Source organism: Ekhidna sp. ABH4_415 (assembly GCF_056161305.1).
Genome location: NZ_JBSWYW010000004.1, coordinates 115,344 through 173,014 on the forward strand (window position 1 = coordinate 115,344; position 57,671 = coordinate 173,014).

A 57,671-nucleotide genomic window follows, 5' to 3' on the forward strand; every position below is an offset into this window, starting at 1 on the left:
GGCAACACCCAATCAAGATCATTTTCGTTATTGAAGCTCCAATACTTATGAAAACTGTACACCATATTATCATCCCATGGTGGGGTCAATCCAGTGTAGTCATTTGCATACCAGTTTCCTTCAATGTAAATGATGTGATCCGTGTCCACACTTCGTATTCCGTCAGTAATGTCTTCATATAATTCCCGTAGTTCAGTGCCTCCGGGAAGATCAAAGTGAGGTTCATTGATTAAATCATACCCCCCTATCCATTCTTCATTTTTGTATCTTTCGGCTATTCGGGTCCACAGCGCTACTAATTTATCTTTGTTTCGTTGGCTTCCTCCCGGATCATTTGGATGATCTTCCCATAGAGATGATTTATCTGGATCATAATCGTTTATTTCAGCGCTCGCGGTACCTTGACCGCCTGGACAAGCGTGCATATCCAGAATCACATAAATATCATGTGGCGCACTCCATTTAAGTACACTATCAATGAGTTGAAATCCAGTTTCGATCCAGGTGTGTTCGCCTTGCACTGGCTCATCTTCTATAGGTAACGTGAATAGGTTATAATGTAGTGGTATTCTAATGCTATTGAATCCCCAAGCTGCCAATGAGTCTACATCTCTTTGCGTGAAGTGGTTTTCTCTCCATTTTCGGAAGAACGTTTCCGTATTCTCCTCTCCCATCAGCTCCACTAGCTTTTCTTTGATCTCGTGCTGTGTACCAGCTATCCCGGAAGTCTGCATCATGTACCCCTCCATGATTTGCCAACCACCCGGGCCAAGACCTCTAAGTAAAACTTCCGCTCCTTGATTATCTACAATTACTTTTCCATGTGCCCTCAGCCCCTGACCAAACGAGGATAGAGAAATAGCAAGAAAAACGACGACTAAAATGACTTTCATTAACACGGATGTTAGCGATGAAATTACGTCATCGAGCACTAAATAAAGAATATTTAGGCAAGATAAAAGAAGTAATTAGTAATGTCTCCTTAAGTTTATTAAAAGGTGTAAGTACCCAACACTCACTCCCTGTTACCTTGAGTAAATCGAAAGGCAGACAATGTTCTGCATCCGATTTCTTGTGGAAAAGTTAACCTGGCGGGGGAGCAAAGTAGCCAATGTCCGCTCATTTTTGATTTCTTTGTCGTAAAACGAGTAACCTATGGCTTCAGGCTTTTTTGCAGTCCTTGATGATGTTGTAACACTTTTAGATGACGTAGCTACCATGAGCAAGGTGGCAGGTAAGAAAACGGCTGGTCTATTGGGAGATGACCTGGCGGTAAATGCGGAGAAAGCCTCAGGGTTTGCCTCAGCACGTGAGCTTCCGGTGCTTTGGGCGATTACGAAAGGTTCATTATTAAATAAGGTGATCATTCTTCCAATCGCGTTTCTTTTAAGTGCGTTTTTGCCAACTGTCATAACCATTATACTTGTGCTTGGTGGTTGTTACCTAGCATATGAGGGCGCAGAAAAAATCTATGAGTACTTCATACCACACAAGAAGGAACCTAAAGTCGCAAGGTTAAAAAGTGTGGCAGCAACAGATGTACTTCAACGAGAAAAACAAAAAATTCGGTCCGCCATCCTTACAGACTTTATATTGTCGGTCGAGATCGTCATCATCGCATTGAGTGCAGTCTCCAATGAGCCGCTAAACATTCAGATCGTTGTGGTGACCCTTATTGCACTAGCTGCCACTGTTGGTGTATATGGTCTCGTAGGATTGATCGTACGTATGGATGATTTGGGATTATCACTCATTCAGAGTTCGGAAAACAAAGAATCATTTTCACATACCTTCGGTAAATTTTTGGTGCGTGCTTTGCCTTTAATAGTTAAAGGATTGACCATCATCGGAACGATAGCCCTGATACTTGTTTCCGGTGGGATATTTAATCACAATCTGAACTGGATCTATAACCTGCATGCGCATTTTGGCATTCCTGCCATACTGTTCGAATTCCTGACAGGTTTCGTATTTGGACTGACTATTTTAATGATAATGAAGGTTGGTAAATACTTCATCATCAAAAACAAATGAAGCTCGGGTTGTCCATTAGTCAACTTCTACTTATTGCCTACTTGTGTTTTTTGTGTGCTTTTTAATGATTGCCCCCTTCAATATGCACCTAACGTCACACTCAGGGTGACAATCGATTCTATTTGTCATGCTGAGGCGGCTGAATGCCGGGATTCGAAGCATCAGACAAATGAACGTGTTATATTCACGTGTGAAGCGATCTCGATCAGGAGATTCCCATGTCGCGCTCCTACGTCGCTTGCAAGGGAATACGGCGTTTGTTTGATCCGTATTCCCTTGGGAAGGTGGTGCACATCTCATTTCCCCTTTAGGCGCCAGGGGTAATGCTACCGCTCCCCTTTAATCCCGAAAGGGATCCAAAGGCAGCTTCCCTGTCACCTTGAGTTTATCGAAAGGTAGACAATACCCTGCACGCTTTTCATGTGCATTAATGATTTGACCTCATGGATTGCGGTTTTCTATGATTGTCCCCTTTTATGTTGGTTTTTCTGTGATTGCCCCCTTCGATACGCTCCTATCGTCGCACTCAGGATAACAATGTCATGAAAGTGCTTTGTCATTGTTTTACATGCTACTGATTTGCGCTGTGATGATGGATCGTTGCATTAATTGCATAGAATTGATAAATTGAAAAGGTAACCAACCGTTGTAACCGTGGAATTAGTTTCTACTGGTAAATCACCTACCTACTTAAGATTCAAATGGCTTTCATACTTTCTGGTTGTCATTTTATTAAGTGTTCGATGTACTTCCGAGGGAGATACATTCATATCCAATAGTTCATCTTCTAATGATTCAGGAATTTTATCCACAGATAGCCTGCTATCCATTTTAGATACGAAGGAGGAGCATCACAAAATACCAGTGCTGCATGACCTGGTGATAAGTGTTTGGCTCAACTATCCTGATCAGGCCATGAAGTATGGAATGGATGCTCTATCCTTATCAAAGAAATTCTCAGACTCCACGAATATCTCAAAGTCCTTAAGGCTTATTGCAGGTGTCTACTATTACAAAGGTGACTATGACCAATCCTTAAATTACAATACCAAAGCGCTTGACATTGCCATTTCGCTGGAGGACTCCACATTAATCAATAATGGATACAATAACATTGGGTTATTGTACTATAACCTGGGAAGCCATCAAATAGCATTAGAATACCTTCTTCGTAGTGTTGACATCAAACAAAAAACCGGTGAAACATACGGCTTGTCTTCGTCACTCAACAACATTGGGCTCATATTCGATAGAGTTGAATCGTATGATCAGGCCAGAAAATATTTCCAGGAGGCTTACAATACTGCACTCATAACCAAGGATAAGAGTGAAATGTACGCCTTAAATAATATCGCTATAACATATCTAAAAGAGGGAAGCCTGGACTTGGCAATGCAGTATTTCAGAAATGGATTAAATCTCTCACAGCAGTATGATAATATAAATTGGGGTTCGGTATCCTTAAGAGGAATTGGTGAAATATTCATTTTAAAAAACCAACTTGATTCCGCCAAGACTTATTGCCTGCAATCATTGGATGCGAGTGTGAGTATCGAGGATAAAAAAGGCATTTCAGAAGCCTATAATGTATTGGCTAAATATGCCAAAGCCAACCAAAACCATGCGCTCGCCATTGACTATTTGAATGAAAGTAATGAACTGGCAAAGCAACTAAAATTGAGGGATCAGCTCCTTGACAACCTGAAGCTGTACATAAGCATCTATGAAGATTTAGGGGAATTAAGCCTGGTTAAAAGCTACCAAACACAATATCAAACACTTAGAGATTCCTTATTTAAGGATGTAGTTAGGCGGAATCTCTCACTTGTCCCTATCAAACTAAAGGAAGAGGCAGACAGGCTGAGACTAGCAGATCAGCAACGCGAAATTCAGTCTCGTAAAACCAGAAACAACATCTTCCTCATCATCCTTATTCTCATAATGCCGCTATTAATAGCATTGATAATCATTGACAGGAAATTGCGTAAGGCTAATCGAAAGATTACTAAACAAAGCAACGAATACAGAGATAGTTATGAGACGGTTAAGTTGTTATCAGAGATCGGTGCGGAGATAATCTCATCATTGTCCATTGATACAATTAGTGAGAGAGTTTACAGAAATGTAAACAAATTAATGCCCGCTGAGGGATTTGATTTGGGCATTATTAACAAAGAAACGAAACAGATTGATTTCCCAAGGAGCATTGAAAACGATAAAGTCATTGATCCACATTCATATGATATTGACGCAGATAGCGATCGGCTTAATGTCATATCTTATTATACAAAGGAGGTTGTATTCACAAATAATTTATACAAGGACTTTCCTGATTATCCACAGCCAAAAATCGGTCTTCAACCGGATTCTGCAATTTGCATACCCATCAGCCATAAGAATGAAGTAAGTGCAATACTTATGGTATATAGTTTCAAGAAAAATGCATATAATAATTTTCACCTCTCACTATTGAGAAATCTTAGTAATTACATCAGCATTGCTATTGAAAATGCACAAACATTCCAAAAGCTTGGCAAGTCCTACAAACAACTGAAAGAACTTGATGAATTCAAGGAATCCATGACTGCCATGATTGTCCATGATTTCAAAAATTCATTGAACACTGTAATCAATTTCTCCGAGGGTAAACCGAATGAACACCGAATGAGAGGCATTCGTCAGGCGGGTCAATTCATGCTTAACATGGTGATGAATATTCTGGATGTACAAAAATTTGAAGAGACCAATCCAAAACTATCTTTAGCAAATTATCCCATCAGTAGATTAGTACGACAGGCTACTGACCAGCTTACTTATATGATGGAACAAAAATCCATCAAACTGGAAATAATCCAGGATAGAGCCTTCGAAGTAAGGCTTGATCATGACCTGATTGTCAGGGTAATTGTCAATATTCTTTCAAATGCAATCAAATACTCAAGACAAAATGGTGTGATAGCTATTGCGATATCATCTGAAGGTGATCATGTTCAGGTTTCTATTCAAGATCAAGGCCTGGGGATACCTGAGGACCAGCTGGAAACTGTGTTTGATAAATATGCCCAGGTAGTAGCAAGAAAAGAGGGAGTTGCCCGCTCTACAGGTCTCGGTCTTACCTTCTGTAAAATGGTAATTGAAGCTCATGGAGGTACCATCTGGGTTGAGTCCATTGAGAATATTGGATCTACGTTCTATTTCACCGTCCCACTGGTAGAGGGATTAGAAGGGCAACCTGTTGAATCCATCCATTGGCAGAACGATAAAACGATACTTCTGAATGAAAATGAGAAAAAGTCCATTCATAGTCACCTTGCAGATTTGAGTCAATGGGAAGTATACGACTATAGTGATGTAATAGAAATCCTAAACCAGATAAAAACTGAATCTGAAAATGTCAGTGAATGGAAAGATCAAATGATGAAAGCCTTACACAATGGTAATGAGGAGCTATTTAAGTCGCTCATAAATCAATAAATTAAAGATCATGGAAGAGGCACTCATCTTAATTGTTGACGACCAACCAGATAATTCGGATACCATCATTGAGTATCTGGAAGAATCTGAAGGGAATTTTAAGTTCCTTCAGGCGTTGAATGGTCGAGTAGCATGCATTGTTGCGGAGAAGAGAAATCCGGATCTTGTGATTATGGATTGGGAGATGCCTGAGATGAATGGATATGATGCACTTCTGTGGCTGAAGGCAAACCCTCAAACATCAGATATTCCCGTGGTTATGGCCACAGGTAGGTCTTCTGGTGCTGATCTAAGCGAAGCGCTAAAATCGGGAGCAGCTGACTATATTAGAAAACCAATTGAACGGCAAGAGCTTCTGGCCAGGGTTAACAGTTGCCTCAATATTTCCCGGTACTTGAAAGAAATCAAATTAAAAAATGAAGAACTAAAGGCCTATGATCAAATGGTTTCTCATGATCTAAAAGGCCCCATTAATAACATCTATTCCTATTCTCAATTGATTCTGGATAGCTATTCAAAGCAAATGGATGATGATTTCAAAATGATGCTGGACACGATTCAAAATCAAAGCAAAGCATCATTAAACCTAATCGAAGGAATTCTGGCCTACGCTTCGGCAGAAAAAGAAAGTGATATGGAAGCAGTTGATCTAGATGCAATTGCTCAGGAGGCCATTATTGCCCACCAAACAAAAATTAATGAAACCAAAGCAGAAGTTAAGAAAAGCACCCTTCCCAAGGTTGAGAAGGGAGTTTATGTCAAAATCTATCAGCTATTTTATAACCTGATTGGTAATGCCCTGAAGTTTCAAAAGGAAGGCAATACACCTCAAATCTCCATTTATCAGAATGACGCCAGGGAAATCGTGGTAGAAGATAATGGTGTAGGTTTTGAGCAATCAAAGGTGGAGTTAATTTTTAAGCCGCTGCAGCGATTGCACAATACTTACGATGGATATGGAATTGGTTTGGGAACATGTCAACGAATTGTTGATATCCATGGGTGGACTATCCGTGCTGAGAGCGAGATAGGCGTTGGATCTAAGTTTATAATATCATTTGAATAATTATCTTCATAACCTCATCCAAAGAATTTCAATTTCAAAAAACGCAAAATCTACATGAGAAAATTAACTGTCTTATTCACCGCATTTAGCTTCTTGGTAGGATGTGGTGGTGATGATGAAGTTGGTCTTAACCAAGATGAAGAACCAAAACCTACATCAGATACCCTGAGTGTTGTATTCCCATCAAATCCTCAAAACATTTTGACCAATTCCATTGTGACATTTGCATTGCAAACTTCAAAAGCTGCAACAACGTGGAGTTGGACATTTGAGGGTGGCGAGCCGGAAGTTTCAACAGAAGAAAACCCCACAGTAAGCTATTCAAGCTCTGGCATCTATGAAGTAAGTGTCACAGTTAGCGATGGGATCAATGAAGAAACGTACACAGATAAAGATTTTATCATAGCAAGTAGCAAATTTCATCATTCACCCCCCTACTCCGGTACCATCTGGATTGAGTCAAACATCATAACGGAAGAGGATCCGACCATGTATAAAGGCATTACCTACCAGGGTACGGGTATGCGTACCATGTATGATCGGCGAGTAGAAGATTGGGTTCAATTGGATGCCCATATCATTAAAGCCACCTTTGAGCAGGGCATCACCTTGGAGGTTCAGGTCAACCCTGAGTTTGATAAAGAGCAGGCCATGGCTCATGCCAGCTTCTATGCTGAGGCTTTAGGCAGGATACCACGGGCATTTTTTGAAGATGCGCAAACCGTATGGATCCATGATGGCGTGCATGCATTTGGTGGAGGCAATAACAATTTCCTGATTCATGTCGGACAGGGAGAAGAATATGTATCACTCGGGATTCTGGAGGAGACCTTCGTACATGAAGGATGCCACACTTCTTTCGATGATGATCATGCTAGCAACAATGGGTGGCTGAACGCTCAACAAAATGATTTTACCTTTATCTCCACGTACGCTAGGGATCACCCTCAGCGGGAGGATGTAGCAGAGTCTTATCTGATGATTCTCGCAGCTACACACTTGCGTGATCGCATCGGGTCGGCCACCTACAATACCATCCTCGGGACCATTCCTGAGCGTATCAGGTATTTCAATGATCAGGAAGTGGACCTCTATCCTTTAATTCAATAGGCTGACTCCTAAAGCGTATGAATCTCTCACTACCCTGAGGTGGATGACAATCAATCCTTGTCACCTTGAGTTTATCGAAAGGTAGACAATACCCTGCTCGCTTTTCATGTGCTTTGAATGATTGCACTCTTGTAATGCGGATTTCCTATGATTGTCCACTTCGATACGCTCCTAGCGTCGCACTCAGGGTGACAATCAGTCCTTGTCATGCTGAGGTGGCTGAAGGCCGGGACTCGAAGCATCAGACAAATGAACCTATCATTATCTTGCGAACGTTTTCAAAACAAGATCATTCATTATGAGGCGAAAAATTCCAGAATCAACACTTCCCAAAATAATTCGCTCCCAATTGATTACCCCTGAAGGCATGCAAAAGTTAAGGGACGAACATGATCACCTGTGGCGAGTTGAACGGCCGGACATTACTGCTAAGGTGGCATGGGCCGCAAGTTTAGGAGATCGTTCAGAAAATGCGGATTACCATTACAACAAAAAACGTCTGCGTGAAATTGATAGGCGCCTTCGCTATCTACGTAAGTGCATTGATGACTTTAAGGTTATAAACTACCACCCCAACCAAGAAGGAAAAGTGAACTTTGGCGCTTGGGTAGAAATTAAAAACGAAGCGAAAGGTCTTCAAAAACGATTTCGAATTGTCGGTTACGAAGAGCTCATCGGTAATAAAGATTATATATCTATGGACTCCCCCATGGCGAAGGCCCTACTTAATAAACAGGTAGGTGACGAAGCGATCGTTAAAACCAAAATGGGTGATTTTGTATGGAAAATTCTTAAAATCGAGTATCAGAAGTAGTATATACAAATACATCCCCCTCCAACCTTACATTCCATCACCCCCCTTTACTAAGGGGGAATATCGCTACCCTTCTGTTCCCTGAAGGGAGCCAGCAGAGATTCCCAAGTCGCGCTCCTGCGTCGCTTGCAAGGGAATAGGGTATTGAGTTGTCCGTATTCCCTTGGGAAGCGCTGCTATCTGAGTCCCATCGCTACCCTTCTATTCCCTAAAGGGACCCAGCACTGGAATTACAAGAGTGAGATTGCTTCTTCGTTCATTCCTCACTCATCAATGACGGTCTATTTCCCCTTCAGGGGGGCAGTCTTATTTGATTTCTTTCTCTTCTTGTGCATTCACAAACAGTACATTGGCCAGCCCATCAAACCCCAGGAAAATCTTTTCCCCATACTGCTTCAGTGCTTCATTGCGAAAGCCTGTGATAATTAAATCAGCAGATCTGGACTCCTGCATGATGATTTCTTTCCGTTTAGTGTCCTCCTTTTTCACCACTATCCGGATATTGTTTGCCGAAATAGGCAGCCGGCCCTCTTTGGCTAAATCCACTAATTGCTGACGTTGATTGTCAGCTTCCCCTTCCGGAAAAATGGCATAGATTTTCATGCCGGCCTTTTTCCAGTCCGGATGCCCCATGGTGATGTACCCCATTAAAATCATGAGGTTGGCATTCTCGTAATCACTTTCTGTAATCCAAATATGGATTTCACGTTTAAAGCCAAACCCTTTTTCTGAAGTACTAAGGACACACAGGTCATAATCTGCGGCACGAACCAATGGGATGTTTTCTACAATCTCCTTGAGATCCTCGGGGTGTTGCTGAGCAAACTCAAAAAGAAAGAGATTTCCTTCCTTACCAGAGATGCTTGGAAGCTGCAATGCCTGCGCAATGGCTGTGGTGTAGCTTGGAGAGATCATCGTATCCAGGTACACATTGCTTTCCACCTCACTGGCGATGTGAATGAGTTGCTTCAGGTCCTCTTCTGCTTGCGCATGGGTTTCTCGTGACAGGTAACCATTTATGAAATGAAGGTAGGTCCCGAAACCATATCGATGGCACATCCAGCGAATCAAGTCGAAATCAGCGGTACGTTCAAAGGCATTTTTTGAGATGCAGATCACCGAAGGTCTCCAGTCTTGCTCTTCTGTCTCCGCCTTTTGAATGAATACCTGTAGCTTTCTTGACAGCTGGAAGATCACCCCCTGAAAGATTTTAGCAAGCCCCTTGTTATCTTCATTCACCCGGTTGATGATGATGTAGATAATCACCATGAGCATCAGTGAGCCGATCGCATACCCGGCATTCATGGAAAACATTAGGTAAAAGCACATAATTGCCCCAATCAGCGAGAAATACCATTTCGATCGGAAAGAAGGACGATACGAAGGATCAGCCGCAAAGTGGTGCAAAAAAGAGATCAAACAAATGGCTCCATAGGTTACCATAAAAAACATGGAGATGATCTCTGCCACAAAATTGACATTACCGATCACTACAAAAACAAGTGCCAGCAGGCTGGTAAAGTAGATGCCGTTAATGGGTTCATTTTTACGCTCTTTTTTCACCCAATTGTTGATCCAGGACAGGCCAAATACCTGATCTCCAGCCAGGGCCTGTAGGGTTCTGGGGGCTACCATAATGGATCCAAGCGCAGAGGATAACGTAGCGCAAATCAACCCAATAGGAATGATGGGTCCCCATACAGCAATCTGCGACATGATCAGCTGATCGGTGGCTAAATCTTCAGGGCTGGCTGCCAGGTTGAGCTTAAAGGCTGCTGCCACATAAATGAGCATACCTGCCAGGGTTGCCATTAAGGTACCGGTTGGAATGGATTTTTTTGGATTCTTTAGATCACCGGAGAGCCCTACCCCTGCTGCCATGCCCGTGAAAGCAGGAAAGATGATGGCAAAGACATAGAAAAAGTTATCTCCATTGGGTATTGCTGCGGTCCAATCCAGCGTGCTGGTCTGTTGATATTCCGGTGTACCCGCAAAAAACATAACGATGGCAGCAAACAGGATAGTCACCACCACATAGAGGGCTTTCATACCCAGGCTTGCTCCTTTCGTCAACATCAGGATACAGATGATTAAGGTCAAAGGAATGCTTACTATCCGTTTGTCTGTCAGCACCAGGCCATAGGTCATGCTTACCCATTCCAGCACCGGCGTAAAGGCCTCTGCACAGGCGATAATGTAGAAAGCTACGCTGATGGCCTGGGAAAGGTATAGCGCCACGCCAATGGCAGCACCGATATTTATTCCGAAGGATCTGGAGATTATGTAATAGATACCCCCACCTTCTACTTTTTGATTGGTAGCGATTTCTGCTACCGCCATGGCCGTAGGAATGGTGACCATATGCCCCAATGCTACGATCGCAAGCGTTCCCAGGAGTCCCACATGTCCAACGGCATAGCCAAATCGCAAAAACAGAATGGCACCCAGGATGGTGCTTAAGGTGGTAATAAATACCGGTAAAGTACCAAAAGAAGCTTTCTTTGGATTTTCTATCATAGGTTAAGTCAAGAAGTGAAAGTAACAGAAGATTCCGGTAATTTCCTTTCAGTTATCAAAAAATATTGGTGCTTGATTTTTTGAACTTCTACAATGACATGAAACTATTACAAGTTATTTACCACTTACCGAATACTCATTTTCGTGTTGCGCAATGTGTTGTTTTAATTGCGTCATCTCCCGGCTTAAGAAGAAATCAAGTAAGGTTCGGATGATAACAATCAGTCCCAACATGTACAGTTGCTCCAGAGTAGTATGTAATACGGTTTCAATGATGTCCTGACCTACCATGAATTCTAATCCGATCAAAATGTAAGTACCCAGGGTTAGCCTTACGTGATCAATGGTGTATTTATTGGCAAATCGACTGATGATGTATTGTCCGACTGCAAGTATAACTCCAAGCACGATGAAGCTAATTCCAATATAGCCGATAATGGAAGCTACAATTTCAACAAACGATTCCAGGTCATGCATGGTATACAGTGAATTGGGTTACAGCTTCATCAATGCCTCTAAAAACCCCATATTTTCACCCCTGTTTTTTATCACCAATAATGGGATGTCTGAATCAAGTATGAGTAACTTCTCCACAATGGAGCCAATCAGCAAAGCAGAACTGGTGGTTCTGCCCCTTGAACCAATAAGAATCATATCCATACCTGAGCTATGTGCATATTCATTGATAAGTGTAGCTTTCGGTTGATCATCCGAAAGGATATACTCACATGGATAGTCTTCTTTCACTTGATTTTTTCTCATAAACTGTTTCATATCATTCATCGCATGCCCTTTCATAATGTCTACAAACTCCTCATGAGACTTTCCCGTCTTATAAAAGCCAATGGGTACATGAAACAAATGCGCAAAATGTATTGCTACATCAGCATGTTCCTGCATTTGCCTGACCAGATGCAGGGATAGTACCGAATGCATGGAAAAATCGACGGGTACTAAGACTTTATTAATCTTAGGATTAAATGTTTCAGTAACGAAAAGAATGGAAGCCGGACATTTACGTACAATTTGACCGGAAAGCAGTCCTGATCCTTTAAGACTTTTCTTTCGTCCCAAAATAACCAGGTCAGCATTTTTAATTTTAGATAACCGTAAAAACGTTTCTAATGGCGGCCCTTCCCTAACGATGACATCATGATCGATGGTGGACTCTTCAAAAAGTGAAGCGATCTTCTTTTCGATCCCATCCGCTATATTTTCATCCAGTGGAGCCATCAGGTCTGGATACTTTTCGGTAAGCTCAGCAGGCAATTCCAGTTTGTCAGCTACGTGAACAAACATGATTCGTTTTAGCGGAAGTACCTTCAGCAGGATATCCAGATAGTCAATGATCAGATCGTCCATCTCGGTAAGGTCAAGCCCTACCATCGCTACTTCAAAATTTGTTTTGTTACTTTCTTTCATCTTTTAATGCACTATTTTCCGACTCTTTAGCCGCTGGCGATATCTTCCTGATGCAACTACTGAAGCACTAAAACTGGTATTGGACTGTGAAAAGCCATTTCTTTCGTCAAACTTTCATGAAAGAGCCTTTCAATGAAATTATAGCTTTTCGGAATAACTGCAATCATATTCAGATCATTTGACCTGGCATATTTAATCAGCCCCCACTCGACATTAGAGGTTTTCACAAAATGCGAAGTATGAGATATTTGCTCTAGTGCATGCTCCAGAGAATCTCGATGTTTCTTTTCATCAGAAGTCATCGTTTTTTCATCCCGATTTAAGGTAATCAGATCCATTTCAAATTTCAGGGATTCTACCAGCTGATTAAGGACTTTTAGTTTCTTTGCGGATGTTTCCTCGCTATAATCACATGCCATACCCAGCTTTGAAATTGGCATAAGTGAAGCATCTTTTGGAACCACGATAACAGGAACACTTACACTTTTGATGATTTTCGCTGTTTTTGTGCCAAACAGCTCTCCAATCCCCACAGCGCCCTTGGTGCTCATCACAATGAGATCTATTGATTCATTATTCGCATAATAAACGACAGCATCTATTATTTCGCCAAGCACCTGTTTAAAGGCATGTTTTTGAGCACTTAATTCCGGGATTTCTTTATTGAGTTTCTTAAAGTTTCTTTTAACATCTTCTTCCATTTGATCCAGGTTTCCTTGTTGATCAAAGCCCTCAGCGTATGGACGACTGTAGGCATGTAGAATCACAAGCTCATCATTTAACTGTTGATTTAATTTAACAGTCTCCTTAAGAGCCCGGATGGATTGTTTGGAGAAATCGGTTGGAAAGAGAATCTTCATTTTGGATGTCTTTTATGATAAATGTATGTTCTGAATAGATCAAAATAGTGACTTAACCCATTTGATAAGTATCACTATCAACTACTCAAATCTCAAAAACAAAAGGGTCTATAAGGATGATGAATAGAAGGATGCTTAATGATTTATCTCAGTATTCCTAAAACCTAAAGGGATCCAACTTATTTTATTCCCCCTTTAGGGGGTCAGGGGATGACCCAACCGCACCCCTTTTAATCCCCTAAAGGGCCCAGCGCGCAGGTTATTTTAAGATTATCAGGAGATCCTCAAGTCAGCCCGTATTCGCTTGGGAAGATAGCGCAGCTATCTGAGTCATGGAAATCCCTTTGTGCGGGTGGTAATGAATGGCTCTCTGTCATTTTGAGCTTGTCGAAACATAGACAGTGTGTGTTAGGGGGTGACTCATCGCTGCGCTCGAGAACAGGCTATTTTAAGCATACCTGAAGTCCCTCGAGACATACACAGATTATGGAGTAACTTTAAGAACACCCCATAGAACATTTTTCTAAGGTATTCGGATAATAGAAATCCATTAATGAAAATATACATCAAATACATGGTAAGCCTTCGTTGCAAAATGATGGTGAAAGAGGAGTTGAATAAACTGGGACTGAAATATGTCTCCGTCGATCTTGGAGTGGTTGAAATAATGGAGGACATGACAAATGAGCAGCGAAATCAATTGCGGGAAAACCTGCTGATGTCTGGTCTGGAACTGTTGGAAGACAAGAAGAGTATCTTAATTGAGAAAATCAAAAACCTGATTACTGAAATGATTCACTATTCCAATGAGATTCCGAAGGTGAATTATTCAGACTACATAAGTGAAAAATTAGGATATGACTACACCTACCTGGCGAATACGTTTTCAGAGGTGAAGGGAATCACCATCCAGCAATTCATCATTACCCACAAAATTGAACGAGTAAAAGAGTTATTGCTGTACGATGAGCTATCGCTATCTGAAATTGCTCATAAACTTCATTACAGCAGTGTGGCTCATTTATCCAATCAATTCAAAAAAGTAACAGGACTCACTCCATCCTTTTACAAACAGCTAAAAGAAAAGCGAATGAAAAACCTGGAAGATCTGTAAACTCATGTTTATCACGCTGGCTAGCATGCCCCACTCTATGGTTTAGAGTAACGCGATCATTAGCAAGTATCCCCGATACATGTGATATATGTAACACACTGATCATCCTGTGTAATACTTCCTGTACTAATTACACGCAGCTTTGTATTGTCGTAAAAATTCATTTGCGACATTAAATGACAAGATCATGGAAAAGACCAAAGATCAACAACCGAATGTGGACTTCAAAATAACGGGTGATTGGAACGATCAATCAAAACAGCTGAAAACTAAATATGCTCAACTCACAGACGATGATTTGAAATTCGAGGCAGGAAAGGAAAATGACCTTCTACAGCGGGTTGAGAAGCGACTCAATAAAAACCGTGACGAAGTGGTAAACATCATCAAAAAAACGCAACCTGCAAAGGTTCTTTAGTTTACCGGACGTTTAGCCGAAAAGGATTAATCAATTCATATAAGGTGAAATGATGAGGAGAGAGAAATCTCTCCTTTTTTGTTTCGTGCCAAATGTTTTGAAAACTGTGATATATACAACATAAATACATTTTTATGTAACACACTAGATAACAATCCACACCAACTTTATTCACGAGTATTTCACTCCCTCCCAGGAGGCGTTTTCTGAATTTATAATCAACATATTATGTCTAGAGAGAAGGAAGGAAAGAGTAAATCCGACAAAAAAGCACCAGCAATGACGCTAAAAGAGAAGCGTGCAGCAAAGAAGGAGAAGAAAAAAGTAAAGAGAAGTGAAGAGTAAGGTTTTGAAGCAACTGCAAGAGCTAACAGGAAGTGATGAGACAATTTGTTGCAAATAAGTATAACGCCGGAGACACGGTTTACGCGAAAGCTAACCCCAGGCAAAAATTGGTTATCCGCCGCTACATAGACCGGGTGTATTATTGTAAAATACAGGAAGATCCTGACAGGAAAGAGCTTGTGTATTTTGAAAGGGAGTTGCTGTAAGATTCAAATATGTGATCTATATATATCCACGTAAAGGTTATGTAATGATTGATAGCTCCAGGTCAATGATCTTTGTGCTATGAAAACACTATCAATTAAAAACACAATTTCAAAAATTGTCCGCCGAATCAGTGACCCTATGAAAAAGAAAAGGATTCTTTTGGCCATTCCTATGTCCGGAAGAACCAAAATTCAATTTGCAAGCAGGCGCAATTGGAAGCCACTAAAATGGAGATAACCAGAAGTTGGCGAGAGCAGAAAGTCATGCTAAAGCGAAGATTCGCTATGCTCAGTAACTCTGATTTTGAGTTTGAGGCAGACAAAAAAGAAAATATGCTTGATAAACTGGCCAAGAAGCTAAAAAAGACCAGAGTGGAGGGGATCCAACTCCATCTCGCCACTACCCTTTTAATCCCTAAAGGGCCCAGCGCGCAGGTTATTTTAAGATTATCAGGAGATCCTCAAGTCAACCCGTATTCCCTTGGGAAGATAGCGCAGCTATCTGAGTCATGGGAATCTCTTTGCGCGGGTGGTAATGAATGGCTCTCTGTCATGTTGAGCCTGTCGAAACATAGACATTGTATTAGGTGATGACTCAGCACTCCCCATTCCTCGCGAACCTCAATAATAATCGTCCCTCGTAACTAAAATAGACGTACCTTCCAGTCGTCAAACAGGTAATCAATCCAATTTATATATGGACATACAAATGATGGTTGTTATTGGGTTGGTTATTGCCGCTCTCTGGTTGGTTCTTTACATCTTCCCTATCAACTTGTGGATTACCGCAGTTTTTTCAGGTGTAAACGTTAACCTGCTGGACCTGGTATTCATGCGCTTCAGGAAAGTACCCCCAAAGCTCATCGTAAATTCACTAATTCTGGCCATCAAAGCTGGCATCAAAGACATTAATTCTCAGCTACTTGAGACGCACTATCTCGCCTCGGGCAATTTGCTAAACGTAATCAAAGCACTCATAGTCGCGGACAAAGCAAACCTAAGCTTATCATTTAAGCAGGCGACTGCCATCGATCTGGCTGGAAGAGATGTATTAGAGGCCGTGCAAATTTCCGTAACCCCCTATATGATCATTGTTCCCTCCATCACAGGAGTTTCGGGTGATGGCATTCAGCTACTGGCAGAGGCCCGGGTGACCGTGAGGACAAACCTCAATCAATTGGTGGGCGGAGCTGGTGAGGAAACCATAAAAGCTCGTGTAGGTCAGGGCATTATCTCCTGCATGGGGGAAGCGACCAATTATAAAATCGTATTGGAAAGACCAGAGGACATATCCAAGCGGGTATTAGCTGACGGGCTGGATGCGGGTACTGCATACGAAATTCTATCTATTGATATCGCTGACATCAATATTGGGAAAAACATTGGTGCAAAACTTCAGATCGATCAGGCAGCAGCTGATCTTGAGATCGCCAATGCCAAAGCAGAGGAACGCAGAGCCATGGCTGTAGCACTGGAGCAGGAGATGTTGGCAGATATTCAAAAAGCCAGAGCACTGGTTATCGAGGCAGAAGCAGAGATACCTGCTGCATTATCAGGCGCCTATCGGAGGGGACATCTGATCAGACAGCAATAACCTGCTCGAAATCGATCTAGTCAATTACTCAACGATACACTGACACTTTTTCACTCACAGCACGCGTGGGAGGCTCCACTCAACCCAATCCTTCCTGCCTTTGCCGGAAGGCAGGCGACTCTTCGATAAAATCAGGATGAATCAGGATGACACGCACATTTGTCACCCCCTAGCCCTAAAACGTCGGACAGTCCCAAGGAGGAATGCACAATGCCGGGAATGTTTACAGCCCCTTAATGAACAGCTTATATTGATCGAGTTTCACTATGCCCTTGATCTTATTCCACAAGACACGATTCTGCATTCTTTTTGGAAGGAAGCGACTGGCCAGCCAGATTTGACGGGATTGATTGCCGTAAATAATCCGGGGATTCCCTTTTTGTATGCCCCGGATGATTCTTTTGGCCAGCTTTTCCGGAGGAGTAGTGAGAAAGGCATCATCAAAATCACGATCTGGATCATCATTCAATGTGGAGTCAGTGATGTTTGTGCGGATGCCCCCGGGATGTACAGTATGTATGGTAATGGGAGACTGATGAAATTCGACTGAAAGTGCCTCAGTCAGTCCTCTGACGGCAAATTTACTGGCACAGTAATCCGTAGCTCCGGGATATCCTATCATCCCAAAGACACTGGAGATATTTACCACTGCTCCTTCGTTGTTTTCAACCAAATGCGGCAGAAAAGCTTTCGTTCCATAGAGCACCCCATAAAAGTTGATATCCATTACTTTCCTGAAGGCAGAAACAGGTGTGGTATAAAGCGGCTCAGTAAAACCTGAAATACCGGCATTGTTAATAATGACATGTGCATTGCCCCATCGATTTTTGATGGTTTCAGCAAAACCAAACACAGCTTGCTCATCGGAGACATCAAACACTTGACTGTATGTCCTGTCCTCGTCATCGGTTTGAAGCATGGAGCGCGTTTCGGCCAGACCTACATTTTTGTAATCATTTAATGCCAACCTGGCACCATGTCGCTCAAACTCCAGCGCTAAGGCCCTTCCTATCCCGGATCCGGCACCTGTAATCACGACGATCTTATCGTTAAAGCTTTTCATCCATCACCTCCTTTACCGGTTCATATTTGCGGAATTTCAATACATTATCAGCTACGGAACCAAACCGTGTAGCCAGCATATCTACCAGGTAGCTTTGAAAGACACGCCATGGGCGCTTACGCCCTTGCTTAGGTAAAACATCTTTGGCTCGATGAATATACCCTGAACTAAGGTTCAGTACGCTCTCATCTGATTCCATGTCTTCTTTTTCAGGCACAACCACATCATACCCCTTACGATCCATGTAGTTGAGCAGTTTGCACAGGTAGTTCGCGGTAAGGTCTACCTTTAACGTCCACGAGGCATTGGTATAACCAAAGGCGTAGATCAGATTCGGCACGTCACTGACCATCATGCCCTTATAGATCATGGCTTCATTTACCTGCACAGGTTCATCATTGATGCTAAAAGAACCGCCCCCCAGCAGCTTGATCTTTAAGCCTGTTGCGATGACAATGATATCTGCAGCTATCGTTTCCCCTGATTTTAGGGTCAACCCATTCTCCGTAAAATGCGAGATCTCATCCGTTGCAATGGATGCTTTTCTTTCTTTAATGACGCGGAAAAGATCTCCATCAGGCACGACACATAAGCGCTGATCCCATGGATTGTATTTCGGGTTAAAATGCTTTTCCACGGGGTACCCTTCCGGTAACTGCTTGGCAGCCTCCTTCATCAGGAACTTCTTCATCCATTTAGGGAAGAATTTGGAAAGGTTGAAGGACATCATCTGCAATAGGATGTTCACGACCCTGGTGACTCGGTAAGCCCACCGGGATGGCAGAAATTTCTTTAGTCGGATAAAGAGCTGATTCCTATTGGGCAGGTTCATTATATAGGTTGGCGACCGCTGCACCATGGTCACATGCTTTGCTCCACCTTCTGCCAATGCAGGTACCAGCGTCACCGCGGTAGCACCACTGCCGATGATCACGATTTTTTTATTTTGGTAATCCAGGTCTTCTGGCCAGAATTGTGGGATAACTATTTTACCTTTAAAATGCTCCTCTCCTTCGAAGCGTGGGCGATGGGCTTCTTTATAGTCATAATATCCGGTACAAATACTCAGGAATTTACAGTAGAGCTGTTGAATTCCATCGGCTGTCTCGACCTCCAGTGCCCAATGGCCAGAAGCATCAGACCAGTTCGCACTCAGCATTTTATGGTTAAACAGAATATGTTCTCCAATCTCATTCTCATTGACGGTCTCCTGCAGGTAATCAAGGATTTTGTCCCCACTGGATAAGGATTGTGGATCGTTCCAGGGTTTGAATCGGTAGCCGAAGGTGAACATGTCGGAATCGGACCGAATGCCCGGGTATTTGAATAAGGACCAGGTACCCCCGATGGTGTTTCTTGACTCTAGTATTACAAACGATTTTGAGGGGCACTTTTTCTTCAGCCAGTATGCCATACCGATACCTGAAATTCCTGCGCCTATGATAATGACATCATGAACCTTATCCATTTAATAGCGTGTGGTTGAAAGTGTAAAGGATCAAGTTATTAATAAACTAGTTAATGTTTATCGTGTCGTTACCACTAATTGTCGTTACCCTTCGATAGCTCAGGGGGACAATTATTATGTGTCATGATAAGGCAGAATAAGATCGCTTCTTCGTCATGTTAAGGATTTGTGATATATTTCGGTTAACTACAACCTAACCTATCATGAAAAATACAACACTCCTATTTTTAATTGGATTATCAATTCAATTGTCTGGTCAAAACATTCCATGTGATTTTTCATGGGCAAATGCACCAACAACAAGTGGTAACAAGAACTTTATTACTTCAGTCAAAAGTCAGCCCTATCAGGGACCTTGTCTTGCCTTTGCTTTTAATGCTGCTATTGAGAGCAAGTATGCAATAGAAAACAGCCTAAACAACCCTACTTTACTTCTTTCAGATGCTTACTTGGATTATAAAGTTTTTGGAAGCAATAACTTCGAGTCGGTATTGGAGGGTGGATTTAAGGTACCAACTAAAAACGGCATCAACTCAAATTATAATGTATTTCCACCCTTTTGTAATAATGAACAAGATTGTCATTACGTAAGTGAAACAAGAAATTGTATCAATGCAACACAAGGACAAAACAACTACTCATTCAATATCATCGAAGTAGACAACTCATTAATGGTAGACCCCAATAACCCGGTCAACTGTGAAGGAAGTGTGGGGAATTCGATGACGGTAAGTAATGTCAGCAACATAGCAAGTATTAATTCTGACGATGATTTAAAACTCAAAATATTAAATGATGGTCCGGTTATCTTAAGAGTAAACGGCCTGGATAATGCTAGAAAATTCAGAGATTACAATACACCGACTACTCCATTTTCCTATCACGCCTTTGCAGTAATTGGATGGACAAACGATGATAAATGGATAATTAAAGACAGCTGGCCATCCATGCATGGAATCATTGAAACAAAAGCGAATATTGACATCAAAACAATGCTGGATGATGATAATATTGAGCTTTATCAAGTTTCGGGAATTAGCTATAATGGTAACTCCAGATCACAAAATCCAGCTAATCTATCGGTTACAGATTGCGCTGTTGTACCTGTGCTATCCCAAATAAATGTGGAACTAGACTATATTTTCATCGGTGGATATATGTATCACAGGTTTTGGGTAACCAGTGACATCAGTGTTGATTCATGGGTTTGGGGAATTGACTATCCGAATGGCTCATTGAAACGGTCACAAGTAAACGATGATACCTACAGTTCGGTATTAATGACGCCTACAACAAGTGGAACGGTCACAGTGTATGTAAATGCTTATAAAAATGGTGTTAAGGTCACCAAAGAAAGAGTTATCTACTTATCCAATGGTAGTTCTCCTGGAGGTGGTGGATGGTAGCATTGAAAGGTATTAATTTAAACGTTACCCGGCTATTCCCTAAAGGGACCCAGTGTTATCGCTCCTGCCTGTCGGTAGGAAAGCGTGTGTAAGCGAAGTGGTCTTGAGCATGCGATTCCCTTGTAGTGATTCTCTGTCAAGTTGAGCTTGTCGAAACATCGATAGAGTTAGAATTCCACATACAATGGTGTAAATAAGAATAATTGTCTTTACCCTTCGACCAGGCTCAAGGTGACAATCAATATTATTTGTCATGCTGAGGCGGCTGTAAGCCGGGACTCGAAGCATCAGACAAATGGATGTATCATTTTCACCAATGAAGCGATCCGGAAGGGAGTTTCCTTTGGTACGTCATTCCGCAAGCAACACGGCGGATATCCGGTATCTTTTTAAGCGCTGCTACCTTTACCCTTTCCCTAAAGGGACACCACGCCATCGCTTTCCAGCTAATCTATCAATTCAGCAGATACTGTGCCTGCGAAACCCTCATCTGCACTGCACCCATTGGTCGCTTCATGGGCCGGAGTATCACCATTCAAAGTGACCCCTTCCATGGTCTTACTTGCTATATCTATATATCCTTCAAATGTATTGTTAACAAAATGATCAGGCACTTCGAAGAATTCCAACTTTACAAATATTTTACCTTGAGGGTGGCTGAGGGTATCATATTCCATGTAACCAAATCGCAAGTCTATCTCTCCCCCATTCATTACCACTTTCCCTTCAAACGAACCATAATTCGGGTCTTCGCTTAAATTATCCACAATCTCATACCGTATGGGCATGGAGCCGGTAAGCTCTTCTGTACATTCCCAGGCATAGGTACCTTCCCAAATGCCTGAGATATTATGGGAAGTAATTGCTATACTAATATTCAGTTCTTCATCGCCAGCACGTACTATCAGCTCTTCATTATGTATACCCAAAGGAAACATGGATCTATCAAACCCTACAGTAACCGTAGTGTCGCCCATCCCTGAAGATTGAAATATCAAATAAGGGTTCGATGATTCAATTTCCCAGCTAAGTACCTCGCCGCTAGTAGATGATATCTCGAAGGTTGCCTCAGAATTGAAACGGTCTACTTCCAGATGACGTTTTGAAACCTCAAACTTATTAATATCCGGAACCTCACCATCTTTTAAATGGGCCACCACTGTTCCTGCCTTGCCTTCGTCTGCACTACAACCTGTGGCACCTTCATAAGCAGGGCTGTCTCCATTGATAGCAAACCCCTCCATGGTTACAGTATTTAAATCAATGTATCCACTAAAATCATTATTCGCAAAGTATGTTGGTGCACCCGCAAAATCAAACTTGACATATATCTTGTCTTCAGGGTGTCCTGCAGGTGAATATTCAATGTATCCAAACCTGAAGGTAGATTCTCCACCATTCATCACGACCTTTCCAGTGAATGAACCATAAAGCGAATCTTCACTCAGGTGATCTTGAATTTCATATCTAATAGGCATAGCTCCTATAAGGGCTTCCGAGCATTTCCAACTATAGGTGCCTTCCCAGACTCCAGTTATATTATGGGAAGTGATTGTAACTGGCAGTTCATACGTATCATCATCTATCATCAACGTGATTGCTTCTTCATGGACACCTAACGTAAACCCTGCAAAGTCTACACTTATATGCACAATGATATCACCTGTGCCTTCTGTTGCTGACAGGATCAGCGAGGAATTGGATGATTCTAATGTCCATCGGACTGTCGTATCCTCCATTGATATCATCACAGAATCCTTCGGGTGATAACGATCAAATGTAAGTTCATCCAGATCGGATATAATATCTACTGGCAAAGACTCAGGTGAGTCATCATCGTCACAGGATGCTGCCAAACAAGCCAATAGTGCAAAATAGAGTATGGAAATAGACCGGGATGTTGTCAGTAGCGTCCGAAAATATTGTTTCATGATGGCGTGAATAGTGGTGATAGTGATATAAAAGGCTATAAAACCATTTATTATGAAGATAATTTAATAAAAATCAATTAAATGTATAAATATTATTTAGTGAGGGTAGCAATTACAGCGCCAGATTGATCCGTATTCAATAAGGAAGATAGCGCACATCTCATTTCCCTTTAGGGGCCAGGGGTAATTCCTCCACCACCCTTTCATTCCCTAAAGGGCCCCATCGCTACCGTTTTCCAGCTCTCCTTGTCATGTTGTGCTTGTCGAGACATAAACAGATTGTGAACGTATCCGGCATGTGTTTTAATCACTAATTGTCTCTACCCTTCGACAAGCTCAGGGTGACAATCCTTATTATTTGCCATGCTGAGGCGGCTGCAAGCCGGGGCTCCAAGCATCAGACAAATGGATGTATCACTTTAGCATTCGGCGACCTAATGCAGGAGATTCCAAAGTCACACTCCTGCGTCGCTTGCAAGGGAATTAGGTATTGGGTTGATCCGTATTCCCTTGGGTAGATAGCGCAGCTATCTGAGTCATGGGAATCTTTTTCAGCAGGATGGAATCAATTGGAGTTGGTCCTGCATTATCCTTTTATTCCCTAAAGGGAACTAACGCCAACACGCCTGCCTAACCATTGGCAGGAGCATGCGAAACAATTTAATTCATTTCCCCTTTAGAGGTCAGGGGTAATCCCACCGCTACCCTTACCTTCTATTCCACCCTAACCAATGTTTGTACCACGGATTCATCATCTCTATTTAGATATACCAAATTGACCGTTTTATTTTCAGGGTCTGGCTTGAATTGAATCAATCGACTGGCATTTCTTCTGGCAAAAAGGCTATCGGAAACCCGGATTAGCTCTTCAGTTATTTCTTCATGTATACTGTTGGCAAACAGTTGATTATCCTTCTGAAACACTTCCACCGTCATATCATCGGCCTGATACCTTCCGGTAATCGCATCAATAAAAGACTGCTCGATCTCTTTCTGTGTATGGACCGGAAAATAATTGTCCCAATCATAAGCAAGCGCAACAGAACGAAACACTTCAAAAACGAGACCTGGTTTAGGAGAGTTAGCCAACACCACCACGCCATAGCCTTTGTCTTTATGTGCCGTCATCCTGCTGTAGAATCCCGTACTCCATCCATGATGTTCAAAGTATATTTCATCATTCTTATCATAAAGTAAAAAGCCCAGCCCGTATTGTCCATAACGATTTTTTGCATGTGGCGTCAGCATTAATTCCGTCTTATCTTTAGATAATCCTTTATTGCTATTTCCTTTTATGATTTGTTGTATGTTGATTACAAATTTTGCCAGGTCCTTTGCATTGGTCCACAAGCCATTTGAAGCCAATTCGGGATAGATATGTCTTTTTCCTTGTACCATGGACCCATCCGGCAAATACCCCGAGGCTGCCTGCTCTAATTGTGCCGATGTTAGCGATTGACTAAAAGTGCTATGGTTCATTTCTAAAGGTTGCAGCACTAATTCTTGCATCAGCTCTGGGAATTTTTTACCCGTAACATCCATCATCATTTGTTGGATGATCGTATAGCCACCTGCAGAAATCCAAAGGCTTTCATTTGGTGCTTTATCAACCATGATGGGACTTGAATTGGCTGGTCCAGATCCATTTAGTACCTCTACAAGTGTAGGTATTGGAGCACCTGTATTATACCCCGAAAAGTCGTGTACGTTTATTCCTCCGGAATGACTCAAAAGATTTTTTATAGTGACTTTCTCCTCTTTGGTAAATTCACTGTCCGGCAACTTCCAGGATTTTAAATAGCTGTTTACATCTTCATCTAAGGAGAGGTTATGCTGCTCTGCAAGACGCAATGCAGCATAAGCAGTAACAGGCATACCAATGGTTGATACCTGGAAAAGTGTTTGCTTGGTTACAGGCACGTTGCTTTCCTTATCCATTACACCGTACCCTTTTGCCCATACAATTTTACCTTGATGTATTACGGCAATGCTAACCCCCGGAACTCCATAGTGCTTCATGCGCTCCTCTATGGACCATGTGGAATCACCCTTGATGTGTATCCGGGTTGTTAAACCGGTTTCTACTTTATTTATTAGATCAGCAGTAGTATCTGTATGTGATTCTTTGCAGGATTGTAAAAGAATGATGGTTATGAAAAATGAGACCATGTAATTCATATCACTCATAGTTGCTATGGGCATTTTTTGGATCATCAAATCTCATATAGCAACATTGTATGAGCAGCGTTTAATTATCCAACTGCTCCATACCTGAATGAACAGCTCAAGTATGGGTATTAGATACCCTCAGGCGTCCCTGTAGGAGGGTCGAATGTTCTGCTTTAAGGAAGTCAAATGGAAGAGGTTAATAGTAGTCACTTCAGCTCCCTCAGCTTCGTCTCATAGGTTTCCAAGTCATCGTCATTATTGGCTTTTGCCAGCTTGATGGCTTCCTTATAGTAGCTTTTTGCTTTGGATGTATTCTGTGTAAGGGCATAGGCGTCACCAAGGCCTGCATGCATTGCTGACATGAATTTTGGATCAGGGTACTCGTTGATTCCACGTGTGAAATACTCAATGGCATGCACAGCATCGTCATTTTTGAGATAAAACTGCCCTAGCCGATTTTGCCAGTAAGCTGAGGCATACCGTCGCGTCGATAGCACCTCTTTGAATTCGTTCATGAAGAACTTAAAAGCAGGAAAATCATCCTGCTTCCACGCCAGCCAAATCAGGCTGTTTTTGGTGGATGCATCTATTTCAGGGTCGGTACCAAAGCGCTCACTTCGCGACTTGAAATAGTCCTTCAGCGCCGGCAAGCCCCCTTCTTCATAAAACTCGGCTGTGCCACTAAATACTTTAGATCCATAATTGTGGTAATAAAACCTAAGTCCTTGATAAAGAGATGTATATGCAAGTGATTCATGGATCTCGTCGTTGAACTGCTCATAGGCCCACACCAACTGATCACTTGGTTGTGCAGATAGCTTTTCAGCCAGCTCATCCGACGACCTGACGGTGTAGATGTCTTTCTTAGAGTTGGCGATGTAGAGGTACATAGGTTTACCCTGGTAGGATTGGAATTGTTCTTGCATCTCAGCATTGACATAGCCACCATTTGTAGCGATATAGCCAGAGAAAAGCGGCTCTTTCCGAAACAGCCACTCGCACACCATGAAGGAAGGATTTTCCCAACCAAAAACCACCCGCTCGTCCGTGGTGCGATAATGCTGATCTACATAAGCAATCAGTTCCTCTTCTATGTACTTACTCAGCGTTTCCCAATGATTGAAATGCAGGCTATCGTGATAACTTCGGGATTTGTAATCCACCCCTACCACAATCATTTCCGGAAATAGCTTATCGCCGCGCAACGTCTCGTGTATGGCCACCCCATTCAAAAAATACCACTGCCCATCGAGAATGTACAAGACCGGATACGATTTATCTCCCTCATCATACGTTTTGGGCAGGTAAACCTGAATGTTCTCCTGACTTTGCAGGTGCTTGGATGGTACGCTTACGGAATAGTCTATATTGGGCTGTGCATGGAGGAGTAAACCCGTGCAAAGGAATAAGAGCGAACTGAAAAGCTTGATCATAAGTGAGTTATAGTAGGTAGTAAATGATTTAACGAAACTACCTATTACGACTTTTTGATATGACAGTTTCCAATTTGATCAAGAATTATCATTACTGCTCAACTTCCATACTGTGTCAGCCGTTATTCGCCGTTTTGTAACCTCTTGAGTTCATGCTTCGCACGATTGTTTTGAGGATTCAATTCAAGTGATTTCGAATAATTTGAGATGGCCAAATCTATTTCTCCTGCTTTTTCACAAGCCTCAGCGTAACTTCCATATACCTTATAACTATCCGGATAGAGTATCATATTTATTTTGAAAGTGTTTAGTGATAAAGTCATTCTATCGGCATGGTAAAAATCATAGGCGATATCATCAATGAAAGCTTCTTGCACGGTTGGATGTGTTGGGTCGAGCTCCTTTATATTCCTATAGGCAATGAGCGCGTTTTCAAAATCGTCTTCAAGCAAGAATTCTATGGGACTTTTCTGATCGTCCGCAACCTTGGCTAAGGTGAAAATGCTGGCACTATCATTTCTATTCAGAAAATGTAAATTGAATACTCCGTTTTCAGCGCCTCTTTTAAATTGAATAAATGCAGGGGAGTTTCTTCGAACATAGAGGCTGTCCGATACTTTAATCAGCTCAACGCCATTTTCGCTAAGTATGTTTTTGTAAAGAAGCTGATTGTCCTTTCGGTAAACTTCCACCATCTCATCAGTAGACTGGTACCTCCCTTCTATTTCATCAATAAAAGCTGGTTCTATTTCCATCTTTTGATGTACCGGAACATAATTATCCCAATCATAAGCCATAGCAACTGCGCGCATCACTTCTGCATTAAATTCAGGAAATGTGGAATTGGTCATCACAACCACACCATACCCTTTGTCTCTATGAGCGGCTATCTCAGCATAAAAACCTTGATTCCACCCGTGATGCCTCAAGTAAATATCTCCTTCCCTATTTAACAGTTGGAACCCTAACCCGAGAGTAAATGACCAACCGGAATCATCCACTCCATATGGCGTACCCATTAGCTCAGCCAAATCATTCGAACGCTGTACGTGGGTTATAAATTTTGCGTAATCCTTGGCAGTTGTCCACAGTCCACCTGAGGCCATAGCCGGCTGAATATTTCTTCCTCCTTTTACCTTGGAACCATCTTTGAAATAGCCTGTTGCTACCTTCGATAATTGCTCGTCAGTAAGCGTTTGCTTAAACGTGCTGTTATTCATTTCCAGGGGTTTTAGCACGAGTTCATGCATGATTTCCGGGAATGTTTTTCCTCCAACATCAAGCATCAATTGTTGAATGGGCACATAGCTGGCGTATGCAAATCGAACACTTTCACCTGGCTCTTTATTAACCGTAATTGGCTCATTTGAGGCAGGGGGAGTTCCGTTTAGTATCTCCAGAAGTGTTGGGAGCTCATCATCAATACCATATGATCCAGTTCCACGCGGATGAATGCCGGCGGAGTGATTTAAAAGATTTCGAACGGTGACTTTCTCTTTCTTGGTAAATTCATTTTCTGGTACTTGCCACGACTTCAAATAACCGTTAATGTTTTCATCTAAGCTAACCTTACCTTTCTCTACGAGGCGCAATGCTCCGTAGGCCGTCACAGGCATACTTGTTGCAGCTGCCTGGAAAAGGGTTTGTGTTGTTACCGGAGTTTGATTTTCCTTATCCATCACCCCATAGCCCTTGGACCATGCTATTTCTCCATTATGTATTACTGCGATACTTACACCTGGAATTCCGTAGTGTTTCATGCGTTCTTCGATGGACCATGTAGAGTCACCAGCTATGTGCACCCGAGTTGTCAGGCACGTTTCGACCTCTTTTATAATGTCTGTAGTATCTGTATTTGACTCTTCCTTACATGATTGAAGAAGAAGGATGACGAAGAATGCAGAGATGATCTTTTTCATTGTTAATACATTTTATGAGCTATCTCTCTATTGAACAATTTAATTCATATAGCGAGCAATTGGTCGTTGAATAAGTTGAGTAATTAGTATGATTCATTTTGATGGCTTAGGGTCTCAATGATCTTTGCATCTACCCAGTAGATGTCCACATTGTCGCCCTTATCATCCATCTTTCTATTGAAAAGTATGTACTTGCCATCAGGCGTGACCGTCGCATACGCATCCCAACTTGAGGAATTCACCCCTTCGCCCATATTGATGGCCGGACCCCAGCTGCCATCGGCTTGCTTGAAGCTGATATACAGGTCAGAGTCGCCATACCCTTCTTCTCGTTCACTGTCCCAGATGATGTAGCTCTCATCTGGAGCAATGAAAGGATGAGCTGTCATTTTGCCCGAATTGATCACGGAACTCATTTTAACGGGTGTTTGACGTTTACCATCTCTGACCTCTGAAATCCGAATGGCGTCATTGTTTTTATAATCGTCAAACACATACGTACCCTTTGACGAAGCTGACAAACGCATGATCCCCCAGTCTTCCCGGTCAAACATAGGACCTAAACTCGCTCGCTCAGACCAGCCCTCACCGACACGGTCTTTGTAGCCCTCTGCCATGTGCATGCGCTGACCATCAGGAGAAAAGGTTATTTCACCATCTCGGGCAAATTCAATGTATTTCTTCCAGACATTGTTTTCTAGGCGAAAGCCAATAACTGTGGGCTTGAAGTTGGTCGGATTGTCGCTTGTGTAGCTGCCACGATCCATGGTGAAGTAAAATTCATTCATACCTGGAGCAAAAACTCCTTCCAGCTCCCACGCATCTTTGGAAATGATGCCTGGCGCAAAAGGCTTGGCAATCATACCCGGAGGCTGCTGGCCCATATAGGGACCTTCAAGTTTAGGAAATTCGTGCTCGTTGGTTGCTTGAGCAAAGAGACTATGAAGCGATAGTAGGAATAAGAGAATTGAGATGATGTTTTTCATGATTTATTTCTTTGATGAGTAAGTAAGATTTATTTCTGGAGTCTTTGCAGCCACCTTTTCGCAAGTGAAAAATCGGGATCAATGGTCAATGCTTTTTCGAACATGAGCCTGGCATCATCAAGTTGACCCTGATTTCTTTGTACAATACCCATTCCGACATATAGTAACTTACCTTCAGGATACACTTGTAAGGAATATTCATAAATTTCTTCTGCCACATCCAAATCCTTACTTATTATATTGTCAACACCCAGGTCCATTAAGACCGATATAGGCGGAAGGATTTCATACCCGTAGCGTTTCGACAACATTTCGAAGTGTGCTATCACTTTATCCAGGGAGTCCAATTCATCGAGGGAATTGAAGTCAGGGTATAACGCAAGAAGAAATAGGTTGAAATCGATCGCCGGCACATGGCCCTGGTTCACCAATTCATCTACTTTATAGATAAAACTTGCTGGTTTGTTCTTCTCTACCACGCTAGAGAATTCAGAAACCATGGTTGGTAACTCTCCCTCTTCATCGCTGTAAATGATGTGTAGCGATCGGTTTTCTTCAAGCGTTTGTAACGGACCAGATTTTATTTTTTGTTGAATCACTTCCGGTATGTGACTAAGGGATGGACTGCTTGCTAAGTAGGCATTAAACAAAAGGGGGTTGTTGAGCAGTGTGTAAATAGTGAAAAACCCACTGTTAGAAGCGCCAAAAAGCACTCTGAATGGGGCCGTGCGGTATGTATTGTCAACTCGTGGTATCAGCTCGGTCTCAAAGAAATCAATATAGGCATCCGGAATGGTTGTGTCTTGATTTTCCCATGTAGGTAACAGAATACCATTGCCCTCAGGCAAATCAATTCCTATGAGTATCATCTCAGGAATTTGCCCCTCGCCCATGTAGTCTAGTGTAGAAGCTAACATGGCGAAACGAGCTCGGTAATCTGACCCCAACATATACACCACAGGATAGGATTTCCTGGAATTCTCGTAGTTCTCTGGTAAATGGATGGATAGCGGAATGGACTTGCTTAACACGTTTGACTGAATGGAAGATACCTTGCCCAAGGTGACTGCAGGTTCACCGAGGGTTTCTAATGAAGGAAGATCAGTAATGCTTTCTGTGTTTTCTTGAGCAAAGACAATGTTTAACGATATTAAATTCGTTACATACCATATCATCGCTAGCTTTACTCCCCTGGCATTTATGATCAATTCTTTCAAGAATTCGTTTAAAGAGATTTTCATTTATAGGTTTCGATTTTGGAAGCTTCTACCTCAAACCTCTTCCGAAGGTTGTATTTTATCGCTGTTTACCTTGTCAACTGCTCTATGCATGAATGAACTGCTCTAAACCAATAAGAAAAGACGGTGATATCGGGTTACTTTGCATGAAAAACCAATCCAATATCGATTTGAGATCCTCACCATTTTTTCTTCTAATAGGCATCTTGCTGCTGGCAACTTCCTGTGAGCAAAAGCCCGCCATTTACGAAGAACATGCTACGGTATTTCAAATAGGTGATCACCCTTCGTGGGCTAAAAAGGTCTGGAATGATAGTCAATGGAAAAGACGGTTATCGCTAGTTCCAGAGGGTCAGGTTTTCTGGTCCAGGACCAGGATAGACATTCTTGAATCACCAACGGAGGAGTTTAGGCCTTACGGTCTTCAAATAGAGGCGTATGGAGAGTATGAAGTATTTTGGGATGGCGTATTAATAGGGAAAAACGGAAACCCCGGTCAGGAAGCGGGGCTTTCTCCTGAGGGTGAATTGTGGGTGACATTTAGTATTCCTGCTCACCTCACCAGCGAAGGCGAACATATGCTCGCTTTGCGGCTAAGTAACTACTACTTCCCGGACCATGTTGGGCTGTATGAAATCGTAATTGATCATTACGATGATTTACTAACCGATCGCCTGATCGAAACCTCGTATATTCACATTTTTGCTGGCGCCTTTCTTATTGCATCCATCTATTTCCTTTTTCTGTTTCTAGGGAACAAAAAGGAATACCCAATGCTGATTTTTAGTATTTGCTGTTTCCTGTTTTTTGCATTAGCTATGACCCAGTTTGTAAGAATAGCAGTACCTATCCATTATAGTCAGCATGTCCTGCGCCTGGAAGTTATATCTGGTCTGATGTTTGGCATTTCCTTCCTAATCCCGCTTTATTTCACTTTGCAGTTTCCAGTTCCAAAGCACAAGTGGCTGTTAGGTGCTTATGCTTGTGTACTATTATATTTCTTCGTATTCAACCACCATTTCTTTGGTTTTACGGTATACAATATGGCCTTAAGTTTATGGGTCTTCTCTACCACCATTGTGACATTTGGTGTATACAAGAAAGTAAGGGGCGCCTTTCTGGTATGGCTCATACTCCTGCTTTGTGTTGTTCTTCGCTTTTCAATTCCATTCCTGATGAGCATCTACACCGGTTTTGCGCTCATACTACTTAGCATGATGTATCTGCTTTCTTTACAACTAAAAGAGCAACGCTTGGCGTATGAGAACTCATTGGTGCAATCTACCCGCCTACGGTTGGAATTGCTCAAAAAGAACATTCAGCCACACTTCCTTATGAATACCCTGACCTCTCTGATTGACTGGGTAGAAGAAGCACCAAAAAAAGGAGTTCAATTCATTGAAGCATTGGCCAAAGAATTTGAGCTTATTAACCAGATTGAAGATCAAACACTGATCCCAATAGAACAAGAGATAGCGCTATGCAAAACGCATCTGGAGATCATGGCATACAGAAAGGAGATAAACTATTCCCTGGGGGTGGAAGGAATCGAGCCGGAGCAAAAAATACCTCCTGCCATTCTTCATACCCTGTTGGAAAACGGAATTACCCACAGCTTGCCATTGGAGGATAACACCATCAGATTCAAGGTAATCTATGAATCTACTGAAGAGTATGGGATGTATACTTTTCTGACCTTTGCTAAACGCGTGAGAGAAAGCAGGGAAACAAAAGAAGGTACGGGGTTGAAATACATCAGGGCCCGACTGACAGAAAGTTATCAATCGAATTGGGACCTGATCTCCGAGCCAACCGATGATGGCTGGAAAAACATTATCAAAATATACGCCTGAGCGCATGGACATTTTAATTGTTGAAGACGAATCAAGAATTGCTAAGCGCATTGAACGCATGACGCGTGATATCCTTGGCGACAGTCTGAATACCCTGACTCACATTGACACCCTTGATAAAGCAACGGAGTTTATAGAAAGCACCTCATTGGACCTTGTACTATTGGATTTAAATCTAAATGGAGACAATGGCTTTGACTTGCTTGCCACAGCGGTTTCAAAATCGTTTCACACCATCATTGTTTCAGCATATAAGGAGCAGGCGATCACCGCATTTGAGTATGGCGTATTGGATTTTGTTCCAAAGCCCTTTAACCGAGACCGGCTGGAAGAAGCTTTCAACAAGGTTGTTGAAAAAGGGAAAAGAGCATCCAATTCGGTCAAATACTTAGGAGTGAAGAAAAGAAGCCGTATCCAGTTGATACCCATTGATGAGGTGCTTTACATCAAAGGTGCCGGATCCTACACCGAACTCTTCCTTATCAATGGCAGCAAGGAACTACATGATAAATCACTTGAAAACCTGGAACAGCTGCTATTCCCTTCTTTTGAACGCATCCACAAGTCCTACCTGGTGAAGATGTCAGAGGTAAAGGAAATCATCGTGCAATCAGGGAGTAAATACATGGCAGAGCTAAAGAATGAAGAATTGATTCCTATTGGTAGGACGAAGTATAAGGACCTGAAAGACAAATGGGTTTGAAGACCTGAGCATAACTATCTGAGTCATGTGAATCTCTCTTTGCAGTAAGATTGAGGTTTAGCTGCCACAATACTTTGATTCTCCAGGCTCAATACCATCACTCCTACCTGACTCCAAGCAGGAGCATGGGAAGCGATCTCATGTTATTTGAAAGATCAATTATAAACCATCTCATAAGTGACTGAGCTGGTAATCGTACCGTCAGGCAGCCGGTATTTTGCATCATATTTATAGGTACCGGTACGCAACACCTGATATTGCCCCCAAACCACCAGCTCCACACGCTCATCCATTGTAGCATCATTGATATACTCGTCCACCACACTTTCCTGTAATGTTTTAAAATCATAATAGGCGGCCGATTGCACATAGAAAAGGACATCCAATGTTCCAGTTGCATCTTGAGTTGCAATACCTGAATCTATTTCCCCATCAGTCAACTCAATCAGCGACTCAGGCAAACTAAAGTGCATGGCACGAAACAATTGATCTCCCAAATTAGGGTGAAATGCATATTTAGGCTCAAAGTCTTCATCAGGAAATGGCGCGTACACCACCGGATACAGAAACTCATCATACCAGGCGTTATCTGTAGGGTTAAACTCCAGCATGATCAGTCCATCACAATAATTATACCCCTGTCCCTCTATGGCTTCTGTCGCTGTACGAACCTCAGCCTTATCAAATCCCTCCTCCAGTATAGAAGCTTGCTGGATAAGGAAGTGTTGACTCCATGGGATGTGTAACCCTCTGTTTACCGTATTACCGGGACTCATGTTAGCTATTTTATCTTCGAATCGATCGTATTTACTTGTGCGAAAGTCTATAGCAAAAAGCACTTCACCTTTCTCTTGGAAGGAAAGATGATATATTTCTTCGTTGGCAAGCGAAGGGAGGTCAAAATCCAGCCGAGAATGGTCGGAATTTTTAACAACCGTGGATGTACTTAATTCATTCCCATCCACGTCAAACACAGTTACGGTATAATCATCAGCTGATGCAGGTAATTTGTCCAAATACAAGAATCCATTAGCATATTCTCCTTGCAAGAAATAATACTGACGATCTATTGGGTAGCTAGCCAGAATATTTTCTACTGGGAACCCCTTTTCGTCAGTTCGAATAGCTATTTCCTCTGTTACCTGATGTGCTGTTCGGTTTAATGTCCACTCAAGTGTTACAGATACATTGTAGGTGGTATTGGGGGTCAATAGCTCATTTACCCATAGATCAATGGAATTGTCGGTCATGTTCTGAGCTGTATCAATGGCCATATCATCGAATGAAATGGATACGAGATCTAGTAAGTAATACTTGCTCTCCACCTGATAATACTCTTCAAAACCAGTGAAGAAATCATTGAAATAGAGAGTGATCGTATCTGCTACCCCGATAGTTTCCTGTATGCGGGATTCATCTAACAGCTTAGGGAATTCCGGAATAGGCATGGCCTCATCTTCCTTTTTGCATCCAGTCAGCAGTGCGATAATCAATGAAATACTTAGTAGTAACTTGATCGTGTGAGTAGTCGTATTCAGCATAGTTTTAAAAAAATGATCGCAAAACTACAACAGATTTTCATATGGAAATAGGCAGTTTGAACTGCCTATTTCCATCTTTTTAATCACGTTCCTCAGGTGGTTTGCAATCGTGACGCCCTTGCTGTTTCCACGGATTCCGGAATACCCACATTGATCCAGTTTTTATACCCCCCTGCCTGCTTGTACCAATAGATGGTACCTAGTGCCAAGGTACTTAATGCAATACTGATTGCACTTGCTTCCGGTCCAAAAGCTCCACCCGTCCAGATGTTGTTTTCTATTTGTAGCTGCAATACAGAAACCTTGGCCGGATAGCCGCTGACAGGAAATCCTAAAATCGCTCCCTGAATCAGGTTCCACGAAAAGTGCATGGCTATGGACATGGCCAACTTGCCGGTAAGCAAGAATGGCAAACACAGGATAAAGGCATCCATCCACAAGTTAACCGTGGAAAACAAGGAAGCTCCCTCATTGCCGCTGTGTCCCAGGCCAAACACCAATGAAGAAAACACACATCCGGCTATCGCTGAAAAGGTAGTTGACTTCCCCAGCCGGCGTGCTCCTTCAAAAGCTAAAAAGAATAAAACAGACCGATGGATGACCTCTTCTGTGACCCCTGTCACCATGTGGGACCATACCTCAGAAATAAACCCGCCGGAGAAAGAGTAATCAGCAGTGGTGGTAAAGAATCCTACAACATCTATATATCCCATCGCATGCATAATCACAAAAAATAACACCAACTGAAGGGCGGAGATCATGCAACCAATACCAAATTGGACCCACCAGCTTTTATCTATTTTAAAACCATAAGCTTCAAAAGATGATCTGGCAAACCGCTTTACTTCGATACGGTAAGCAATGAACACCGAAAGCAGAAAGGCCGAAGAAGACAGAAACCCACGCAAAAGCCCCTGCTCCATCAGATTGCCAATGGCGATTTGCATTGGAATATTGATACCAAAAGAGATAACAATAAAAAGTAGTATTCTCCAAACGATGCGTAATGATTGTGATTGATTGAAAAAGATCGTATTCATATAAGTAGTTTAAATGGCAATTAGGGTTGCCGGTTATCAGATGATTTCTGCATTAGACATTCGATTGAGAATTAGGTTGCAGTTAGAATAAAAAAATGATGATTTGACTAAAGTCTATGAACCAATTCGCCTTAAAAACAGCTCAAATTGCCAGCATTATATCAATGATTTTGCATGTGAGTTCTGTATTTGAATAAAGTAATATCTTAGGTTTGGAATTGTATTCACCATGAAGAAGAAAAAGAACTTAGTATTTCTTATCGCAATGCTATTTGTTGCATTTGCCTCTTTTTCGCAAGTCAATAAACGACAAGCAATATTAATCTCACGAGTAGGTGATGATTATTTTAAGCATGATGAATACATACAAGCCCTACGTTATTATCAGGTAGCCTTTGATGAATATCCGGAATATGTAAAAGCGCAGTTTCAAATGGCTGAATGTTTTCGGTTGACAGAACAGTATGATAGTGCTTCCTATCATTACAAATCAATCGTAATGAATGGGCAGGATTTTCGATATCCGCTGAGTCGATATCATCTTGCAATGATCCACCGCCAGAACGGAGAATCAGACTCAGCAATCGTCAATCTCAAAGCATTCCAACGCTTATTGCTTGCCAATGATCAGCATGATCATAAAAAGTTTAGGGATTACTATCAAAAAGCATCCGATGAAATCAAAAAAATGCAATAACCCACTCCTTAGAACAACCCACCCTGTACTTCCTCCAGCTTGGGGTAATACTTGCGTTGCTGCACTTCAGGAACATTGCCGGGGTACTTCCGGTTGAGCTTTTTATTGTCTTTGATTGGATGGCAAGGGTAATACTCCAATAATCCATCTGATAAGGGCTGTATGATCTCAGCAGCATCTTCTGGAGAGCCATGCAACCATACCTCATCATGTGCTTTAGGTACGATGAAGATCATCCGGGAGTCAGGAGAATAAGCAGGCTCATTATGCACCCAGGCCATCTCCTTATTGGCCGGACCGGTGACCAGCGTCACCGTATCAACTGGAATACCATCCTTAGGATCTTCGAACGTCTGCCACAAACCTCCTACCAGAAAGGGCTCATCACTTTTCAGCCGTACATAGTGTGGATACGCTATGCCATCTTTCTTATGATGATCAAAGAAACCATCCAGCATCACCAGACACCTGCGCGTTTTAGCAGACTTGGAGTAGATGCTGGATGACTTAAATATCTTATCATCCCGTGCATTGAGTGTGTTCATAAGTCGCCCGTTGATCTGCGGTGCGTAGACAAACGGCACGAAAGCCCAATGATGCAGGTTTACCTTGTCGGGCTGCTCATTGGTGATGACCGGAAGGTCTGGCTCGTCAAACCCATTGAGGTGATACATCGCCGGGTATTTGATCTTCACCTGCTCCCACATATCGGTATCGCCGTAGCGCTGAGCATAATGTTTGGCCTTCTTGGCCATGGTGGCCGCATCATAGCACATGGTTTCAGAGAGTTAGTTCCCTTCTAATTTCGGGAAATTTCTGGAAAAACTGCTTCGCCTGTTCATCCGTCCGAAAGGTAGTGGTATACTCACCTAACTCATGTTTGATGTGTAGCTCCATAAATGCATACATGTGCCCCTTGGTCAGATCCTTCAGTAGTGCCTCTTCGATGCTGTAGTCTTGATCATACAGCCGTTTCAACGGTTCATACTCAATGGGAAACAGGGTCTGCCGTTCCTTATAGAGCTTAGTCACCCGTCTCATCCATTCCTCTTCATTCAATCCTTCGCTTTTTCTGGTTATTCTCATTTTACTAATATTTTTAGTAAAAGTAAAGAAGGACAAGAAAGTTGCAAAGCAAATTCTTACGAAAAAAAGAGAATAGTTGTAGCAGTCAAAAGGATAAAATTTCTAGCAGGTATGTTTTTTAGTCTAAATCATCCGTAGGCTTTATGACCACTATTTCAGCTTTCTTTACTCTTATACCATCTACCTCCAGAATAGTTACCTGGGTTTCATCATCTAACTGCAGGTTACTCCCCTTCTCCAGCTTATGACCTACTTTTTCAACGATCAAACCTGACAAGGTATTCGAGTATTCTGAATCAAGATTCGTCCCTATCTCTTCATTGATTTCATCCAAAGTTGCTATTTAAGTTACTAAAAAATCCGACCAATAGAACCTCCCTGATACATGGTAAATCAAATATTTGGCAGGAAGAATTACAGGGAGTTATTCAGTACTTCAGTACCCACGCATTACCAGTGAAGTTCGTATATGCATTTAATGCAGACTCTGCTTGCCCCCAGCTATCATAGTCAGCGACAGATACCCCGTGAAATGGCAGCTCATTGTAATTATGCTGCACAAGCTTGACGCTGGTTCCGTCTTTCGAAAGCTTTTTCGCATAGTCCATCGCCAGGTCATCGTCAATGCTGCTGGAAATAATCACATAAAAACGGCCCGTCGGCGAAGTAATGGTTTCAATTACCCCCGCTTCCCTCCTGGCCTCTCGTGCTGCTATCTCATCTAGTTTTTCATTGACCGAGGTGAGTCGGTTTTGTGGGTGTGCCTGATTAGGAAAAAGGGATAAGGCATCTGAATAGAGCGAACGTGCAGACTCCCAGTCTTCCTGATCAAATGCGGCATCTGCATCCGTGATGAGTTGATCATATCGTGCTTTCTTTCTGGCTGCATCTTCCTGTCGTTTTTGCTCCGCCTCTGCTTCCGCTATAGCCGCCAGACGGGCTTGCTCTTTAGCTTCCTGTTCGGGTTTGTAAAATCCAAAATACCAGGCACCTAATGATCCGGCGAGTACCAGTATGATGATTACTATAACTACTGCTGTCCTATTACTTTGAGCACTCATTACCTAATTGATGTTTGGATTAAAGGTAATCAAAAGTGTCAGATTGCCATTTGCTATACACCACTTTAAAGTATCGAACGACAGCTGTGATCCCGTAGTGGCCTATTTTTAGCTGTTTAACTAAAAAGACCTGAAGGTTTGATTACTCTTTGGTACATTAGACATATAAATCATCGACCGTGCTACTTGAAGACACCATAAGAAAGTGGATTTTCTTTTTCTACGTACTGGACAGCAATAGAGATGGCGTACTGGAGCCCAGAGATTTTGATGAGCTGCTGGATCGCCTCTATGACTGTAGAAAAGGCCTTTTCAATAATGCAGAGAAGAATTACCTGAGATATATGACCATCAAGAATTTTGACCGACTCTTAATGGAGTCAGATGGAAAAGGTCGAAAAATCACCGTTCATGAATGGGTTCGTATTATCAAGCGCTCAAATGAGGGCACAGAAAAATCTTATTTCATTAGATGGTTTTCTGCATCAGCCGTAAGATTTCTGTTTGACCTTTGCGATCACAACAAAGATGGATTCATAGATTTTGATGAATTTGAAAGTCTCTATAGCATTCTCGGGCTCAAACGAGGGAATATCATTAATGCCTTTAAACAACTGGACGTCAACCGGGATGGCCGACTGAGCAAAATAGAGATGTATGATGCAATCAGCGGGTTTTTCTCTGACAGTAATGCCACTGTTAACCTTAATGTTTTTGGTCAGCACCAAACACTCAGTGAGGATTATGTCCAGAAGATGATCGCTGCTTAAACCGATTGATTTTTTGCCATAAGCTCCACTAATAACTCACCAAAAGCTGCCATCCACTAAAATGGGACGTGAGTTACTCATTCTACTTAAAGGATTTCTCAAAAAGGCATCATCTTGTGTAATAATGTTGTTTTATAAAAAAAATCATGAATTTAGGTGGTCTATTTGAGCACCATTGCTAAACATGCCTAAATACAACTATTTACTCTACTTCATACTTGGCATCACCCTTTCGATAACTTTTCAGGTTAATGCACAATCGAATATTGATCGTCTAGAGCAATTGCTAAAGATTGAGTTAGACGAACATCGTCGATTAAAAATCGAAATTGAATTGCTGAATTTATACCTCGAGTTTCAGCCCAAGCGAGTCCCAGACCTGATCCAGCAAATTGAATCCAAGATAGATGAAGATTCAGATCCGGAGACCTCTATATCATTTCTTCTGGCTAAGGGTATACACCTAAGAAATAAAGGCGAATTCAATGAAGCAAAATCTGTCGCTCAGCAGGCATTTCCTCTTGCCTCAATACATGAGGATTCCCTTTATTTCCTCGCTAAACTTTACAATACCCTGGGAGCCATTTTCGATGAAGAAAGTAAAGTCCAAACAGCTATAGAGTATCACTTGAAAGCCTTACGCTACGCAGAGGCATATAAAGATCCGGATCTTATGGCCACCATTCTCGCAGGACTTGGAAGAGCATATATGTTTTTATCAGAATATGCCACAGCCAAGGATTATTATCAGAAAGCCATTCTTCTCAAAGAACAAAGTAATCATTTGGATTATCAATTGGCCATTTATTATACGAATATCAGCAGCTGTTTCGATGCAGACGAAAACTATGACAGCTCCTTATTCTACCTCGATAAAGCAATCAGACTTAATCAAAAGTTTGATCATTACCTGAGGCTTATTACTGCCTTCAATAATAAAGCCTACACCATGTTATTAATGAAAAGGCTTCCTGAAGCGGAAATGAATGTACGTCGGGCACTCTCACTCGCCGACTCGCTCAATGAGGAAATAGAGGCTATGTATCCCTACAGTACTTATGCAGAGATCATGTTTGCTCAAAACAGGTACCAGGAAGCTGAAAGAATGATGGAAAAATCCATCGACTTAAGTAAAAAATACAATGACCTATATCTGGCTCAATACAACCTTGATCTTCTTTATAACATCCATTATCAAAACGGTGATTACAAAAAGGCATTGGATTACTTCCGTGAAAAAGCAATTGTAAATGACAGCATTTACAATCTGGAAAGTCGCCAGGCAATCGAGAAATTGGCGTTGGAATATGAAACGGAGAAAAAGAACAAATCCATCGAATTACTTAATAAGGAAAACGAGATTAAAGCCATTGCACTAAGGAAAAGCAACCAGTTACAAATTACCTTTTTTGCGGCTTCATTACTATTGCTGACAGTGGTGGGTCTTCTCTGGTCTCGTCATAAAAACAAAATAAAAACCGACAAGATTATAAAAGAAGCCATGCAACGCAGTTTTGAGAAGCAATTGGCAGATTCTGAATTGCAGACGCTTCGTGCACAGATGAATCCTCATTTTCTTTTCAATTGCCTCAATTCCATCAACAGTTTCATCATCAAAAATGAACAGGAGCAAGCCTCAGAGTACCTTGCTAAATTCAGCAAACTGATCCGGCAGGTTCTTCACAATTCAAAATCACCAAAGATTTCTCTATGCAATGAGCTTGAATCATTGAAGCTCTACATTGAGATAGAGGCACTACGATTCAACGGAAAATTTGAGTACGAAATAAATGTTGACCCGGAACTGGATGTGGATTACCTGGAGGTCCCTCCCATGATCTTACAGCCCTATGTGGAAAACAGCATCTGGCATGGGTTAATGCACAAAAAAGATGGTACGGGAGTTTTGCGAATTGCTATTGATAAAGAAGGACAAATGCTTGTATGCACAATCGTTGATAATGGGATAGGAAGAAAAGCTGCAAAGCAGATTCGAAGTAAGTCTGCGGTAAAAAATAAGTCTTATGGTATGAGTATCACGAAAGACAGGCTTAATCACATAAATCAAAAATTTAATGAATCAACGCATGTGGAGGTGGCAGACCTTGGAGATTGCCACGACAAAAGTTTGGGTACAAAAGTGACGCTAAGAATCATGATAGAAAATACTGTAGCATATGAAGATTAGAAGTGTGATACTAGATGATGAGTTGCATTGCATTGAAACACTTCAATGGCAGCTGGATAAGTATGCTCCTATCGTTGAAGTGATCCATACGTTTGAATCACCGCTCACTGCACTTGATTATATACAAGCTAACCCCATTGATTTACTGTTCTTAGATATTGAAATGCCTGAAATGAATGGATTTGAGTTGCTTCAGCAATGTTCTGATATACGTTTTGACGTGATTTTCACCACTGCATATGATGAATTTGCTGTTAAAGCATTCAAAGCCAGCGCGATCGATTACCTGCTAAAGCCTATCGATAAGAATGATCTTATCTCCGCGATTCAAAAAGTTCAAAAAGCCAAAAAAGCTCCCATTCAACCGGAGCAAATGGAGATCTTCTACCAGGCAATCAATCCACAAAAACCATTAAAGGAACGTATAGCTGTACCCACCCAGGAGGGGTTGTATTTCGTGAAAATCAAAGAGATTTTGTATTGCATTTCAGACAGCAATTACACCTACATACACCTGGACAATCAAAAGAAAATCCTGGTAAGCAGGACATTGAAAGAAATTGAAGCCATGCTGGCAGATGAAGGTTTTCTTCGCATACACAATTCAAACCTGATCAATTTGTCAAAGATTGAAAAGTACATGCGCGGGGATGGTGGTTTTGTGATCATGGATGATCAAAAAGCCTTGAGTGTAAGTAGAAGTCGAAAAGACGCACTGCTCCAATACTTTGGACATTAATGATGGAATTTCACCAACTGTCCAGTCTATGTGTCAATTACTCAAAGAAACCTGTCAACCACTAAGTTCGAGTGGGAATCGATTCCAGGGTAGCAATATTTGAAGAAAGATAGCTGAAGACAACAGCCTGACTTTTATTCATTTAAACTGCCTTGATATGAAACGATTACGATTTATATTTCTTGCCCTCACCTTCGGGTTCACTCATTATGGTTTTGCTCAAACTACTGCTATTCCCGATGCTAATTTTGAACAGGCACTCATCGACCTGGGTATTGATAGCAATGGACTTACCGGTGATATCCTGAATAGCGATGCTGAAGCTGTTACGGGATTATTAAACGTATCTGGTAAAAGTATTTCTGATCTTGCTGGTATTGAGGCTTTTACAGAAATAACGACCTTATATTGTTATACCAATCAGTTAACAAATTTAGATGTAAGTCAAAATACCAAACTACTTGTTCTCAACTGTCGGTCAAATCAAATTACCAGTCTTGATCTATCGACTAATGCATTGCTCCGGGATTTGAATGCCCAGTCAAATGATCTTTCTTCCATAGATGTAACCAACAATCCTAACTTGACCTCACTCAATCTCAACAGCAATAGTCTGACCGCTTTAGATGTAACACAAAATACTGATCTAAAAGTACTTTCACTCCAGTCAAACCAACTAACAGGGTTGGACATTTCTCAAAATACAGAATTGGAAACCATTCAACTTGCTGTTAATCAGGTCACGAGTTTGGACGTGAGCCAGAATGTCAACCTGATTAATCTGTATTGCCGAAATAACCAGTTGACCCAAATTGACGTAAGTCAGAACCTAAATCTACTTCGGATTACAATAAATAATAATCAGTTAAGCCAATTAGACGTTTCTAACAACACTCTGCTTACTAACCTTACATGTAACAATAACAACTTCACTCAACTTGATCTCAGCAATAACTCTGCACTTGAACGACTATATGCGTATAACAATGATCTGGTATTACTAGATCTAAAAAACGGAAATAATACAACAATAACTGACATGGATGTCACGGGTAATCCCAGCTTATCCTGTATACAAGTAGATGATGTCGCTTACAGTAAAGATAACTGGACTGATATCGATGCAGGTGCTTTTTTCAGCGAAAATTGTAGTGTATTTGTTCCTGATGACAATTTCGAGCAGGCGCTGATTGACCTGGGATATGATAGCGGACCGTTAGACGATTATGTCCCTCTTGGCAATGTCATTTCAATAACGAGCTTAGATGTTTCTAACCTTAGTATTGCGGATATGACAGGTATAGAGGATTTTATTTCTCTAGAAGTATTATCATGTCAGAATAACCAAATTTCTAGTATTGATGTAAGTCAAAATACCCTGCTTACACAATTAAATTGTGCAAACAATTCGCTCATCGATTTGAATGTCAAAAATGGGAATAACATCAATTTTACTTCATTTGATGCCACAGGGAACCCAGGACTTGTTTGCATTCAGGTAGATGATGCCATATGGAGTGCCAATAACTGGACTAGTATAGATGGAACAAGCAGCTTTAGTGCGGATTGTTCTTTATTTGGAATAACTACACACGTTCCAGATGATAATTTTGAACAAGAACTCATCAATTTAGGGTACGACGATATCCTTGATGACGAGGTAGCTACAGCCAATATCAATTCAGTGACCAGTCTTAGTTTGCTGAATAAAAATATATCTGATCTAACAGGAATTGAAGATTTCACCTCTTTGACCACACTAATCTGTACGAATAATAACCTTTCGAGTCTTGATGTGTCCAATAGCCCATTGCTGAAGACCTTGTTTTGCACGGGTAATGAACTCTCGAATCTGGATCTATCCAACAATACTGAACTAACAAACCTTCAATGTGGCAGTAACAATCTTACTACTCTGGATGTTTCCCAAAACGTTAAACTAATCGGTCTGTCGGTAGATGCTAATCTGCTCACAACCCTGAATGTCTCAAATAATCCTGACTTAACTACACTAGCGTGCCAAAACAATGCGCTTACAACACTTGATATTTCTTCAAACCCTTCCATTACTACTTTGTATTGTTACAGCAATAGTTTAATCAGACTTAATGTCAAAAATGGAAACAACACCAATTTCAATTTTTTTAATGCCTCGAATAATCCTGACCTAACCTGTATTGAAGTAGACGATGCTACCTACAGTACTACTAACTGGACTGATATAGATCTACAAACCAGCTTTAGTGAGGACTGTCAATTCGATGATGACGGTGATGGTGTCACGAATGAACAAGAAGCACTAGATGGAACTGACCCTCAAGATGGATGCCTCTATCTTACTGCAAATCAGACCATTGAAAATGTGTCGAGTGATTGGAATCTTCAGGATTGTGATTGCGATGGAATTACGAATGAAGATGAAATAATAGCTGGTGATTCTCCCCTGCCATCTCCTCCTTCAGGATCCAGTGATCAGGTATTCTGTCTTAGAGATAACCCAATTATTGCTGATCTTGTAGTGGCTGGCGAAGGAATAAAATGGTACGATGATTTTGAGAGCACTACCCCATTGGATGAACAATCCTTATTAACAGATGGTACATCCTACTTTGCCTCACAAACAGTAGGTAGTTGCTATGAAAGTAGCAGACTTGAAGTATACGTTACCTTAACCAATACAGAAGAACCTACAGGTTCAATCACTCAGAGTTTTTGTACTAACGATGAACCAGCCATTAGCGATCTTGTCGTGACAGGAAGCAATATCCTTTGGTACAATTCTGCAGAGGAAGATTCACCTCTGGCTACTACTACTTTCTTACAAAGCAGAAAATACTATGCTTCACAAACGGTTAATGACTGTGAAAGTGACAGACTCGAAGTTGAAGTTATTTTAAAAGATACTGAAAGGCCTACGGGTGAACAAAGACAAACCTTTTGTTTGACTGATGACCCCAAAGTAACTGATATAGACGTTATCGGAACAGATATTCTGTGGTATACATCTGAGACAGGAGAGACAGTCATCGATTCTCAATCTAATCTCGAAAATGGTACTTATTACGCGTCATCATCTATTGATGGATGTGAAAGCAACCGTTTAGCAGTTGAAGTAGTTGTTGAAGGATGCAATGAGGTTACCGGAACAGATTCAAATGAACACATTTCGTTCTACCCTACAGTAACTGATGGAGAGATCACCATTGAACTTAATAATCCATATACTAAAGTGGCTGTGGAGGTTTTTAGCCTACAGGGAAAAGTTGTAAAGACAACACAAACAATTTCCGGCAGTACGATTCAATTAAATATTCCAGGTCCATCTGGTATTTACGTGATTGAAATTCAAACAAGCCAACAGGACCGAAAGCTATTTAGAATTATAAAAAAATAATATCCATTCATTTAGAATCAGGTACAAGGCAGCTCCTCTGATTTTAGAGGACAATACGGCGGCTCAAGGAGTCGTCGTTTCTTTTATGATCTGATATTCCAGTACTAATCAAATACCTTATGTCAATCATAAATAATATTTGAACTTTAAATTCCACTATACATGGTAACCAAGAAAGGATTGTTTACTTTTCCTAAGTAAGCAAATCATACGCTGCTCCCATGAAAAGACTAAGTGTACGAATGATAGGCATCTGCTGTCTATCGCTCATCATTGCAGGGTGCAACCCTGCCGACAAAGAAAAACAACAATCAAAGCAAAATAAGATCAGCATCGAAGATGTAGATCGCGGCATCCGGGCACATATCGATAATGAGGTTGCTGAAAGTAATGGATACTTTCATTACGAAGGAGACACCTCATCTCTGGATCTAAAGCTGGTTCGCGTACATACAGAATACCTATCAGTACTAGGCCCAAATAAGTTCTTTGCATGTGTAGATCTGGCCACTGCTAACGGAGATGTATATGATGTAGATTTCTTTTTGAGTGGAACAGCTGACAGCATGGAGGTGACACGCACTAATCTGCATAAGCTCAATGGTAAACCATATTACACCTGGAAGCAGGCGAAAGATAAAACATGGTTCACCGTTCCAATTAAAAATGCATCCAACGATCTCCTTGGTGTCATCGAAGGGCAGGACGGGTTCACCTTTACGTACGAAGTGATTTTGCCACAAATCATAGAAAAAGGTAGGTTATGGATACCATTGGCACAAAGTGACCGATTTCAGCAAATAAATACCCGTGATATAAATAGCCCTGCAGACTACCAAATCATAAAGGAAGTAAAATTTGGTAACGAAATCTTTTTTATGGAATTGGCTCCCGAGCTAAGTAATAAGAAAATTACCATTACTTACGATTTGATTAGGGAAGAAAAAGGCCCTTACCGAGAGAATGATATAGACCTGGACTCATATCTGTCTGGCTCCCGCTTGATTCCAGTTACCGACAAATTTGCAACCATTGCCCAAGAGACCATCACTGAAAGGAATGCCAGCACCCCGCTAACGGAGGCCAGAGCTTTGTATGATTACATCATAGACAACATGCGATATGCCAAGCAAGGAACTTATGGAACCGGAGATGCCAATTATGCATGCGATAGCAAGTCAGGCAATTGCACAGAGTTTCACTCACTATTCATTGCTTTGGCACGATCGGTGGGTATCCCTGCACGTTTTGCTGTAGGGGCCTCTATACCTTCAGAAAGGAATGAAGGCGGAGTAAATGGCTATCACTGCTGGGCTGAGTTTTATGCAGAAGGCAAGTGGTGGCCGGTAGACATCAGCGAGGCAAACAAATACACACCATTAGCTACCTATTATTTCGGGCATCATCCTGCCAACAGAATAGAGTTGAGTAAAGGTAGGGATTTGGAATTTAGCCCTGGACCTACGTCCGGATCTGTCCCCTTCATGGCCTACCCCATTCTTGAGGTGAATGGGGAACCGACCAGTGTGAAGACCATTTTTTCATTTAAGAGAAAACAAAATACTTCCAGTTAAGGATAGCTTACTCACTATCACCAGTTGAAGTGCTATCAGATTTAGTTTCTTCTTCATCTCCGCTTGGATGCTCACCACTTGGGTGCTCTCCTCCATCTGTAGGGTGCTCCTCAGTTGCACTTTCTTCAGCTGGTTCAGCAGCTTCCTCTGTCTGATCCTCACCGCCTTCTGCCTGTTTTCCCCCAGTGCACGAAGCAATCGTGCTTGCTGTGAAAAGTATGGCTAATGCCATTGCTAGAACTGATTTTAAGGTTTTGGTTAGCTTTTTCATCGTTTACAATATTTGAATCATTTAATAAGGTTGAAAGCTAAAGGTATTTTAATCCAAATTGAAGTGAATCAATCAGAATCTTCAATTGGCTTATTCATTCTCATTCATCGAATAAAGTAATATTTTTCTTAAAATAATACTATATTGAAAGTGATAAACCGTCATAATTATGATCCGCCTGTCTTCCATGCTTAAAGTATGCCTCTTTTCTGTGCTTTTATTCCTGGCCCAATCTATTACTGCTCAAACCTGGCTTTCAGGCTATGAATATCGCAAAGAAATTACGCTGGATGGCACACAGATAAGCGGAAGTCACACAGCTTTTCCAATTTTATATGAGCTTGCATCTGATGCACAGCTGGCGGCCAATGCCCGAACAGATGGTTATGATATTGTTTTCACCGATGATGATGGTGTCTCTTTGCTTGACCATGAACTCATCTCATACACCAGTGGTACCGGTGCTTACCGCGGGTATGTTAAAGCCGATCTTACCAACGCTACGGATAAAACAATATATATGTATTATGGCAAGAGTGATGCTTCTGCTAACCCCTCTTCTGCTAACACGTGGGATGGAAATTTCCAGGCCGTCCTTCACCTGCAGGAATCTGGAAATGGTACAACGGATGAGTTTATCGATTCCTCTCCTAATGGCATTCATGGTACAGGTGGAGGCCTGCCAAATAGCGGAAATAGTGCCGCTACACCAACACAGACTACTGGGAAATTTGGTTCAGCACAAGATTTTGATGGTACGAATGATCGAATCCGACTCCAGGCAATCGATGATGACAACTGGACCGCTTTTACCATTCAGGTATGGCTTAACCCCGATGATGCAGGGGATGACCGGATCTTTGGGAAGTGCTGGGGAACGGGAACAGACGATGAAACATGGCTGCTAAGGCAGACTGGTGGCGTAATCGGAAGCAGGACAAACGTAAATAATGGCGGAACTGATGTTGATGCGACGGTTGATGATGATGACAACCCGATCGCTTACAATACCGGGACATGGTACCTGGCTTCATATGTGTGGGACGCGGCTGACAACACGGTTCGTGTATACCTCAATGGAACCGAGGTAGCTACAGGTGCTCTAAATGGCAACAACCTCACGCTAAATGCAGAGCCGGGAGAAACAAACTTCCCAACGATTGGAAATATACCAGGAGGCGGAAGAGACTTTAATGGTCAGCTACAGGAGGCGCGTGTTTCTGATGTCGCCCGATCAGCCAATTGGATTTTGACCCAATTCAACATTGAAGATGATCCTACTGGATTTGTTACGACTGTAGGTACTGAAGAACAATGTGGTAGTCCTGTTCCTGAGGGAGGGGCTGCAACAGCATCAGAGAGTACCATCAGATCTGGTGAATCAACGACCATTACACTCAGTGGTGAAAATACAACCCCGTTACAGTGGCAATCATCAACAGACAATATAAGCTTTTCGGATATTGGTGGTGAAACAGGTTCTACACTCAACACGGGTGTCCTAACAGCAACCACGTATTATCGGGTTAAAGTTGGTTCTGCTTCCTGTCAGGTATTGTCAACCACAGCGACGGTAACCGTCCTCCCTCCTTTTGCGAGCGGCTATTGCTACCGCAAGAAAGTCACCATTGATAGCGACCAGGTGAGCGGCTCAGTAGACCTCACCAATTTTCCTGTATTGATCAGTGTGTCAGACCCGGATTTACGTACAGTAGCAAATGGTGGTAACGTAGAAAATGCGAATGGCTATGATATCACATTCACTTCTTCCGATGGTACCACCGGACTGAACCATGAAATTATCTCCTACACGGCCACCACAGGTGACTTTGAAGCCTGGGTGAACATCCCTACTTTGGCATACAATTCGGATACGGACATCTACCTGTACTATGGAAATTCAGGTGTTTCCGGTGACCCATCTACAACAGCAACCTGGAACAGTGATTATGTGGCCGTATGGCACCTCGAGGAGGATCCGAATGGGGATGTGGCAGGATCTATTTTAGATGCAACCAGTAATAACAATGATGGTCAGCCTCAGGGAACAATGACCACCGCAGATCTGGTTGCAGGCCAAATAGGAAATGCAATCGATCTTGACGGTACAGATGATTACATCACAGTTCCGGATGCAGTAAGTCTCCGTGTAACAGACAACACCATCACTCTCAGCGCATGGGTAGATACCGAAGGCGATTTAGACAATGACGAAGGATTTATCTTAAAGGGAGCTAACAACGATGAAAGCTATTTGCTAGGCACCAATGATGCAGGCGCCAGCAATGAACAGCTCCGCGGAAGAATCAATAACAGCGGTAATAACTTTCAGGGAGGGAACGTGACAACCACTTCATGGTCGTATGCCGTGGTGGTTTACGATGGCACCAATGTCATAGGATATGTAGATGGCGCCCAGCAATTCAACTCCGCCTTCTCAGCTAATATTGATAACAGTATAGGAGAAGCTGTGTTGTTAGGTACCCGTGCAGATTTAACAGGTACTCGTTTTTTTGAAGGCATTTTGGATGAGCTAAGAATATCCGAAGCAGCGCATACTGCTGGATGGGTACAGACTGAATACAATAACCAGAGTGACCCTTCTACCTTCTACACCATGGGCATTGAAGAATATCCGCATGACGGTGGAACAGCCACCGCCACCGACAGTGAAATAGATTACAATACCAACACAACAATTACACTCACCGATCAGGAAAGTGGAGGCTCTATTCAATGGCAGTCATCCACAGACAATATCACCTTCAGCGATGTTGGAGGAGAGACAAATACTACGCTAAACACCGGTAATTTAACAGCCACCACCTACTATCGGGCAGAAGTAACTGATAGTGGATGTGAAGCATTCTCTACCACTGCCACGGTTACGGTGCAGCCCGATTACCTGAGTGGGTATTGTTACAGAAAGAAAGTAATCATTGATCCAAACCAGGTAAGCGGCAGTACGAATCTAACCAACTTTCCAATGCTTTTCAGTTCCACCGATCCCGACCTAAGAACTACCACCAACAACGGGCAGGTAACGAATGCCAATGGCTATGATATCAAATTCACGGATGCAGGTGGTACCGAGCTGGATCATGAAATCGAAAGTTATACAGCAGGAACAGGAAATTTCATTGCATGGGTACGTGTTCCGACCGTATCTACAACGGAAAATACGGTGCTATACATGCATTACGGAAATTCGACTGTGGTGACAGATCCCTCCGTCACCTCTACGTGGGATAGCAACTATAAAGCGATCTGGCACTTTGAGGACAACTTATTGGATGCAACCACCAACAACAATGATGGAACAGAAGGTTCGGCAGGTAGCACAGATGATGAAATCGGTATGATCTCACATGGAAGAGGGTTTACAGGTGTAAACAATGGAGACAGTTGGATCAGTGTGGCGAATAGCGCAAGTATAGATACGGACATCACTAATCAGGTGACACTGGAAGCCTGGGCACGCTATTATTTACCTGTTCCTCAGGATGCTCCTTTTATTATGAAATCTCCTTCTGTCAATCAGGAAAGGTATATGCTGGGTACAGATGGAGGAACCAACCCTGCAGCGATCAATCAGCGGGTAACGACTGGATCCGGCCATTTCAGATACGATAATGGATCAATCGATGCAGACTGGCATCATTTTGTGCTAACCTACGATGCAGATCTTGCTGCTAACCCACGCTTAAAGCTATACGTGGATGGGATTTTGACTGCATCCAACAATGCAGATGGAAATATCCTGAGCGACAATACTAATCCACTCTATATTGGAAGACGATTGGGTAACAGACGCTACCGAGGAGTGCTGGATGAGCTCAGAATTTCCAACACTGCCCGCTCTGCAGATTGGATTGCCACTGAATACACCAACCAGAGTGACCCAACTGCTTTCTATTCCCTTGGCACAGAAGATTACAATGGCAGTGGTGGCACGGCTACTGCTAACAACACCACCATCGATTATAATACAAGTGCCTCAATCACACTGACTGGAGAGTCAGGTAGCATCCAATGGCAAAGTTCAACCGATAATTCGGCTTTTTCGGATATAGGTGGAGCCACATCAAATAGCTTAAATACCGGCAACCTCACTTCGACGACCTACTTCAGGGCAGAAATAGATAATGGTACCTGTATCGTCTATTCAAACACAGTACAGATAACCGTTCGACCTGATTTCATCACAGCATATTCTTTCCGTAAAAAGATCACTATCGACAACACCCTGGTAGCAGGCAGCAGTGACCATGCTGACTTCCCATTTCTTTTCAGCACCATTGATACTGATTTGGCTCAGGCGTCAGGAAAAGTACAAGATGCAAACGGATATGACATCATCTTCGCTCTCTCCGACGGAACTTTACTTGATTTTGACATTGAAAAATATGACGGTATCATGGGTGAGTATATCGCCTGGATACGAATCCCTACCCTACTGATCAATGCGGATACTGAATTGTTTATGTATTACGGTGATTGCACGTTCGCAGGAGGTGACCCTTCCGTGACAGCCACCTACGATGCAAACTACCTGGGTGTTTATCACTTTAATGATGACCTGGGTGTGACTACCAATGTGGATGATCGCACAGGTAATGCAAATGATGGTACAGCAAACGGAACCATGAACGGAGCAGACGTGATAGCTGGTCAGATTGGCGATAGCTTTGACTTTGATGGTACGGATGACTTTATCGACCTGGGTACAGCCCCACAAACGACAGGTGCCGGAACCCGAACCATCGAGCTATGGGCACAAGTTGATGCCTTCAATGACGGAGGTGTATTCCAGGGGGGCACCATTGCAAACGACTTCTCTCTTCACACTGATAATGGCACGAATGATAACTGGCACATTGAATACAATGGAAATACGGATGAGTTTACCTTGAGTGGTAGCTCAAGCAACTGGCATCATTATGCTCTGGCTTATGATGGAACCATTGTCCAGCTTTATTATGATGGCGTATTATTCGATAACACAACAGCAGCACTGACCACCGCTGCAAATAACCTTGAAATAGCTCGCTGGAACGCGATTGAGTTTGATGGACTCATAGATGAAGTGAAAGTTTCTGATGTGGTCAGGTCTTCTGGTTGGATACAAACCGAGTATAACAATCAAAGTGATCCGAATAACTTCTACAGTATTGGTGCAGAAACTGCGGAAAACAGATGGACAGGTGGCAATGGAAACTCTAACTGGAATGAAGGTGGCAACTGGAGCTTTTGCTCTGTACCTGTGGCAAGTAGCGATATTCTGATCCCATCAGGGCTTACCGATTACCCGGTACTGGATCAATCCAGAACCATTGGAATCCTGAACATCGAAAACGGAGCGTCTCTGGATTTGGCCGGGTTCACTTTAACGATGGAAGGCGATTTCATTAACGATGGGACTTTGACAACCAATGGCGGAACAATAGAGTTTTCCGGATCGGTTGAGCAGGACATTACCGGTAGCACCAACACCACTTTCCATAACGTAGTGGTGAACAAGTTAAGTGCTGCGGCAGAATTAAGACAGCCTGCCAATATTGCCAATCAACTTACTTTGACTGCTGGTAATCTTTCATTAAACAACAACAATCTAACGATTGAAAGTAGTGCTACCCTATCCGGTGGAGGAAGTTCAGCATTTGTAATTACTGACGGAAGCGGTGAGCTTTGTCAAAATGATCTGGGTAGTGGTGACGGGACACGACTCTTCCCTGTTGGGCCATCATCATCCAGCTACAATCCATTGAGCATCAACAATATAGGTACCTCGGATGATTTTTGTGCACGTGTGGTCACCACGGTATATTCAGGCGGACAGATAGGATCCGGCGTGCAACAAACATCAGATGCGATTGATCGCACCTGGTTTGTAGATGAGGGCACAGCGGGAGGATCGAATGTTACATTAACGATTGAATGGGATGGGGCACATGAGCTCACCAATTTCGACCGCACAGATATGTTTATTAGCTACCACAATGGCTTAGATTGGGAGGTTTATGGTAGCAGCATAAGTGCCACTGGTTCAGACCCTTATGCAGCCTCAGTTTCGGGTGTAAATTCATTTAGCCCTATTGGTGGTGGATCCGCTCCCAGCCCGCTTCCGATAGAGTTAAAATATTTTACTGCAAACCACACCGGGAATAATGTGGAGCTAAAATGGCTAACTGTCTCTGAGCTCAACAACGACTACTTCACGGTAGAGCGATCTTTGGATGGTGTAGCGTTTGAACCATTCAAACAAATTGATGGAGCAGGTAATAGCAATCAGGAGGTCACCTACAAAGCCACAGACCCTTCTCCGTATTTTGGAACAAGCTACTATAGATTGAGTCAAACCGATTTTGATGGAACAACTACTACCTCAGAAGTAATCAGAGTATTCTGGAATCTGGCCCGAGATGTCATCGTTTATCCTAATCCAAGTAAAGGCACCTTTCGGATCAACCTCTCTGGCATAGGTAGCAATGTAATCGTGCCAGTAACATTGCATCTACTCAATGGAACTAAACTCCATGATGTATCCCTTTCGGCAAATGATAATGGACAGATTAATCAAATCATTCAAACACCTGTACCCTTAGAAACAGGTATTTACCTACTGAATGTGGAAATAAATGGCTCCATACTGACCTATAAAGTCATAGTGGAGTAGAACCTTAAACCACTGAGGGATAATCTTATGAAATGTGTTATTTCAACAACGTCTTAACCAATTCGTTGATGGTTCTAAGTGACAGAGGCTTTGGTCTAATTTCTGAAACTAGTGAATTTTCTTTAGCCAATTCCTGGTCCCTTGGATCAATGGATGAGGTCAACATAACAACCTTATCCACCGCTTTATTCCCATTTTGTGTGGCATAGTGCTTTAAAAGCTCCCACCCACTCATTACCGGCATATTGATATCCAGTAAAATCATTGCACCCTTTTCCTCATTAGGTCTGCTATTCAGGTAGTCAAGTGCTTCTAGAGGAGAGGCAAAAGTGATAACCTCATCTACGACATTGGATCGTTCAATAGTGAACTTATTGAGGTAGTTTGTGGTATTGTCGTCATCAATGAGTACGATTCGTTTTGTCATCAATCTAATACTTCAGCGGTCAATTTATGAAAATAGCAAACAAGTTTCGATATACAATAGAAATGTGAAATTACTTCAATAGCATTCATAACCCCTACTCTACATCCAGTTTAATACTGACTTTCCACATCAATCAATATTTTCTTCTGGGATTTTAACTCTTCCTTCAAAGCGTAGATAAAAACAGGAAGTCTTTCCCAAAGATCTTCATCCCTTGATCTGGGCATCATTTCCAATAAATCATTCATAGCCATATGACCGAGACTAGAACGCATACGGTGCAACGTATTTCTAGCTAAAACCCTATCCTTCGTAATCATAGCGTCATTCAGTTCCTGAATGCTCGATTCTAATCCATCAAGTGTGATATGAACAATATGAAGAACCTGTTCAGCATCATCCCCAAGAAGATTTGTTAAGAAAGGAAATGCATCTTTAACTGCTTTCATGCTTTTGTTTAATCAATCACGTGTTGATCCAAAAAATGAATCTACCACTCAATCAAAGTTCAATTTTAATTGGATTAAAACCCAATCCAAAATTTGGAATTACTATGAACAAAGCATTAAAAAAGGTGATTTTGTAATACAAAACCACCTTTTATTGAAAATTTATTGGAGATTAATCGTTTATCAACTCAACGTTAACAGCGTTTAATCCCTTTCTTCCTTGTTCAGTTTCAAACTGCACCATGTCATTTTCTCTGATTTCATCAATCAGGCCATTTACATGTACAAATATGTCTTCACTGGAGCCATTAGGAGTAATGAATCCAAATCCTTTTTCCGTGTTGAAAAATTTAACTTTTCCTTCTTGCATTGTAGTATTACTAATATTCTTGGAAATAATTATGCTTAGTCGATTCGCTCAACATTTACAGCATTTAAGCCTTTCTTTCCTTCCTCAACTTCAAACGACACCTTGTCATTTTCCATGATCTCGTGGATCAAGCCGCTCATGTGAACGAAAACATCTTTTCCAGAATTACTTGGGGTAATAAATCCAAATCCTTTTTCAGTGTTGAAAAACTTTACAGTTCCTTCTTGCATTGTACTAATTGTTATTAATTATTAAATATTGTTTAGCCTTAGAAAGCTTTGAGACAATCATCCATTTAACCAATGGATCATTGAATAACATCTTCAATAATCAACGAACCACACCAACCTAAATTGGGAGGATCTTAATCATACGTTTTAAAAGGGAATTCTTAGGAAAGAAGCAATTTGAAACGAAAATCTTTGCTCATATGGATGAGCCATGTATACTACTGAAGAGCTCATAACTTTTGCGAGCTGCTGCAAATGTACTACTTCTTATTTTATGAAAAGGATTTATTTTTTTTCTAAAGAGAATAAAGGCCTGCGTAATCGAATATTTGGATAAAAATGAGCTTTTAAATTGAATATTTCGAAAGATGTATCATTTTAACCGATTAATCTTTTCATTTTTATTCAACTTTCATCAGTTTATCGAATAATTTTAAAATAAAAACCAACTTAATCCATAACCATGAAACGAATGCTTTTTGTTTTCTTCTTTATGATTGCTCTTTTCACTCAAGCACAAGATGAAGATATTGTAGCCATCATTGATGACCTTACTATAAAGTGGGATAAGCGTGCCGATGAGCTTGGAAAATTCACCGGCCTAAAGTATTACTGTACTTCCGAAAAATACAGAAATGAAACCATCGAACTTTTGGATAAAATCCACCATTATGATACAGTGCTATATCAGGTAGTTACTGAAAAATATAAGGACACCAAAGACAAGGAGGCACAAGCTACAATAGATGATATTCTAACTGTTGAGACCCAATACACTACTCCTAATTTTAAAAATTTCCTTAGTGAAGAGTGTGATAAGTTCGAAGAAGCTGGTGAAGAATATGGCACGCAAAGTGGATCTAAATTTTACAAGGAAGTAGAAAAAATCGAAAAGGAATTAAATAAGTACGTTTCCAAAATTACGGAAAGGATCGACTTGATAGATGAGCATGTTCATCATTTAAAATTGGATTAAATCATGCTTGTTCAAAGTATCAACCATGTGTTAAACAGCACATGGTTTTTTTATTCCTGTTGATCGGTTGGAAACGTATGGTACGATTTAGACGTTATTAAGATAGTAAGTCTCTTATGAGTCCTCACTTAAATATAAAAGAGCTAAATAGCGCATATCAGTCGAGCAAAGAAGCCTTTCACAAGCTCATAGATGATTTGGAAGTTGGGGTTGGAGTTTATAATGCTAATGCTGCACCTATGGACTGTAATCGATCAGCACATGAGTTACTGGGACTTTCGAAAGAGCAGTTTCTGGGAAATAGTGCCATGGACCCTTATTGGAAGGTAACACATGAGGATGGCAGTAAGTTTGAAACTTATGACTTCCCAATAATTGATGCGATTACGAACTACAAAACAAAACTTGGTATAATAATGGGTGTATCCCGCCCCCTACTCAATGATAAAATTTGGCTTGAGGTAAACACTCACCCTAAGTTAAATCCGGATGGAACAATCAATTATGTATTCTGCACTTTCAAGGACGTGACAGTCAAACATGATGATTAAGTTTGCATCTGTAATATTTCAATTATTCTTAATCAAGCTATGGAGAACTTTAAACGAACAAATCTTACCGCTCACCTAATACCTTTTTCTATTTGATCGGAATTTTGTTTTTTTAAGTTCCAACTTAAACCAAATGAAACCAATTAAACTCCCAGCAACAAGATTAACACCAGCAGTTTTGCTAGACCCTTCAAGAGGAGTACTTAAAATGTATGGTAGATCTAGTCCGGAAAACTCCATGCAGTTCTATGAGCCTATTCTTTCTGCCCTTTCCAATGACATCCATGGAGACAAGGTAGATGTGAGGATTAAAATGGAATATTTTAATACCAGCTCTTCAAAGTGCATCTACGACATTTTGAAGGAAGTCAAAAGGTTGGAGGCAAAGGGTAAAAAAGTCATAGTTCGTTGGTACTATGATGAAGACGATGAAGACATGCTGGAAGCTGGTGAGGATTACAGTGATCTCTTAGACCTTCCTTTTAAGT

General features: G+C 41.7%; 46 protein-coding genes and 2 pseudogenes (2 of these 48 cut by a window edge). 24 read left to right on the forward strand and 24 right to left on the reverse strand.

Annotation, left to right across the window (positions count from 1 at the left end; genetic code table 11):
* Positions 1–893 carry the start of a carbohydrate-binding protein gene (locus tag ACXAH9_RS07820; RefSeq protein WP_474894304.1) on the reverse strand. Its footprint begins 1,822 nt before the window's first position, so only the first 893 of its 2,715 coding nucleotides appear in the window; it begins with the start codon at positions 891–893; its stop codon lies beyond the left edge, outside the window.
* A gap of 262 nt (positions 894–1,155) precedes the next feature.
* Between ACXAH9_RS07820 and ACXAH9_RS07825 the strand changes: the two genes are divergently transcribed.
* The 5 genes from ACXAH9_RS07825 to greB all read left to right on the forward strand — a co-directional run bounded on the left by ACXAH9_RS07825 (position 1,156) and on the right by greB (position 8,498).
* Positions 1,156–2,034, forward strand: a complete 879-nt coding sequence (locus ACXAH9_RS07825) for a DUF808 domain-containing protein (RefSeq protein WP_474894305.1) — start codon at positions 1,156–1,158, stop codon at positions 2,032–2,034.
* Positions 2,035–2,688: 654 nt separating this feature from the next.
* Positions 2,689–5,508: a tetratricopeptide repeat protein gene (locus ACXAH9_RS07830; protein ID WP_474894306.1), complete on the forward strand. Its 2,820-nt coding sequence runs from the start codon at positions 2,689–2,691 to the stop codon at positions 5,506–5,508.
* Between the two features lie 10 nt (positions 5,509–5,518).
* Positions 5,519–6,574 (forward strand): response regulator, encoded by a 1,056-nt coding sequence (locus ACXAH9_RS07835; RefSeq protein WP_474894307.1) that lies wholly within the window; start codon positions 5,519–5,521, stop codon positions 6,572–6,574.
* A gap of 54 nt (positions 6,575–6,628) precedes the next feature.
* Positions 6,629–7,684 (forward strand): PKD domain-containing protein, encoded by a 1,056-nt coding sequence (locus tag ACXAH9_RS07840; protein WP_474894308.1) that lies wholly within the window; start codon positions 6,629–6,631, stop codon positions 7,682–7,684.
* Between the two features lie 298 nt (positions 7,685–7,982).
* Positions 7,983–8,498 carry a transcription elongation factor GreB gene (gene greB, locus ACXAH9_RS07845; RefSeq protein WP_474894309.1) on the forward strand — a complete coding sequence of 172 codons (516 nt, stop codon included), beginning with the start codon at positions 7,983–7,985 and terminating at the stop codon, positions 8,496–8,498.
* Between the two features lie 306 nt (positions 8,499–8,804).
* Here the strand turns inward: greB and ACXAH9_RS07850 are convergent, their stop codons facing one another.
* The 4 genes from ACXAH9_RS07850 to ACXAH9_RS07865 form a co-directional block, all read right to left on the reverse strand.
* The gene (locus tag ACXAH9_RS07850; RefSeq protein WP_474894310.1) at positions 8,805–11,015 is read right to left on the reverse strand and encodes an APC family permease; all 2,211 of its coding nucleotides are present in this window, start codon (positions 11,013–11,015) and stop codon (positions 8,805–8,807) included.
* A gap of 114 nt (positions 11,016–11,129) precedes the next feature.
* Positions 11,130–11,492: a DUF1622 domain-containing protein gene (locus ACXAH9_RS07855; RefSeq protein WP_474894311.1), complete on the reverse strand. Its 363-nt coding sequence runs from the start codon at positions 11,490–11,492 to the stop codon at positions 11,130–11,132.
* Positions 11,493–11,510: 18 nt separating this feature from the next.
* Positions 11,511–12,437: a universal stress protein gene (locus ACXAH9_RS07860; protein WP_474894312.1), complete on the reverse strand. Its 927-nt coding sequence runs from the start codon at positions 12,435–12,437 to the stop codon at positions 11,511–11,513.
* A 56-nt stretch (positions 12,438–12,493) separates the two neighbouring features.
* Complete coding sequence (locus tag ACXAH9_RS07865) at positions 12,494–13,297, reverse strand: universal stress protein (protein ID WP_474894313.1); 804 nt, start codon at positions 13,295–13,297, stop codon at positions 12,494–12,496.
* Between the two features lie 553 nt (positions 13,298–13,850).
* On the opposite strand from ACXAH9_RS07865, the gene ACXAH9_RS07870 reads away from it, so the two are divergent.
* The 5 genes from ACXAH9_RS07870 (at position 13,851) to floA (ending at position 16,974) form a co-directional block, all read left to right on the forward strand.
* Positions 13,851–14,411: a helix-turn-helix domain-containing protein gene (locus ACXAH9_RS07870; RefSeq protein ID WP_474894314.1), complete on the forward strand. Its 561-nt coding sequence runs from the start codon at positions 13,851–13,853 to the stop codon at positions 14,409–14,411.
* Between the two features lie 187 nt (positions 14,412–14,598).
* Positions 14,599–14,829 (forward strand): CsbD family protein, encoded by a 231-nt coding sequence (locus tag ACXAH9_RS07875; RefSeq protein ID WP_474894315.1) that lies wholly within the window; start codon positions 14,599–14,601, stop codon positions 14,827–14,829.
* 380 nt (positions 14,830–15,209) lie between these two features.
* Positions 15,210–15,380 carry a hypothetical protein gene (locus tag ACXAH9_RS07880; protein ID WP_474894316.1) on the forward strand — a complete coding sequence of 57 codons (171 nt, stop codon included), beginning with the start codon at positions 15,210–15,212 and terminating at the stop codon, positions 15,378–15,380.
* 228 nt (positions 15,381–15,608) lie between these two features.
* Positions 15,609–15,971, forward strand: coding sequence for a hypothetical protein (locus tag ACXAH9_RS07885; RefSeq protein ID WP_474894317.1), 363 nt, complete (start codon positions 15,609–15,611; stop codon positions 15,969–15,971).
* Between the two features lie 106 nt (positions 15,972–16,077).
* Complete coding sequence (floA, locus tag ACXAH9_RS07890; protein WP_474894318.1) at positions 16,078–16,974, forward strand: flotillin-like protein FloA; 897 nt, start codon at positions 16,078–16,080, stop codon at positions 16,972–16,974.
* 223 nt (positions 16,975–17,197) lie between these two features.
* On the opposite strand, the gene ACXAH9_RS07895 is transcribed toward floA, so the two are convergent.
* Together ACXAH9_RS07895 and ACXAH9_RS07900 are read right to left on the reverse strand one after the other, a co-directional pair.
* Positions 17,198–18,037 (reverse strand): SDR family NAD(P)-dependent oxidoreductase, encoded by an 840-nt coding sequence (locus ACXAH9_RS07895; protein ID WP_474894319.1) that lies wholly within the window; start codon positions 18,035–18,037, stop codon positions 17,198–17,200.
* Positions 18,024–19,505, reverse strand: coding sequence for a flavin-containing monooxygenase (locus ACXAH9_RS07900; RefSeq protein ID WP_474894320.1), 1,482 nt, complete (start codon positions 19,503–19,505; stop codon positions 18,024–18,026). The genes ACXAH9_RS07895 and ACXAH9_RS07900 overlap by 14 nt, the downstream gene beginning before the upstream one ends.
* A 203-nt stretch (positions 19,506–19,708) precedes the next feature.
* Here ACXAH9_RS07900 and ACXAH9_RS07905 point away from each other — a divergent pair, with 203 nt between their 5' ends.
* Positions 19,709–20,911, forward strand: coding sequence for a C1 family peptidase (locus tag ACXAH9_RS07905; RefSeq protein WP_474894321.1), 1,203 nt, complete (start codon positions 19,709–19,711; stop codon positions 20,909–20,911).
* A gap of 446 nt (positions 20,912–21,357) precedes the next feature.
* Here the strand turns inward: ACXAH9_RS07905 and ACXAH9_RS07910 are convergent, their stop codons facing one another.
* The 6 genes from ACXAH9_RS07910 to ACXAH9_RS07935 form a co-directional block, all read right to left on the reverse strand.
* Complete coding sequence (locus ACXAH9_RS07910) at positions 21,358–22,842, reverse strand: hypothetical protein (RefSeq protein WP_474894322.1); 1,485 nt, start codon at positions 22,840–22,842, stop codon at positions 21,358–21,360.
* 714 nt (positions 22,843–23,556) lie between these two features.
* The gene (locus tag ACXAH9_RS07915) at positions 23,557–25,044 is read right to left on the reverse strand and encodes a serine hydrolase domain-containing protein (RefSeq protein ID WP_474894323.1); all 1,488 of its coding nucleotides are present in this window, start codon (positions 25,042–25,044) and stop codon (positions 23,557–23,559) included.
* A 173-nt stretch (positions 25,045–25,217) separates the two neighbouring features.
* Positions 25,218–26,444 (reverse strand): alpha/beta hydrolase-fold protein, encoded by a 1,227-nt coding sequence (locus ACXAH9_RS07920; protein WP_474894324.1) that lies wholly within the window; start codon positions 26,442–26,444, stop codon positions 25,218–25,220.
* A 122-nt stretch (positions 26,445–26,566) separates the two neighbouring features.
* Positions 26,567–28,363, reverse strand: a complete 1,797-nt coding sequence (locus tag ACXAH9_RS07925; RefSeq protein WP_474894325.1) for a serine hydrolase — start codon at positions 28,361–28,363, stop codon at positions 26,567–26,569.
* A gap of 83 nt (positions 28,364–28,446) precedes the next feature.
* Positions 28,447–29,349, reverse strand: a complete 903-nt coding sequence (locus ACXAH9_RS07930; RefSeq protein ID WP_474894326.1) for a TolB family protein — start codon at positions 29,347–29,349, stop codon at positions 28,447–28,449.
* 29 nt (positions 29,350–29,378) lie between these two features.
* Complete coding sequence (locus ACXAH9_RS07935) at positions 29,379–30,590, reverse strand: alpha/beta hydrolase-fold protein (RefSeq protein WP_474894327.1); 1,212 nt, start codon at positions 30,588–30,590, stop codon at positions 29,379–29,381.
* A gap of 92 nt (positions 30,591–30,682) precedes the next feature.
* Between ACXAH9_RS07935 and ACXAH9_RS07940 the strand changes: the two genes are divergently transcribed.
* Both ACXAH9_RS07940 and ACXAH9_RS07945 read left to right on the forward strand, forming a co-directional pair.
* Entirely contained in the window at positions 30,683–32,440 is a 1,758-nt protein-coding gene (locus ACXAH9_RS07940; RefSeq protein ID WP_474894328.1) for a histidine kinase, read from the forward strand.
* A 4-nt stretch (positions 32,441–32,444) separates the two neighbouring features.
* On the forward strand, positions 32,445–33,143 hold the full coding sequence (locus ACXAH9_RS07945) for a LytR/AlgR family response regulator transcription factor (protein ID WP_474894329.1): 699 nt from the start codon (positions 32,445–32,447) through the stop codon (positions 33,141–33,143).
* Between the two features lie 155 nt (positions 33,144–33,298).
* Here ACXAH9_RS07945 and ACXAH9_RS07950 read toward each other — a convergent pair whose 3' ends face one another.
* Together ACXAH9_RS07950 and ACXAH9_RS07955 are read right to left on the reverse strand one after the other, a co-directional pair.
* Positions 33,299–34,684: a hypothetical protein gene (locus ACXAH9_RS07950; RefSeq protein WP_474894330.1), complete on the reverse strand. Its 1,386-nt coding sequence runs from the start codon at positions 34,682–34,684 to the stop codon at positions 33,299–33,301.
* A 92-nt stretch (positions 34,685–34,776) separates the two neighbouring features.
* Positions 34,777–35,724, reverse strand: a complete 948-nt coding sequence (locus ACXAH9_RS07955; RefSeq protein WP_474894331.1) for a lysostaphin resistance A-like protein — start codon at positions 35,722–35,724, stop codon at positions 34,777–34,779.
* A 229-nt stretch (positions 35,725–35,953) separates the two neighbouring features.
* Here ACXAH9_RS07955 and ACXAH9_RS07960 point away from each other — a divergent pair, with 229 nt between their 5' ends.
* The gene (locus ACXAH9_RS07960; RefSeq protein WP_474894332.1) at positions 35,954–36,421 is read left to right on the forward strand and encodes a tetratricopeptide repeat protein; all 468 of its coding nucleotides are present in this window, start codon (positions 35,954–35,956) and stop codon (positions 36,419–36,421) included.
* 8 nt (positions 36,422–36,429) lie between these two features.
* Here the strand turns inward: ACXAH9_RS07960 and ACXAH9_RS07965 are convergent, their stop codons facing one another.
* From ACXAH9_RS07965 to ACXAH9_RS07980, 4 genes are all read right to left on the reverse strand, one after another.
* Complete coding sequence (locus tag ACXAH9_RS07965) at positions 36,430–37,197, reverse strand: SOS response-associated peptidase (protein WP_474894333.1); 768 nt, start codon at positions 37,195–37,197, stop codon at positions 36,430–36,432.
* Positions 37,198–37,201: 4 nt separating this feature from the next.
* The gene (locus ACXAH9_RS07970; protein WP_474894334.1) at positions 37,202–37,507 is read right to left on the reverse strand and encodes a hypothetical protein; all 306 of its coding nucleotides are present in this window, start codon (positions 37,505–37,507) and stop codon (positions 37,202–37,204) included.
* 118 nt (positions 37,508–37,625) lie between these two features.
* The gene (locus ACXAH9_RS07975) at positions 37,626–37,841 is read right to left on the reverse strand and encodes a transporter associated domain-containing protein (RefSeq protein WP_474894335.1); all 216 of its coding nucleotides are present in this window, start codon (positions 37,839–37,841) and stop codon (positions 37,626–37,628) included.
* Positions 37,842–37,935: 94 nt separating this feature from the next.
* Entirely contained in the window at positions 37,936–38,568 is a 633-nt protein-coding gene (locus tag ACXAH9_RS07980) for a hypothetical protein (RefSeq protein ID WP_474894336.1), read from the reverse strand.
* Between the two features lie 179 nt (positions 38,569–38,747).
* Here ACXAH9_RS07980 and ACXAH9_RS07985 point away from each other — a divergent pair, with 179 nt between their 5' ends.
* From ACXAH9_RS07985 to ACXAH9_RS08005, 5 genes are all read left to right on the forward strand, one after another.
* Entirely contained in the window at positions 38,748–39,338 is a 591-nt protein-coding gene (locus ACXAH9_RS07985) for an EF-hand domain-containing protein (protein ID WP_474894337.1), read from the forward strand.
* 184 nt (positions 39,339–39,522) lie between these two features.
* On the forward strand, positions 39,523–41,526 hold the full coding sequence (locus ACXAH9_RS07990; RefSeq protein WP_474894338.1) for a tetratricopeptide repeat-containing sensor histidine kinase: 2,004 nt from the start codon (positions 39,523–39,525) through the stop codon (positions 41,524–41,526).
* The gene (locus ACXAH9_RS07995) at positions 41,516–42,265 is read left to right on the forward strand and encodes a LytR/AlgR family response regulator transcription factor (RefSeq protein WP_474894339.1); all 750 of its coding nucleotides are present in this window, start codon (positions 41,516–41,518) and stop codon (positions 42,263–42,265) included. The genes ACXAH9_RS07990 and ACXAH9_RS07995 overlap by 11 nt, the downstream gene beginning before the upstream one ends.
* A 157-nt stretch (positions 42,266–42,422) precedes the next feature.
* Positions 42,423–45,659, forward strand: coding sequence for a T9SS type A sorting domain-containing protein (locus ACXAH9_RS08000; protein WP_474894340.1), 3,237 nt, complete (start codon positions 42,423–42,425; stop codon positions 45,657–45,659).
* 221 nt (positions 45,660–45,880) lie between these two features.
* Positions 45,881–47,233, forward strand: coding sequence for a transglutaminase-like domain-containing protein (locus ACXAH9_RS08005; protein ID WP_474894341.1), 1,353 nt, complete (start codon positions 45,881–45,883; stop codon positions 47,231–47,233).
* 7 nt (positions 47,234–47,240) lie between these two features.
* On the opposite strand, the gene ACXAH9_RS08010 is transcribed toward ACXAH9_RS08005, so the two are convergent.
* Positions 47,241–47,504 (reverse strand): hypothetical protein, encoded by a 264-nt coding sequence (locus ACXAH9_RS08010; protein WP_474894342.1) that lies wholly within the window; start codon positions 47,502–47,504, stop codon positions 47,241–47,243.
* A 520-nt stretch (positions 47,505–48,024) separates the two neighbouring features.
* Between ACXAH9_RS08010 and ACXAH9_RS08015 the strand changes: the two are divergent.
* Both ACXAH9_RS08015 and ACXAH9_RS08020 read left to right on the forward strand, forming a co-directional pair.
* A pseudogene (locus ACXAH9_RS08015) lies at positions 48,025–52,068 on the forward strand (DUF2341 domain-containing protein); the annotation flags it as partial.
* A 144-nt stretch (positions 52,069–52,212) separates the two neighbouring features.
* Positions 52,213–54,180, forward strand: a pseudogene (locus ACXAH9_RS08020) (LamG-like jellyroll fold domain-containing protein); the annotation flags it as partial.
* 37 nt (positions 54,181–54,217) lie between these two features.
* On the opposite strand, the gene ACXAH9_RS08025 reads toward ACXAH9_RS08020, so the two are convergent.
* The 4 genes from ACXAH9_RS08025 to ACXAH9_RS08040 all read right to left on the reverse strand — a co-directional run bounded on the left by ACXAH9_RS08025 (position 54,218) and on the right by ACXAH9_RS08040 (position 55,656).
* Positions 54,218–54,607 (reverse strand): response regulator, encoded by a 390-nt coding sequence (locus ACXAH9_RS08025; RefSeq protein ID WP_474894343.1) that lies wholly within the window; start codon positions 54,605–54,607, stop codon positions 54,218–54,220.
* A 110-nt stretch (positions 54,608–54,717) separates the two neighbouring features.
* Positions 54,718–55,056, reverse strand: a complete 339-nt coding sequence (locus ACXAH9_RS08030) for a hypothetical protein (RefSeq protein ID WP_474894344.1) — start codon at positions 55,054–55,056, stop codon at positions 54,718–54,720.
* 172 nt (positions 55,057–55,228) lie between these two features.
* Entirely contained in the window at positions 55,229–55,426 is a 198-nt protein-coding gene (locus ACXAH9_RS08035; RefSeq protein WP_474894345.1) for a cold-shock protein, read from the reverse strand.
* A 35-nt stretch (positions 55,427–55,461) separates the two neighbouring features.
* Positions 55,462–55,656 carry a cold-shock protein gene (locus ACXAH9_RS08040; protein WP_474894346.1) on the reverse strand — a complete coding sequence of 65 codons (195 nt, stop codon included), beginning with the start codon at positions 55,654–55,656 and terminating at the stop codon, positions 55,462–55,464.
* 463 nt (positions 55,657–56,119) lie between these two features.
* On the opposite strand from ACXAH9_RS08040, the gene ACXAH9_RS08045 reads away from it, so the two are divergent.
* The 3 genes from ACXAH9_RS08045 to ACXAH9_RS08055 all read left to right on the forward strand — a co-directional run.
* On the forward strand, positions 56,120–56,632 hold the full coding sequence (locus ACXAH9_RS08045) for a hypothetical protein (protein WP_474894347.1): 513 nt from the start codon (positions 56,120–56,122) through the stop codon (positions 56,630–56,632).
* Positions 56,633–56,748: 116 nt separating this feature from the next.
* Positions 56,749–57,183 (forward strand): PAS domain-containing protein, encoded by a 435-nt coding sequence (locus tag ACXAH9_RS08050; RefSeq protein WP_474894348.1) that lies wholly within the window; start codon positions 56,749–56,751, stop codon positions 57,181–57,183.
* A 133-nt stretch (positions 57,184–57,316) separates the two neighbouring features.
* Positions 57,317–57,671: the 5' portion of a DUF1987 domain-containing protein gene (locus tag ACXAH9_RS08055; RefSeq protein WP_474894349.1), read on the forward strand. 47 nt of this gene lie beyond the right edge of the window; the window shows 355 of its 402 coding nt (coding positions 1–355); it begins with the start codon at positions 57,317–57,319; its stop codon lies off the right edge, out of view.

Bases quoted from the DNA above. Each gene is read 5' to 3' on its own strand.
- ACXAH9_RS07825 (WP_474894305.1), top strand. From the start codon at position 1,156: ATGGCTTCAGGCTTTTTTGCAGTCCTTGATGATGTTGTAACACTTTTA.
- ACXAH9_RS07835 (WP_474894307.1), top strand. From the start codon at position 5,519: ATGGAAGAGGCACTCATCTTAATTGTTGACGACCAACCAGATAATTCG.
- ACXAH9_RS07840 (WP_474894308.1), top strand. From the start codon at position 6,629: ATGAGAAAATTAACTGTCTTATTCACCGCATTTAGCTTCTTGGTAGGA.
- greB (WP_474894309.1), top strand. From the start codon at position 7,983: ATGAGGCGAAAAATTCCAGAATCAACACTTCCCAAAATAATTCGCTCC.
- ACXAH9_RS07850 (WP_474894310.1), bottom strand. From the start codon at position 11,015: ATGATAGAAAATCCAAAGAAAGCTTCTTTTGGTACTTTACCGGTATTT.
- ACXAH9_RS07855 (WP_474894311.1), bottom strand. From the start codon at position 11,492: ATGCATGACCTGGAATCGTTTGTTGAAATTGTAGCTTCCATTATCGGC.
- ACXAH9_RS07860 (WP_474894312.1), bottom strand. From the start codon at position 12,437: ATGAAAGAAAGTAACAAAACAAATTTTGAAGTAGCGATGGTAGGGCTT.
- ACXAH9_RS07865 (WP_474894313.1), bottom strand. From the start codon at position 13,297: ATGAAGATTCTCTTTCCAACCGATTTCTCCAAACAATCCATCCGGGCT.
- ACXAH9_RS07870 (WP_474894314.1), top strand. From the start codon at position 13,851: ATGAAAATATACATCAAATACATGGTAAGCCTTCGTTGCAAAATGATG.
- ACXAH9_RS07875 (WP_474894315.1), top strand. From the start codon at position 14,599: ATGGAAAAGACCAAAGATCAACAACCGAATGTGGACTTCAAAATAACG.
- ACXAH9_RS07880 (WP_474894316.1), top strand. From the start codon at position 15,210: ATGAGACAATTTGTTGCAAATAAGTATAACGCCGGAGACACGGTTTAC.
- ACXAH9_RS07885 (WP_474894317.1), top strand. From the start codon at position 15,609: ATGGAGATAACCAGAAGTTGGCGAGAGCAGAAAGTCATGCTAAAGCGA.
- floA (WP_474894318.1), top strand. From the start codon at position 16,078: ATGGACATACAAATGATGGTTGTTATTGGGTTGGTTATTGCCGCTCTC.
- ACXAH9_RS07895 (WP_474894319.1), bottom strand. From the start codon at position 18,037: ATGAAAAGCTTTAACGATAAGATCGTCGTGATTACAGGTGCCGGATCC.
- ACXAH9_RS07900 (WP_474894320.1), bottom strand. From the start codon at position 19,505: ATGGATAAGGTTCATGATGTCATTATCATAGGCGCAGGAATTTCAGGT.
- ACXAH9_RS07905 (WP_474894321.1), top strand. From the start codon at position 19,709: ATGAAAAATACAACACTCCTATTTTTAATTGGATTATCAATTCAATTG.
- ACXAH9_RS07910 (WP_474894322.1), bottom strand. From the start codon at position 22,842: ATGAAACAATATTTTCGGACGCTACTGACAACATCCCGGTCTATTTCC.
- ACXAH9_RS07915 (WP_474894323.1), bottom strand. From the start codon at position 25,044: ATGCCCATAGCAACTATGAGTGATATGAATTACATGGTCTCATTTTTC.
- ACXAH9_RS07920 (WP_474894324.1), bottom strand. From the start codon at position 26,444: ATGATCAAGCTTTTCAGTTCGCTCTTATTCCTTTGCACGGGTTTACTC.
- ACXAH9_RS07925 (WP_474894325.1), bottom strand. From the start codon at position 28,363: ATGAAAAAGATCATCTCTGCATTCTTCGTCATCCTTCTTCTTCAATCA.
- ACXAH9_RS07930 (WP_474894326.1), bottom strand. From the start codon at position 29,349: ATGAAAAACATCATCTCAATTCTCTTATTCCTACTATCGCTTCATAGT.
- ACXAH9_RS07935 (WP_474894327.1), bottom strand. From the start codon at position 30,590: ATGAAAATCTCTTTAAACGAATTCTTGAAAGAATTGATCATAAATGCC.
- ACXAH9_RS07940 (WP_474894328.1), top strand. From the start codon at position 30,683: ATGAACTGCTCTAAACCAATAAGAAAAGACGGTGATATCGGGTTACTT.
- ACXAH9_RS07945 (WP_474894329.1), top strand. From the start codon at position 32,445: ATGGACATTTTAATTGTTGAAGACGAATCAAGAATTGCTAAGCGCATT.
- ACXAH9_RS07950 (WP_474894330.1), bottom strand. From the start codon at position 34,684: ATGCTGAATACGACTACTCACACGATCAAGTTACTACTAAGTATTTCA.
- ACXAH9_RS07955 (WP_474894331.1), bottom strand. From the start codon at position 35,724: ATGAATACGATCTTTTTCAATCAATCACAATCATTACGCATCGTTTGG.
- ACXAH9_RS07960 (WP_474894332.1), top strand. From the start codon at position 35,954: ATGAAGAAGAAAAAGAACTTAGTATTTCTTATCGCAATGCTATTTGTT.
- ACXAH9_RS07965 (WP_474894333.1), bottom strand. From the start codon at position 37,197: ATGTGCTATGATGCGGCCACCATGGCCAAGAAGGCCAAACATTATGCT.
- ACXAH9_RS07970 (WP_474894334.1), bottom strand. From the start codon at position 37,507: ATGAGAATAACCAGAAAAAGCGAAGGATTGAATGAAGAGGAATGGATG.
- ACXAH9_RS07980 (WP_474894336.1), bottom strand. From the start codon at position 38,568: ATGAGTGCTCAAAGTAATAGGACAGCAGTAGTTATAGTAATCATCATA.
- ACXAH9_RS07990 (WP_474894338.1), top strand. From the start codon at position 39,523: ATGCCTAAATACAACTATTTACTCTACTTCATACTTGGCATCACCCTT.
- ACXAH9_RS07995 (WP_474894339.1), top strand. From the start codon at position 41,516: ATGAAGATTAGAAGTGTGATACTAGATGATGAGTTGCATTGCATTGAA.
- ACXAH9_RS08000 (WP_474894340.1), top strand. From the start codon at position 42,423: ATGAAACGATTACGATTTATATTTCTTGCCCTCACCTTCGGGTTCACT.
- ACXAH9_RS08005 (WP_474894341.1), top strand. From the start codon at position 45,881: ATGAAAAGACTAAGTGTACGAATGATAGGCATCTGCTGTCTATCGCTC.
- ACXAH9_RS08010 (WP_474894342.1), bottom strand. From the start codon at position 47,504: ATGAAAAAGCTAACCAAAACCTTAAAATCAGTTCTAGCAATGGCATTA.
- ACXAH9_RS08025 (WP_474894343.1), bottom strand. From the start codon at position 54,607: ATGACAAAACGAATCGTACTCATTGATGACGACAATACCACAAACTAC.
- ACXAH9_RS08030 (WP_474894344.1), bottom strand. From the start codon at position 55,056: ATGAAAGCAGTTAAAGATGCATTTCCTTTCTTAACAAATCTTCTTGGG.
- ACXAH9_RS08035 (WP_474894345.1), bottom strand. From the start codon at position 55,426: ATGCAAGAAGGAAAAGTTAAATTTTTCAACACGGAAAAAGGATTTGGA.
- ACXAH9_RS08040 (WP_474894346.1), bottom strand. From the start codon at position 55,656: ATGCAAGAAGGAACTGTAAAGTTTTTCAACACTGAAAAAGGATTTGGA.
- ACXAH9_RS08045 (WP_474894347.1), top strand. From the start codon at position 56,120: ATGAAACGAATGCTTTTTGTTTTCTTCTTTATGATTGCTCTTTTCACT.
- ACXAH9_RS08050 (WP_474894348.1), top strand. From the start codon at position 56,749: ATGAGTCCTCACTTAAATATAAAAGAGCTAAATAGCGCATATCAGTCG.